The sequence below is a fragment of the Nocardia arseniciresistens genome (assembly GCF_046764875.1).
Classification (GTDB): domain Bacteria; phylum Actinomycetota; class Actinomycetes; order Mycobacteriales; family Mycobacteriaceae; genus Nocardia; species Nocardia arseniciresistens.
The window spans coordinates 57,672-114,036 of sequence record NZ_JBKORD010000008.1 but is presented as its reverse complement, the minus strand read 5'-3'; the positions used below and the strand labels follow the sequence as shown (position 1 = coordinate 114,036).

The window sequence follows — 56,365 nt, the reverse complement described above, 5'->3', positions numbered from 1 at the left end:
ACGTGTAGCTCCGATCTGTTGGAGCGCTCCAACTATGTAACGTGGGTCATAGTGTGTCAAGTACTTCGAGGCTCGCGGCTAAATCGCTACCACCTGGGAGTATATCGTTCACCAGCACGAACCAGCGGAGCCTTGGAGCTCGAAAATGTCCAATTAGAGCGCTCTATTGATTAGCGCACGTCAACCTTGTAACGTGCGACACTGCACGGATCACCACACGCGGAACGGAGGGGACATGACGCGACCGACCATGGAGGATGTCGCGGCCCGCGCCGGCGTTTCCCGGGCGCTGGTCTCCCTCGTCATGCGCGAGTCCCCCAAGGTGAGCGAGCACCGCCGCCGCGCCGTACTCGAGGCCGCCAAAGACCTCGGCTACCAGCCGCACATCATGGCGCGATCCCTGGCAAGCCGAACGTCGAACATCGTCGGCGTCATGGTCTCCGACCTGCGCAACCCCTTCTTCGCCGATGTCGTCGAAGGTATGGACGCCGCCGCTCAGGATGCCGCGCTCGAACTGATCCTCAACACCGGCCACCGCAGTGCCGCCCGCGAACGCACCGCACTGGAGAGCCTGCTGTCCTTCCGCCCCGGAGGCATTATCCTGCTGTCACCGGTGCTGCCCGCCGCCGCGATTCGTGATGCGGCACAACAAGGGCCGGTGGTGCTGATATCGCGCAGTTCCACCATCCCCGACGTCGACACCGTGAACGACGATGGCGAGATCGGCGCGGCGCTGGCCGTCGATCACCTGGTTTCCCTCGGCCATCGCCGCATAGTGCACCTCGACGGCGGCGGCGCCTTCACCTCCGCCGCGCGCCGCCGCGGCTACCGCGACACCATGGCCGGGCACGGCCTGGAACCCATGATCGTCCCGAGCGAGCACACCGACTCGGCAGGGCTTGCCGCCGTCCAGAAACTCCTGAATCTCTTCTCCCACAACAACTTCCCCACCGCTCTCGTGTGCAGCAACGACTTCAACGCCGTCGGTGCCATGTCCGCGTTGGAAGAGGCGGGACTTCGCGTGCCGCACGACGTCTCCATCGTCGGCTACGACAACACATCCCTGGCAGCGCTACGCCACGTCTCCCTGACCACCATCGACCAGCCCCGCACTCAAATGGGCCGCCTGGCAATCGAAGCACTCACCGAACGCCTCCGCGACGGCCGCACCGAGCCGGTCCGCCGCCGCCTGCAGCCCTCGCTCGTCATCCGCGCGACGACAGCGTCACCCCGCAGCTGAAACCCACTCGAATTCCCCACCACAAGACGAGTTCTCACCAGGAGGAGCGACGATGACATCCGCAGCACCCGTCACCTTGGGCCTGGCAGGCACCGGAAGAATCGGCACCTCACACGCCGAGACCTTGACACATCTTCCCGGCGTCGGGGGCGTCATCGTCGCCGACGCCGACGCCGAACGAGCCCGCGCCACGGCCGGAAAGCTCGGCGTCCAAGCGGTCCCCGACCTCGATGCCCTCTTCGCCGCCGACCTCAACGGCCTGATCATCGCCACCGCCACCGACTCGCACCCCGCGCTCATCACCCGGGCCGTAGACCGAGGCATCCCCGTTTTCTGCGAAAAACCGGTAGCCGCCGACATCCAAGGCACCCTCGCCGTCATCGACCACATCAAAAACTCCACCGTCCCAGTACAAATCGGCTTCCAACGCCGCTTCGATGCCGGCTACCGCGCCGCCCGCGCCGCCATCACCTCCGGCGACCTCGGCTGGCTGCACACCCTCCGCGCTACCACCCTCGACCCCGCACCCCCACCCGCCGAATACATCCCCCGCTCCGGCGGCCTCTTCCGCGACTGCGGCGTCCACGATTTCGACATCATCCGCTGGGTAACCGGCCGCGAGGTAACAGAGGTCTACGCCACCGGCGCGAACCGAGGCGAACAATTCTTCGCCGACGCGGGCGACGTCGACACCGCCGCGATCGTCCTTCGCCTGGACGACGGCACCCTGGCAACGGTTTCACTCGCCCGCTACAACGGCGCAGGTTACGACGTGCGCCTGGAAGCCCTCGGCTCCGAAGGCAACGCCGTCGTCGGCCTGGACGACCGCGCTCCCCTCACCTCCGTCGAACCCGACTGCACCCCTTCCCCTTTCCCCGCTTACCCCGGTTTCATGGAACGCTTCCGCCGCGCCTATACCGACGAGCTCGCGGCCTTCGTGTCTGTCGTGAACGGGGAGAGCGATAATCCGTGCACCGTCACTGACGCACTCGAGGCGTTCTATATCGCTGAGGCGTGCGAGCTTTCGCGGCACGATGGGCGCGCCGTCCAGATCACTGAGGTACGCCGCTGAACGGAAGGCAGGGGGCCGATGTCCCCGATGGCGGAGTTTCACTAGCCATCGAGGCATCGGCCAGGCGGAACCTACAACCCGGAGGTAAGGCACCGCTACTCGCTGGTCGAAAACCACGACTACCCGGAATAACCGGTGCTGAGCACTCGTTACCCACCCCTACGAGTCTGCCGTTGGGGCATGGCTCGAGAGAGGTCATATGAAGATCATCGTTATCGGCGCCAGCGGGACTATCGGCTCAGCTGTCGCCGACGCGTTGGAGAAGAACCACGAGGTGGTGCGCGCCGCTCGACGTGGGCCGGTTCGGGTGGACATGGACGACAACGCCTCGATCGACGCACTCTTCGAGACAGTCCGCGATGTGGACGCGGTAGTGGTCACCGCAGCGAGCGGCAAACTGACTCCACTGGACTCCGACGACGACTTCACCCGCGGACTCCAGGGCAAGCTACTCGGCCAACTCCACCTCGTCCGGCGCGCGATCCGAAATCTGCGCGACGGCGGCTCGATCACATTGACCAGCGGCGTATTCGAGCGACCGATGGTGGGCGGCTCCTTCGGCGCGATGGTCAACGCGGGGCTGGAAGCGTTCACCGAACATGCCGCCGTCGAAATGCCCCGCGGCCTACGCCTGAATTCCGTCGGCCCGGGCTGGGTCGCGGAGACGTTGGAGAGCATGGGCCTCGACCCCGCTGATGGAACACCGGTGAGCATCGTTGCCCGCTCGTATGTCGAGGCTGTCGAGGGGAACGCACAGGGGCAGACCTTTCGGCCGCACGAGTGATCGTGGGTCTGCCGAGCGACAGCTGAGGTGCGGGGCCGATCGCTTCGAGCACCCTCCTGAGTGGCTCTGACCTCGGCTAGAGCGGGCGCAGTCGAACTACGGCGGTGCCGGTGGAGAGTGCGCGGCGCAGGTCGTCGAGGTTCACGTTGCCGTCGGGATTCAGGGCGATGCCGGCGAAGCGGCCGTGGACCGGGTTGCGGGTGAGGATGGCTCGGTAGAGGTCGGCGGCGCGGGCTTCGTCGGTGATTACTTCGGGATCGGCTTGGATGTCTTTGCCGCGCAGTCGGATACGGGCCGGGGTTCCGGGGCGGAGGTTGCGGTGCCAGCGGGCAGCGGAGCCGATGAGGATGTGGCCGTCGTGTTCGGCGTAGCCGACTGGGTTGGCGTATTCCCGGCCGGTTTTGCGGCCGGTCACGGTGATGATCAGGAGCTTGCCGCTGACCAGGCGATGCAGTGGGGATCGCAGTAGGAAGCGGACGACGGCATCGCCGGTGCGCTGGGTGCGGCTCTGGGTGGACGACGTCTTGGTCGGGGTGGACATGGGTGCCTCCACAGGGTCAGGCAATATACTGAGTATATACTCAGAAAATACACTCGCTCGAGGCATACTGCAAGGGTTGATTCGGTATGAGTAGGAGGCTGCGGTGACGACATCCGATGGGGTGGGACGAGCTCGCAGCAAGCGCGGGCGGCCGTCTACGGGAGTTCGGGAGTCGGTTGTTGCCGCGGCGCAACAGATTCTGACCGAGGCAGGGGTGGCCCGGCTGTCGACGAAGGAGGTCGCGCAGCGCGCGGGGGTGGCGGAGTCGAGCATCTTCTATCACTTCGGTGATCGAATCGGGTTGTTGCAAGCGGTAATTCAGCAGCATCTGCGACCGCTCAAGGATGTGCTCGGTGCGATCGATGAGCAGCAGGGCCTGCGAGCAACGCTCGTAGCGATCGTCGAGGCACTCGAAGGGTTCTTCCTCGATGCCATTCCGGTCATGGCCGCAGTGCAGTCGGATGCCGAACTTCGGTCGAAGTACCTGGAACGCGGTCGCGAACTCGATCTCGGCCCCCACCGAGCGGTCGACACTGTCGTCGCCCACCTGTCGGTCCCGCACGGCGGCGAGCGCCTACCGGACACCGCAGACCCGCGAGCCATCGCATTACTGCTGGTCGGCGCCGCACATCAGCGAGCGTTGCAGCGCCATCTCAGCCCGCCCGCAGCGGTCGCGTCGCTACCGACACCCGAAGCCGTAGTCGACACCGTCCTGCCGCTGTTCCGCCACCTGACCTGACGCCAGACAACCCGGGAGCACCGCCTCGGTACACCCACGGACTAGCGCCCCAAGCAATGAGCCCTCGCGAGTGGCACATCACGGAGGGGGCTTCTCGGTGTTTGTCGCACCCATGTGCCATTCGTGACGTAGTCCAGTGAAGTCGGCTACAAGAGAGCGATGGGACGGGTGTTGGGGTAGTCAGGCGGGGAGGAGACGTGTGATTACCTCGGTGAGCTGTTCGACATTTCGGCATTCATGCATGGTGATGTGCTCGGCGTACACGTGAGCGGCCGAGTCGCCGGTGGACCACGAGCGGGAGGGCTCGGGGTTGAGCCAGTAGGCGTGTTTGGCTCGGTCGGACATTGCTTGTAGCGCACTGAGATTCGGGTCGGTGCGGTTGGTGCGGGCGTCGCCGAGGATTAGTAGGGACGTGCGGGGGCCGAGGGCTTCCAGGTAGTTGTCTACGAAACCTTGGAGAGCTTCGCCGTAGTTGCTGCTGCCGAAGCGGGCTACGTTGGAGGTGCGGACTATTCGGGCGGCGGTGCCGGGGGTGGGGGGTTCGCCGGGGGTGAAGTGGGCGGTGATTTCGTCGCAGGTGTCTATGAAGCCGAAGCTGCGGACCTTGCTGAATTGGTCTTGGAGGGCTTGGACCAGTTGGAGGGTGAATTCGGCGAAGCCGGTCACCGAACCCGAAAGGTCGGCTAGGACGACGAGGTCGGGGCGGCCGTGTTTGCGGGCGCGTAGGACGGGGTCGATTGGTACTCCGCCGGTCGCCATGGAACGGCGCATGGTGCGGCGCATGTCGATTTGGCCGCGGGCGGATCTGCGGCGGCGGGCTGCTAGGCGGGTGGCTAGTTTGCGGGCCAAAGGGGTTACCAGGCGGCGCATTTCGGCTAGGTCTTGCTCGCGGGCGCCCAGGAAGTCGATGTGGTCGGTGCTGGATTCGACGCCCCGGCGAGCGATGTATTCGGTGCCGCGGAGTTGGGCGGAGCGTAGGCGGGCCTCGGTGCGGACGGCGGTGCGGAATTGGGCGAGGCGACGATTGGCTTCGATGGTGCGGACGGTGGTGTCGAATTGGCCGGCGGGTGCGCCCATGCCTGCGACGATGCGGTCGATGAGGTCTTCTGGGCGTAGGGCTTTCATGGCCAGGTAGGAAGACCACCCTGCGCCGGAGGCCGTGGTGACGGGCCCCGAGCTCTGGCCGGTTCCCGCTCCCCCGTAACCGCCGAGTTCGGTCAGCGCTTGTTGCGCGAGTTCGGTTGCCGCCGCTCGATCATCTTGTGCCAGTGCGGATACCAGTCGATCGCGCATCGCGTCTATGGAGTCCGGGTCGGCCGGGCGTTCCGACTCCAGTGGGTTCGCGGTGAGGAAATAGAGGTCGAAGAGTTGATCGAAGACCGCGCGTTGACCGTTGCGGCGCAACAGAGTTGCGGCCAGTCCTGAACGCAACCGGTTCCGATCGGCGAGGCCGAGGGCGAGGATCGCTTCGGCTGCGTCGATGGTTTCGCTGGGGCCGGCGTGTATCCCATGGTCACGGAGCAGGCCTACGAATTCGACGAGGCGGTCGGTCATCGAATCGGCGGGCCGGTCGGTTCGCCCAGGCCGTGCTGACTGCACTCCAGCAACGTGATTCGCCATCACTTCGCCGCATCCTTGCCATCCGCACCCGACAGACCCAATCGTTCGATCGCGATGCGGTGGTCGGATTGATATTTCAGTAGGACGCCGAGAGTCGATCGGACGATGGCGCCGGTTACGTTGCGTGCGCCGAGAGTGGCGAGAGTTCTTGCCCAGTCGATGGTTTCGGCGATCGATGGGGACTTGCGCAGGGGTAGTTCGCGGAGGGCGCCGACGACGGTGACCAAGGATTCGGCCATTGCCTCGTCCAGTTCGGGGACCTTCATCCGGACGATGGCGCGCTCCAATTCGGCTGTCGGATAGTCGATGTGGAGATAGAGGCAGCGGCGCTTAAGAGCTTCGGAAAGGTCGCGGTTGGCGTTGGAGGTGACCAGGACGAAGGGTTTGCGGACGGCGGTGATGGTGCCGAGCTCGGGGATACTCACCTGGTAGTCGCCGAGAACCTCCAGCAGCATGCCTTCGAGTTCGACGTCCGCCTTGTCCAATTCATCGATGAGCAGCACCGTGGGGTTCGGGTTGCGGATCGCGGCGAGCAGGGGGCGGGCGAGGAGGAACTCCTCGGTGAAGACGTGGTCGCGAGTGCTGTCCCAGTTCTCGTTGTCGGTCGCGGTGATACGCAGGAGTTGTTTGGCGTGGTTCCACTCGTAGAGGGCTCGGGCCTCGTCGATGCCTTCGTAGCATTGCAGGCGAACGAGATCGGACTTTGTCGCGGTGGCGACGGCCTTGGCCAGTTCGGTTTTGCCGACGCCCGCCGGGCCCTCGATCAACAAGGGCTTTCCGAGATGGCCCGCGAGGAAGACCGCGGTGGCGATATCGAGGGACGGCAGGTATCCCGCGTCGGCGAGCCGCCGCGTCACCTCGTCTACCGAGCCAAAGAACTTACTCATCGGTAACAGTCTATAAGGTCCGTGCCCAGCGCCTTCGCCGTCCCGACCGCGACGGAGGCCGCGCAGGAGCGGACCCTGAGACCTGATACCTACGAGGTAGGGGTCACCTCATACCAAAGGATGAACCTTCCCTGTAATGGTGCCAGCCCCATTGCCTTTCGGTCGAACTCCGGCAGAGTGTAGATCGTGCGGTCGACGCGTACCGGTCTCATCAGCACCCATGATGGCCTCGATCGCACCCTCGATACAGACCCTGCCCGACGGGCCTCGAGCCCCGCGAGAGCAGACCCTCGTAGAGGGATGGTGAACGCGCGGTTCACCGAATGAGAGAAAGGATCCATGGTGTTCTCGACAGCAAAGTCGACTACTCCACGCCGGAGGTTGGCGCATTTCGCTATCGCCAGCGCGTTTGTCGCAATTCCATTGACCGCCTTCGCGGTTCCGGCCTCGGCTGATTCCGCAGTTGGCGCTCCGGCGATTACCGAAGTCCGCCACCCGCGTCACAACAACAACGACTGGGATTGCGATCGCCGCGGCCCACAGGACGACTGGAATCACAGCCCGAGTCGCCGCGACGACTGTGACCGTGGTCGCTGGAACGATCGTGATCGCCGGGACGACCGACGCTGGGACGACCAGTGGCGCATCCCCCGCAACATTTTCCCTGGCGGATTGTTCGGTAGCAGCTAGTTCCTGGAGCGGGCGGGACTAGTGGCGCGATATCGAATCGATGTTCGCTGCCGTCGGGGGTTCCGCCCGGATGGATGAATCAGGACGGATTCGCGGTGTTCCGACAACCGGTCCGCGTCGAATGCTGTGCAGGGCTGCGGTTGTCGCTGGCCCCTTGATCATCCGCGCCACATCAGGAGTCGACAACGGCCCGGCACCATTGAGGTGCCGGGCCGTTTGCGTTAGTCGCCGCAGACTCAGGCAGTCTCGGTGATCGGCCGGTCGACCCAGCTCATCAGGCCGCGCAGCTTGGCGCCGGTGACCTCGATCGGGTGCTCGGCGTTGGCTTTACGCAGACCCTCGAGCTCCTTGTTGCCGCCCTCGACGTTCGCGACGAGACGCTTGACGAAGCTGCCGTCCTGGATGTCCTTGAGGATGTCCTGCATGCGCTTCTTGGTGTCGGCGTCGATGACGCGCGGGCCCGACAGGTAGCCACCGAATTCGGCGGTGTCGGAGACCGAGTAGTTCATGCGGGCGATGCCGCCCTCGTACATGAGGTCGACGATCAGCTTGAGCTCATGCAGAACCTCGAAGTAGGCCATCTCGGGGGCGTAGCCCGCCTCGACCATTACCTCGAAACCAATCTTGACCAGTTCCTCGGTGCCACCGCAGAGCACGGCCTGCTCACCGAAGAGGTCGGTCTCGGTCTCTTCCTTGAAGGTGGTCTTGATGACGCCGGCGCGGGTGCCGCCGATGCCCTTGGCGTAGGACAGCGCCAGCGCCTGGCCCTCGCCCTTCGGGTCCTGATCGACGGCGATCAGGGCGGGAACGCCCTTGCCGTCGACGAACTGACGACGCACCAGGTGGCCGGGGCCCTTCGGCGCGACCATCGCGACGGTGATGCCGGCCGGAGCCTTGATCAGACCGAAGTGGATGTTGAGGCCGTGGCCGAAGAACAGCGCGTCGCCGTCCTTCAGGTTGGGCTCGATGTCATTGGTGAAGATCGACGCCTGGGCGGTGTCGGGGGCCAGCACCATGATCACGTCGGCCCACTCCGAAACCTCGGCGGGGGTGCCGACGGTCAGACCGGCCTCTTCCGCCTTGGGCCGCGACTTCGAACCTTCGGTAAGACCGACGCGAACGTCGACGCCGGAATCGCGCAGGCTCAGCGAGTGCGCGTGGCCCTGGCTGCCGTAGCCGATGACAGCGACCTTGCGGCCCTGGATGATCGACAGGTCGGCGTCGTCGTCGTAGAACATCTCGACTGCCACTAGTGGTTCCCTTCTGGATTCTTCTGTTTAGGACTGATTAGCGAGTGGCGGTGATCGACTTGGGACCACGTCCCACGGCCACCACACCGGACTGCACGATCTCGCGGATTCCGAACGGTTCGAGCATGCGCAGCAGCGCGTCGAGTTTGGACCGGGTTCCGGTCGCCTCGACGGTGAGCGCGTCCGGGGACACGTCGATGACCTTCGCCCGAAAGAGCGTAACGGCCTCGATCACCTGAGTGCGCACACTGGCGTCGGCGCGCACCTTGACCAGGATCAGTTCACGGGCCACCGAGGCGTCGGAGTCCTGCTCGACGATCTTGATGACGTTGATCAGCTTGTTGAGCTGCTTGGTGACCTGCTCGAGCGGCAGATCCTCGACCGTGACGACGATGGTCATGCGGGAAATCTCGGGGAGCTCGGTGCCGCCGACCGCGAGCGACTCGATATTGAAGCCGCGACGGGAGAACAGTGCCGCGACTCGCGCGAGCACGCCAGGCTTGTCCTCCACCAGCACGCTGAGGGTGTGGGTGGTACTCATCCTTCGCTCACCTGGTTCTTCCCGTGTGACATCGCCTCATGGATGACGGCGGGCTCGGCGCCCGATTCGTCCTCGTCGAACAGCGGGCGGATGCCACGCGCTGCCATGATCTCGTCGTTGCCGGTGCCCGCGGCGACCATCGGCCACACCTGGGCGTCCTTGCCGACGATGAAATCGATCACCACGGGACGGTCGGTGATGGACTGCGCCTCGCGGATCGCGGCCTCGACGTCTTCTTCACGCTCGACCCGGATGCCGTGGCAGCCGAGGGCTTCGGCGAGCTTGACGAAGTCGGGGATGCGCAGCGTGTGCGTGCCGAGATCGGTGTTGGAGTAGCGCTTTTCGTAGAACAGGGTCTGCCACTGGCGGACCATGCCGAGGTTGCCGTTGTTGATCAGCGCGACCTTGATCGGGACGTTCTCCACCGCACAGGTGGCCAACTCCTGGTTGGTCATCTGGAAGCAGCCGTCACCGTCGACCGCCCACACCTCTTTATCGGGTGCGCCCATCTTGGCGCCCATGGCGGCGGGCACGGCGTAGCCCATGGTGCCGAGACCACCGGAGTTCAGCCAGGTACGCGGCTTCTCGTACTTGATGAACTGAGCGGCCCACATCTGATGCTGACCGACACCGGCGCAGTAGATCGCGTCCGGTCCGGCCAGGCGGCCGAGCGCCTCGATGACGTACTCGGGCGAGAGCGAACCGTCACTCGGGGCGTTCCAGCCAAGTGGGTAGCTCTTGCGGACGCCGTCGAGGTACTTCCACCATGCTCCGAGGTCGAGCAGCGGCGCCGAGGTGGTGGCGGGATCGGACTTCAGCGTCTCGATCAGCTCGGTGATCACCTCGCGACAGTCACCGACGATCGGAACATCGGCGTGCCTGTTCTTGCCGATCTCGGCCGGGTCGATGTCGGCGTGGATCACCTTGGCGTTGGTCGCGAAGGAATCCAGCTGACCGGTCACGCGGTCGTCGAAACGCGCGCCGAGGGTGATCAGCAGGTCGGACTTCTGCAGCGCGGCAACCGCTCCCACGGTGCCGTGCATACCGGGCATACCCATGTTCAGCGTGTGACTGTCCGGGAACGCGCCGCGCGCCATCAGAGTGGTGACCACCGGGATGCCGGTCAGTTCGGCCAGCTCCAGCAGCTGGGGCGAGGCATCGGCCTTGATCACGCCGCCGCCGACATACAGCACAGGCTGCTTGGCTTCCAAGATCATCCTGGCGGCCTCACGCACCTGCTTGCCGTGCGGCTTGGTGACGGGACGGTAGCCGGGCAGCCGCATCTCCGGCGGCCAGCTGAAGGTCGTCTGCATCTGCAGCACGTCCTTCGGGATGTCGACCAATACCGCGCCGGGGCGACCGCTCGAGGCCAGGTAGAACGCCTCGGCCATGATGCGCGGGATGTCGACGCCCTCGGTGATGAGGAAGTTGTGCTTGGTGATCGGCATGGTGATGCCGGAGATATCGGCTTCCTGGAACGCGTCCGTGCCGATCAGGCCGCGGCCGACCTGGCCGGTGATCGCGACAATCGGGACCGAGTCCATCTGAGCGTCGGCGATCGGGGTGACCAGGTTCGTCGCGCCGGGCCCCGAGGTGGCCATGCACACGCCGACCTTGCCGGTGGCCTGGGCATAACCGGTCGCGGCGTGACCCGCGCCCTGCTCGTGGCGCACCAGCACGTGACGCACCTTGACGGAGTCGAACAGCGGGTCGTACACCGGAAGAATCGCGCCGCCCGGAATGCCGAATACGGTGTCGACGCCGAGCTCCTCGAGCGAACGGACGACAGACTGCGCGCCGGTGACCCGCTCGGGCGGGACCTGGCGGCGATTGGCCGCGTTCGTCGGAGTGCCGGCAGGCGATGCCGGCTGATTAGCCGCAGGCGCCGGCCTGCGGGCCGAGGGCCCTGGCCGGGCGGTTGGTGCGCTCACCGTCTTGGTTTCCTCACTGCTTGTCGTTCTGACCCCGGACAACACTTGCTGTGCACGCGGTGCATGCGTCGCGCCGTGATCCGGAACTCCGAGTTGATAGGTCCGAACACAAAAAAGCCCCCGACAGCATGGCTGTTCGAGGGTGGCGCGTCGCGCGCGAGCTGACGTATTCGACTCAGATAGTCAGGCTCAACGCTGGACGCGCCGGCCGATTACGAGCAACTCGTTTCGATTCACGCGCATGACGGTATGTGCGCGCGAGCCGATCAGTCAAACAGGTCCCATTATGTGAGACAGAGTGGGTGCTCGAGTCTGTCCACCATGATGCGAGGATGGTGGTGTGTCATCACCGCATCAGTCCGTGCCACCGGCTAAATCATCCCACATCTCCCACGACGGATCGGATACGGGTCGCTCGGCCGACCCGACACCGCCGCAGCCCGCCGCGAAGGTCATCCGCGTTACGCAGCTTGCCTACCTGGGCGTATTGGTGCTGCTGTTCTGCGTGTTCTTCCCGTTCGTCGGCTGGCCGATCGCGCTGTGGTGGCTACTGCTGATCCCGGTCGCGGTGGCGGTATGGATTTACCGCACCAGGACCACCGTCTCCGAAGGCGGGCTGGATCTGCGCACCGTGTTCGGTTCGCGGCACCTGGACTGGTCGCAGGTCGCGGGTGTGACGATCCCCAAGCGCGGGTTCGTGCGCGCCCACCTCACCGACGACACCGATGTGAAGCTTCCCGCGGTCAGCTATGACCGGCTGCGCGAGCTGATCGCCGCGTCGGGCGGACGGATTCCGGACCTGTTCGCCGCGGAGGCCGCGGCGTGGGAAGCCAAGGTGCGGGCCGAGAAGGAAAAGGAAGAGGCCGAGCAGCAGAAGACCGAAGCGGAGCAGGCCGGTTCGAAACCGGCGGACACCGACCCGGAGACGAACCAACAGCCGCCGGTAAGCTAACAGCCGGATGCGCGATCTGGTGACCGCGTCGGGCGGATGATCCCCGCCTCAACTCGCCAGACCTGTGGATACCGACGGTGCCGGAACCGACACAACCGATGACACCGTCAGCGCCGACGCCAACCAAACGCGGCGACACATCCCGAACCACAGACTGACAGCGACCCCGCGACCTCCCGAGGATTCATAGATGCCACCGCTTCGTTCACGAACCACCACCGTCGGCCGCAATGCCGCAGGCGCCCGCGCACTCTGGCGTGCCACCGGTATGACCGACTCCGACTTCGGCAAGCCGATCGTCGCCATCGCGAACTCCTATACCCAGTTCGTCCCTGGACACGTGCACCTCAAGAATGTCGGCGAGATCGTGGCCGAGGCGGTGCGCGCCGCGGGTGGCGTGCCGCGTGAGTTCCACACCATCGCGGTCGATGACGGCATCGCCATGGGTCACGGCGGCATGCTCTACTCGCTGCCTTCGCGCGAGATCATCGCCGATTCGGTCGAGTACATGGCGAACGCGCACACCGCCGACGCGCTGGTGTGCATCTCCAACTGCGACAAGATCACCCCCGGCATGCTCAATGCCGCTATGCGCCTCAACATCCCGGCCGTGTTCGTCTCCGGCGGGCCGATGGAGGCGGGCAAGGCCGTTGTCGTCGGCGGTGTCGCGCAGGCGCCGACCGACCTGATCACGGCGATCGCGGCCAGCGCCAACATGAACGTCAGCGAGGAAGGGCTCGACGAGGTCGAGCGCAGCGCGTGCCCGACCTGTGGCTCCTGCTCCGGCATGTTCACCGCGAACTCGATGAACTGCCTCACCGAAGCGCTCGGACTCGCGTTGCCGGGCAACGGTTCCACCCTGGCCACCCACCAGGCCCGGCACGCGCTGTTCGAGCGTGCGGGCACGGTGATCGTCGACATCGCGAATCGCTGGTACCGCGAGGACGATTCGTCGGTGCTGCCGCGGAATGTGGCCAGCGCCAAGGCATTCCGCAACGCGATGGCTCTGGACGTGGCCATGGGCGGCTCCACCAATACCGTGCTGCACACGCTGGCCGCGGCGCAGGAGGGTGAGATCGACTTCGATCTGCACACCATCGAGGAGACCAGCCGCCGGGTGCCCACCCTGTCGAAGGTCTCACCCAATTCCGACTACCACATGGAAGACGTGCACCGGGCCGGTGGCATCCCCGCCATCCTCGGTGAGCTGCGGCGCGCGGGACTGCTGGAGACCGACGTCTCCACCGTCCACACCAAGAGCTTCGACGAGTGGCTCGACACCTGGGATATCCGCTCAGGCAAGGCGTCCGAGGAAGCGATCGAGCTGTTCCACGCCGCGCCGGGCGGCGTGCGAACAACCGAGCCGTTCTCCACGAACAACCGCTGGTCGTCGCTGGATACCGACGCCGAGGGCGGCTGCATCCACGACTTCGAGCATGCCTACACCAAGGAGGGCGGCCTGGTTGTTCTGCGCGGCAACATCGCACTCGACGGCGCCGTCCTCAAGACCGCGGGCATCGATGAAGACCTGTTCGCCTTCCAAGGTCCCGCGGTGGTCGTGGAATCCCAGGAAGCGGCCGTGTCGGCGATCCTCGGCAAGAAGATCAAGCCGGGCGATGTGATCGTGGTCCGCTACGAGGGCCCCAAGGGTGGGCCGGGCATGCAGGAGATGTTGCACCCCACCGCCTTCCTGAAGGGCGCGGGCCTCGGCAAGGAGTGCGCGCTGATCACCGACGGCCGCTTCTCCGGCGGCACCTCCGGCCTTTCGATCGGCCATATGTCCCCCGAAGCGGCAGGCGGCGGCGCGATCGGCCTGATCGAGAACGGCGACCAGATCCGCATCGACGTCTCCACCCGTACCCTCGAGGTGCTCGTCGACGACGCCGTGCTCGCCGAACGACGCGCGAAAATGGAAGCGTCCGAACGGCCATGGCAGCCGGTCGACCGAGTTCGCACGGTCACCACGGCCCTACGCGCCTACGCCGCCCTCGCCACCTCCGCCGACAAAGGCGCGGTCCGCTACGTCCCGTAATACCGAGTAGCTCGGTCGAAACGAACGGCGTCCCTCATGCGGTCATGAGGGACGCCGTTTGCCGTCGATCTATACGGCCTGAATACGCGGACAGGTGGACTAGCCGACACCGATCAAGGGGTTGCCGCCGTGCAGCCAGAGCCAGGTGCCGACAGCGGCGGCGACGGCCAGGATGAGGACGGCGAAAGAACCGAAGGACGGGCGGATGGCCCAGCCGCGGTTGCGGTCGAAGGAAAGGCGGCCCGGGCCCGTCAGGATGATGACGGCAGCGGTACCGGCCAGGATCGTTTCCAGTTCGACGCCGGTGGTGACCTTGTACTGGAAGCCGGGGAGCATGCCCTGCTTCCATGCCCACGCGTCGAGGATCACCGCCAGCACCGCGCCCGCGGCCAGCGGGGTGGCGAGGCCGAGCACCAGCAGCACGCCGCCGCCGAGTTCGCCGGCGATGACCAGGACGGTCGACATGGTGGCGTGGTCCCAGCCACCGTTGGACATCATGTCGCGGGTGCCGTCGAGGCCGGGTCCGTGGAACCAGCCGGCCAGCTTCTGCAGACCGTGATAGATGAAGGTGCCGCCGACGACCACGCGCAACAGGAACAGGCCGAGATCGAGGGTGCCGCGGCGATTGTCGGCATCGCGGCGGCGCAGCGGCCGACTCGACTCACCCGGCGAGTTACCCGCGGGCGGGATGCTGGCGTACGCGTAGGTGGGCGCTGCGGCGGCCGCGCTCGACTGCTCACCGACCGTTGGGACTTCGGGTCCGGGATCGAGGCCGAGTTCGTCGTCCGTGCGCGGCACGTCCTTGCTCAGCTCGGGCCCCTTGCCCATCGACGGGATCTGCTCGGTCGGCGAATCGTATGGGCTGCTCACGCCGCGGCCGGTGGTCGAAACCGCCTCCTGCGCGCCGGCCGACGGTTCGCCCTTCGGCGCTGAGCCCGCGGACGGGGAGGTCTCATTCGGCTTGTCGCTCACGACCGCTCCTCACCAATGCTCGGCTTCGGCGCGCGCGGGGCGCACTGTGTTGATCGTTCGCTCACAGACTCGCTCACGGCTTAACACCCTATGCCGCCGCGGGCTACGACGGGCAGTCCGGAGGCAACGGCGTGTCCGCCCTCGGGTGTCTGTGGCCGACACCCGACCCGGGAGGGGCGCGGCGGGCACTGTTTCCGTAACGTCTGAACCATGAGTTTGGTTGTCGCGGGCCGCGTCGCCCTGAGCTTGGCGCTCGGCGCCGTCCTGCTGGCAGGCTGCGCGCGGTTCGATGATTCAGCTTCCAGCCCCTTCACGCCCGAGCCGACCGTCAATCCCGCCGACCCCAAACCTCCGAAGCAGGCGCCCACTCCGGGCACCCGGCCGACCGGTCCCTGCATCGATCCCGACCCGGCCGTCGTTGCCACCTGCATGGACACCACCGGTGGGCTGATCACCCTCGGCGAGAACGCCTTGGTCACCGAGCGGCGCACCGGACGCATCTTGAAGGTGGTGCCGGTGGATCCGAGCAGCCCACAGGAAACTCCGACGGAGATCGCCAGCCTCGACGTGGACGGCTCCGGCGACGGCGGGCTCTCCGACATCGCGTTGTCCCCGACCTATCGCGAGGACGGGCTGATGTACGCCTACATCACCACCGCGACCGACAACCGAGTGGTCCGCATCGCCGACGGCGGCCCACCGAAGGCCATCCTCACCGGAATTCCGAAGGGCTCCACCGGCAATCACGGTTCGATCGAGTTCGTCACGCCGACGCAACTGCTGGTGCTGACCGGCGATGCGGGCAATCCCGGCGCCGCGGCGTCACCGTCCTCGCTCGGCGGCAAGCTGCTTCGGGTGAATTCGCCCGCGCCGGGGGCGACGGCGGAAATCGCGGTATCGGGCATCGGCACCGCGGGCGATGTCTGCGGTGACGGCAAGGACAGCGTCTGGATCACCGACCGCACCGCGACCGAGGACCGCTTGCAGCGCCTCGACAAGGACGGTTCGGTCACCACCGCGTGGACCTGGCCCGATCGTCCGGGTGTCGCGGGATGCGCGGCAGCCGCCGACGGCATTGCCATCGCGCTGACCGGCGCGAAGGCGGTCGCCATCGCGGCGGCCGACCCGACCACGCACGCCGTGACCTCCTCACCCAGCCTCGTCGCGCAGGACAAGTACGGACAGCTCGGCGGCGCCGCGACCGGTGGCGACGGCACCATCTGGGTCTCGACGGTCAACAAGACCGACGGTCAGCCGGGCCCGTTCGACGATCGTGTCGTGCGCATTCCGCCGCCGCAGGGTGGCGGCGGGTCGGACTGATCCGGCTCATCAACGACGAATCGGGCCGCGACACTCCGGTGTCGCGGCCCGATTCGGTTGTGACCGTGTAAAACTCAGCCGCAGGCGGCGAGAACCAGTTCACGCACCCGTGCTGCGTCGGCCTGCCCACGCGTCGCCTTCATGACATCGCCGACGATCTTGCCCGCGGCCTGGACCTTGCCGGAACGGATCCGATCCGCGATGTCGGGGTTGGCGGCGAGCGCCTTTTCGATCTCGGTCTGCAACGCGCTGTCGTCGCTGACCATGCCGAGCCCCTTGGCCTCGACGATCTCGGCGGGGCTGCCCGCACCGGCGAGCACGAAGTCGACGACCTGCTTGGCGACCTTGTTATTCACCGTCTTCGACTCGACGAGCTTGATCACCTCGGCGACCTGGGCCGGTGTGATCGGCAGGTCCTCCAGCGAAACCTCGCGCTCCTTGGCCTTTTCGGTGAGGTAGGCGACCCACCAGGACCGGGCTTCGTTGACGGGGGCGCCCGCGTCGACGGTGGCGATGATGAGGTCGAGCGCGCCCGCGTTGACGAGGTCGCGCATCACCTCGTCGGACAGCTCCCAGTCGGCCTGGATCCTGCCGCGACGCAACCACGGATACTCGGGAATGGTGGTGCGCAGCCGCTCGACCCAGTCCGCGTCGGGCGCGACGGGTTCCAGGTCCGGCTCGGGGAAGTAGCGGTAGTCCTCCGCGGTTTCCTTCACCCGGCCCTGCGAGGTGCTGCCGTCGGCCTCATGGAAGTGGCGGGTCTCCTGCACGATGGTCTTGCCCGCGACCAAGCGCGCGGCCTGGCGCCGCATTTCGAAGCGGACGGCGATCTCGACACTCTTGAGGGAGTTCACGTTCTTGGTCTCGGTGCGGGTGCCGAATTCCTTCGCGCCGATATCCATCAGCGAAACGTTGGCATCGCAGCGCAGCGAGCCCTGTTCCATCTTGACGTCGGAGATCTCGAGCGACTGGAGCACCTGGCGCAGGGCGGTGACGTACGCGCGCGCCACCTCCGGCGCCCGCTCCCCCGAGCCGGTGATCGGCTTGGTGACGATCTCGATCAGCGGCACACCGGCCCGGTTGTAGTCCAGCAGTGAGTGACTCGCGCCGTGGATGCGGCCGGTCGCACCACCGACGTGCAACGACTTGCCCGTGTCCTCTTCCATGTGCGCGCGCTCGATCTCGACGCGGAAGACGCTGCCGTCGTCGAGCACCACGTCCAGGTGGCCCTCCGTGGCGATCGGCTCGTCGTACTGGCTGATCTGGTAGTTCTTGGGCTGGTCGGGGTAGAAGTAGTTCTTCCGCGCGAACCGGCCCCACGGGGTGATCGAACAGTTCAGCGCAAGCCCGATCCTGATCGCCGACTCGATGGCCTTCTCGTTCACCACCGGCAGCGAGCCGGGCAGACCGAGGCACACCGGGCACACCTGAGTGTTCGGTTCCGCGCCGAACTCGGTGGGGCAACCGCAGAACATCTTGGTCGCGGTATTCAGCTCGACGTGAACCTCCATGCCCAGCACCGGCTCGAACCGGGCGATGACATCGGCATAGTCCATCAGGTCGTCGGAGGGTGCGCTCATGGCGACAAGTCTATTCACCCACTCGCCGGAGGATTCCGAGGGTTCCTGCGGCCGATCCGACGGCCGCTGCCGACCTCTATCGGCAGCCACTCCGATCACCGCTGGGTGTCCTCGTGGCCGCCGGTAGGCACTACTTCGGCGGGAACCGCTGGGTCAGCCAACCAGTGAAGTAGGTCAGCACCTCGGGCGACATCGTTGTCTCGATTTCGCTGTATTCGCTCGGCTTGCCGGTCTCGGTGGGCTGCATGAGGTGGTTGAGGCCGGGGAAGGTGAGCACCGTCGCGTCGGGGTCGGCGGCGAGGTTCTCGCGCATCGGTTGTTCGTTCTGGGCCGGGGGGACCTGGAGGTCTTTGCCGCCGTAGAAGGCGAGGACCGGCATGCGCAGTGCCTTGAGCGCGGGGGCTGGGTCGTAGGCGACCAGGGCCGCGAAATACGGGGTGATCTGGGCGTCGACGTCGGATTCCTTGACGCGCATGCCCTCTGGGAGTGCGGCGTTCTGTTCGCGGGCCAGTTTCTTGGCGCCCTCGATGTCACCGACGCGCAGCAGGTTGGTCAGCGCGGTGGTGTCGCGGACCTGGGCGGCCACTGTGTCGGGTGGCGTGCCATCGGCCGCGCCGATCAGTTCGGTCTGCTCGTTCACGACGTCGGCACCGACCACCGAGGGGCCTGCCATCGCGATGACGAACGCGACGCCGCTATCGGGGCGCGAAGCGACCAGCGGTGCGAGGTAGCCGCCCTCGCTGTGGCCGAACAGTCCGACGCGGGCCGCGTCGATGCCGGGACGGCCACGCAGGAAGCTCACGCCCGCCGCGACGTCGCCCGACAGGTCGGTGTAGTTCGCCGCGTCGAGGTCGCCACCGGTGCCGCCGATACCTCGATCATCGGTGCGCAGCACCGCGTAGCCGGCGCGGGTGAGCGTGTCGGCGACGAGCAGGAAAGGCTTGTGACCGAGCAGGGTCTCGTCACGATCCTGCGGCCCGCTGCCGGTGATCAGCAGCACCGCGGGGAACGGCCCATCGCCCTGCGGCTGGGTGAGCGTGCCTGCGATGGTGATGTCACCACTGCGGTAGGTGATGTCCTCGGAGCGGTACGGGAATGGCGGCTTCGGCTCCTGTGGACGCGTGGGCTGCGCGACGGTGCCACGCTCCAGCGCGAGCGGGAAGCTCTGCCCACCCTGGACGAAGTCGCCGGTGATCTTGACCGCGTCGGAGTCGTACCTACCGTGGAACTTCGGGTCCCCGGGAATATCGGCGATGGCGAAGTCCACCGCGTCGCGGTCGGTCTTCACGTCCTTCAACGGCGCCGCGTGCACATTCTGCACCGGGATGTCGATGGTCGCGGTGTCGTCATCGGCGAAGGTCACCCCGATATCGATCGGCCGTCCTGGGGTCTCGATCGCGCCCTTCCATTCACCGGTCACCGGGTTGGGCGGGTTCGAATCGGACCCCGACGAACACCCGGCCACCACAGCGGCAACAACGAACAGAACGAACGCGATCACTCGACCACTGCGCATGGTGACCAGAATACCCATGCCGCAACATTCATCGGATGAATCATCGGGCCGTCATGCGCAATCGGCATTACTCAGCCGAAGAATGCCTCCGCTTCGCGGTAGCGGTCTTCCGGGACCCGCTTCAACTGCTTGGTGGCTTCCGAGAGCGGGACCAGATCGATCGCGGTACCGCGCAGGGCGACCATTTGGCCGAAGTGACCCGCGTGCACGGCTTCTGCGGCGTGTAGGCCGAAGCGGGTGGCCAGGACGCGGTCGTAGGGGGTGGGGCTGCCGCCGCGCTGGACGTGGCCGAGGACGGTGGTGCGAACTTCTTTGCCGATGCGGCGTTCGATTTCGACGCCGAGTTGCTGGGCGACGCCGGTGAAGCGCTCGTGGCCGAATTCGTCGATGCCGCCCTCGCGCAAGGCGAATCCGGAGTCCGGCGCGGGGTGCGCGCCCTCGGCGACGACGCAGATGAAGTGCTTGTCGCCACGCTGGAAGCGGCGCTTGATCATGGTGCACACCTCGTCGACGTCGAACGGCACCTCGGGAACCAGGGTCAGGTGCGCGCCCGCGGCCATACCCGCGTGAATGGCGATCCAGCCCGCGTGGCGTCCCATTACCTCGACGAGCATCACGCGCTGATGCGATTCCGCGGTGGTATGCAGCCGATCGATGGCTTCGGTGGCTATGGACAACGCGGTGTCGTGGCCGAATGTGACGTCGGTGCAGTCGATGTCGTTGTCGATGGTCTTCGGAACCCCGACCACGGGGACCCCCTCGTCGGAGAGCCAGCTCGCGGCGGTCAGCGTGCCTTCACCGCCGATCGGAATGAGCGCTTCGATGCCGTTGTCGTCGAGGGTCCGCTTGATCTGGCCGAGTCCGGCACGCAACGTGTCCGGGTTCGTGCGAGCGGTGCCGAGCATGGTGCCGCCCTTGGTGAGCAGCCGGTCGGTGCGGTCGTCGTTGAGGATCGGGATCTTGCGGTCTTCCAATAGACCGCGCCAGCCGTCCTGGAAGCCGATGATCGCGTCCCCGTAGCGGCCGTTCGCGGTACGAACGACGGCGCGGATGACCGCGTTCAGTCCGGGGCAGTCTCCGCCTCCGGTCAAGACTCCGATGCGCATGGCGAATATCTTGCCCCGCATCGCGGGACCGTGGGGCCTCGCCCCCGTGAACCGTGCGTAACGGGCATGCGGTCGAGTCAGGAACAAGCGCCGCCGGAGAGTTCATCGAGGTGCTGGGAAACGAGGGTCGCCAGCTTGTCCAGTGCCGTCATACCGTCGGAGAACGCACCCGAATCGGGTTGCACCGCAAATGCGATGGCGATCTGCCCGCCCGCTGTCGGCACCAACCCGAATTGCCGCACCAGGTATTGGCCGGAGGCGTCGGGTCCCCAGCCGCCCTTGAATTCGGCGCCGGTGAACGCGCCGAGGCCCCAGCGTTGATTGGGCGTGATCTGCTCCATCAGTGAGATCACATTCCCCGTCTGCGACAGGCACGGCAGCCGCGAGGCGAACCGAACCTGTTCGGTCAGCGCCCAATCCGCCTGACCGAACGCCGAAACATCGGCCCTTGGCTTCGCGGACGGCACGGTGGTTTTGGTGTCGCCACCCTCACGCAGTACCGCCTCGACCGCTTTGGCCGCCTCCTGGCTGGAGCCGAGGGACTGCCACAGTGTGTCGGCGGCGGCGTTGTCCGATTGGGTGATCGCCGCCGTGGCGGCATAGGTGGTGTTGACGGTGCCGCGGCGCAATGCGGCGACCGTCAGCGGAATCTTCATGGTCGACCAGGCCGGACCGGTGGTCCAGTCGCCGAAGGTGACCATCTTGTCGCCGCCGACCGGCATGACCGCCATCCCGGCACGACCGCGCATACCGGCCTGCCATTCGGCGAAGCCCGCGGCCAGCGTGCCGGGGATGGTCAACGATAGATGCTGCTGGTCGGTATGCGCCGCGGCCTGAGTGATGCTCGACGGTGGCGGCGACGCCGAGTCCGCGTCGGAGCCCGCGCATGCGGTCAGCGGCAGCAGCGCAGCCAGCGCCGCGGCGCCGAAACCCTTTCGGAATCGCCGGGATCTATCAGTAGACATACACCACCGCGTTCTCACCGCCGCTGCACGTGACCAGTTGGCCGTCAGCGGCGCAATTCATCGTGTAAACCCGGCCGGTGACCGGGCTGGTCGCCACCACTGAGCGTGGTGCGCGCGAGACATTGGTGGCGGCGGATTCGGCGTATGCCTCACGGACCGCTTCGGCGAACTCGCAACTGGTCACCTGGCTGCCTGCGGCCGCGTGCGTGAACGTGCCCTGACCAGGTCCGCCTGCCGAGCACGGCCGTGCGCTCTCCGGCAGTGCGACGGGCGTGGACGATGCGGACGCGGATGTTGTCACAGGGGCTGTCGTGGTGGTCGGCGTCGCGTTGGGGCGGGCCGACGCTGTCACAAGTGCCCCTGACTCGACGCCGGTGGCAGAGGTCTCGGAACTACTGGAACCGAGCAGCTTCCAGCCGACCACGCCCGCGACGGAGAGCAGGGCGACGACCAGCACACCGATCACGATCGGCATCACGACCGATTGCCGACGCGGCGGCGGATAGTAAGGGTCCGTGGCCGAATCCGGCCCGTAGTAGTCCTCATTGTCATCGTCATAGCCGCTTGGCGACGAATAGTCCTCGCGCGCTTGATAATCGGTCGCGGCCGAATATTCGGATGCCCGGAAATCACGGCCTGCGGCGTGCTGAGGTTGGGGTGACGGCTGGAACGGTGAGTTCGACGGCGCGCCGGAGAACTGCTGTGGATCCGAAAAAGGCTGCGGCTCAGGATAGAACGGCGGTTCTGGACGCGGCGGCGCTTCGTAGCGTTGCGTTTCGGGCGCCTGGTCCGCGTACTGCTGCGGTCCCCGGTACAGCCGTGGTTCCGAGTATCCCCGCGGCTCCGAGTACTGCTGCGGCTCTGAAAAACCCTCCGGTTCCGAAAACCCGCGCGGTTCCGAGTATCTCTGCGGTTCCGAAAACTGCTCCCCGCCAGGGTCTTGCGCATCGGGATATTGCTGGCCGCCCGAATGCTGCCGGCCTTCCCGGTACAGGTGCGCGTCCGGAAACGACCGAACCGGCGTCGACTCATACGGCGCGGGCGGCCCGAACGGCGTTGCCGCGGGCCGTTGCGGCGGCAGCGGCGTGAACTGGAGGTCGGTCTGCGTCACCACGGTCGGCCCGGTCGGGTGGATGACCAGCTCACCGGTCGTCTCCGGCGGAATGAATGCCGAATGCCGTTGCATCGCAGAGGGATCGGACTGTCCGAAGGTGGCGGGATCCGGCGCACGGACCACGAAGGTCGGGGTGGCCGGGGTGGGCGGGGTCCCCAAGGTGGCCTTGGCGGATCGCGCCAGATCCATCGCCGTGGGATACCGGTCGTCGGGATCTTTGGCCATACCGCGGGCGATCACCGCGTCCATGGCGGCCGGAATCCCCGGCCGTTGCACGCTCGGTCGCGGCGGCGGCTGGGAAAGATGCGAGCGGATCAGCACGCTCATGCTCGCCGCCGGGAAGGGCGTCGATCCGGTGAGACACTCGTGCAGCACGCAGGCCAGCGAGTAGATATCGGCACGGCCGGTCACATCGCCGACGTCGAACCGCTCGGGTGCCATATAGGTGTAGGAACCGATCGCCATCCCGACCTGGGTCATCGCACTGTCGCCCTCGGTGTGGGCGATGCCGAAGTCGACCAGATAGGCGAAATCCGCTTCGGTGACCAGAATGTTGGCGGGCTTGACGTCGCGGTGTACGAGGCCGTCGGCGTGCGCGGCATCCAGGCCCGCGGCGATCTGCTCGATGATCCCGATCGCGCGTTCGGCGCTCAACGTGCCTTCGTGGCGCAGCAGCGAGCGCAGGTCGAGGCCCGGCACCAGGCGCATGTCGATGAACAGCGTGCCATCGATAACGCCCCAGTCGTGGATGGGGATGATGTGCGGTTCTGCCAGCCGAGCGGCGGCCTGTGATTCGCGCCGAAAACGCACCTGGTAGCCCGGGTCCTGGGCAAGTTCCTCCGACAGCAGCTTCACCGCAACCACGCGGTCCTTCACCGTGTCGTAGGCCTCATAGACCTCGCCCATGCCGCCTTTGCCGAGCAGCGAGCGTAGTTCATACGGCCCGAATCGACTGCCGACCCTACGACCAGGTCCGTCCACCCCGTCATTCCTCCACATCCCGGGCCGAGGTCACGCGCCGCCGATCACGATGGTCCGCGACCGGGGCCTGCCCGTCAGACAGTGGATTCTCCTGGTGACACCACCCCGTGGTCAAACGCAAACACGATCGCGGCGGCCCGGTCGCGCAGCTCGAGCTTGCCGAATATGTGTCCGACATGGCTTTTCACGGTGACTTCCGAGATGCCGAGTTCACGCGCGATTTCGGTATTGACACGGCCGCGGCCGATCAGTTCGAGCACCTCGTACTCGCGCGCGGTCAGCTCGACCAGGGGCGAATCCTTGGTGCGCACAGGTCGCACGGTGCGGTAGGCGGCGAGCACGCGGCCGGTGACCGCGGGATCCAGCCAGGCCCCGCCCCCTGCCACTGTCCGCACCGCGCGGATCAGATCCTCGGCGGGTGAATCCTTGAGGATGAAACCGGCGGCCCCCGCGCGCAGCGCGCCCGACAGCAACTGGTCGTCGTCGAAGGTGGTGAGCACGAGCACCGGCGGCGCGCCGTCCTTGGCGCGCAGCATCCTGGTGGCGTCGATACCGCCGATGCGTTTCATCCGCAGGTCCATGAGAACGACGTCGGGTCTGCCGGTCGTGAGAGCGGCGGGCACCTCGTCCCCGTCCGCGCATTCCGTGACGACGAAACCGTCCCGCCTGCGCAGGATGCGCCGCAGCCCGCCGCGGACGAGTTCCTGATCGTCGACAACCAGAACGGCGACCTCGCCGCTCACGCGCCCTCCCGCGCCGCGGCGGGGCCGATCAGCGAACACCACGGCCCTGTCCGGCCGGCGAGCGGGAACTGTGCGCGCACCGACCAGCCATCGTCGAAGGGACCCGCGGTGATCCGCCCGCCGAGCAATTCGGCGCGCTGACCCATCCCGGACAAACCCATTCCATGTCCTCGATTCTGTGGTAATCCCGTTGGCAGCGTGTTGTTCACGACGAGGGTCACCGTGGCCGGATCCACCATCAGCCGGACGGTCGCGGACCCACCCGGCGCATGCTTGACGACATTGGCGAGCGATTCCTGCCCGATCCGGTACAGCGCGAGCCCGACCGCGGCGGATACGGCGCCGAGATCGGGCGCGGCGGTGTAGCGGACATCGAGGCCCGCGCGCAGGAAATCACCGACCAGATCGCCGATATCCTCGAGGCCCGGTTCCGGAGCCTGTTTCGATGGCCCCGCGTCGAGCAGTCCGATGATGCGCCGGATGTCGGCCATGGCCTGCCTGCCGAGTCGCTCAGCGTCCACGAGCGCGTCCACCGCGTCGTCGACGTCGCGATCGGTCTGGAGCGCGTGCCGTGCCGCGGTGAGATGCAGCAGCGTGATGCTCAGCGAGTGTGCGATCACGTCGTGCACCTCGCGGGCGATGCGGCGGCGCTCCTCGTCGGCCGCCCGCGCTGACCGGATCTCCTGGAACTCGCGCTCCTGGTAAAGGAACCGGCGCTGGTACTGCATCATCACCCCGACCAGCCAGCCGAGCGCGATCCCGAGGATGTACATCGGCAGACCCTCGAGGCGTACATCCGTCGAACTCCAGTGCAGATGCCCTGCCATATCGAAGGCGCACAGTTCCAATATCGCGACAACACCGAAGACCACACTGGCCCGTCTCGGAGCGATGGCCGCGACCTCGCCGATACTCACGATGAGAACGAACGGCGCGAAATCCCCAGACACCGGCTGGATCAGGAACAACGCCGTCCCCACCATCGCGGAGGCCCCGACTATGGCAGGCCACGGCCGCGTGCCGAATATGCAGAACAGCGGCGCGGCCATGAACATCAGGAGCATGGCGAGCACCGGGAGCACTGTCGGGAAGTAGCTGTGCCGCTGTATCGTCGCCGCGGCGCCGACCATGAAAAGCGCCACGTCGGCGCTGAGGATCACGTTGGGCGGGTAGTCGAACGGGAGTTCTTCGAGGTTCTGCCTGACCACCGCGATGGGGTGACGCATGAACGCGAGGGTGCGTGACCGAATGGTCCCGGTCTCACGGAACGGAATCGCCGGTCCGGCGCTCCCCGGCGAGATCATGGCGTGGGTCACATCCATCCTGTAAGGCTAACCGTCCGATCGCCCCTGGTCATCGTCCCGTGAGCGGTCCGCTCCTCCTACCGGAGGCGGAGATCGATTCGGGTCCCTGGCACGAAGACAGCGCATTTCGGCGGCCGTAGCGTAGGCCGCATCCTCTCCGCGCGGCGTCATCCGCGGCCGGAGACGACCACATAACGGAAGGCGAATGCCATGTCCTGGAAAGATCAGCACGCCCGAACCGACATTGTGCACACCGTGCTCACCCGTGCGGCCGTCGATCCGGATAGTCCGGACCTGTTCTCGGGGATCCCGGGGCTGGAACGGCTCTTCGGCGGCCAGGATGGCCTGTTGCTCGCACTGCGTTATCGGTGGAACCTACATTTCGCCGCGAAAATGGAGCAGGCTCTAGTGGAGGGAAACTCCGCCGTCGATGTGTATCTCGAGCTCGCCGCGGAACAACCCGCGCTACGTGCGGTGCTCGATGCGCAGTATCGGCGCAGCCACGCGGCGTCCGAGGCAATGGCTCGATAGTTGGACGAAAGAAGGTGGGGGACAGCCATGTCGGATCACGCCATGCTGGAACTATCGGATATCACCAAACAGTACCGAGTGGGCGAGCAGACCGTGCGCGCACTCGACGGGGTCAGCCTGCGCATCGAGACGGGCGAATTCACCTCGATCATAGGACCTTCCGGCTCGGGCAAGAGCACACTGCTGCATCTACTCGGTGCGCTCGACCGCCCCGATTCCGGATCGATCCGCTTCCAGGGCGAGGAGATCGGCTCCCTGGACGAGGAACGACAGTCCGAATTCCGCCGCCACCGTGTCGGTTTCATCTTCCAGTTCTTCAATCTGCTTCCCACTTTGACGGCCTGGGAGAACGTCGCGATACCGAAGTTGCTGGACGGCACAGGGTTACGTAAGGCCAAACCGCGTGCGCTGGAGTTGCTCGACAGGGTCGGACTCGGCGACCGTGCCGAGCACCGGCCCGCCGAATTGTCGGGCGGGCAGATGCAGCGGGTCGCGGTGGCTCGCGCGCTGATCATGGACCCGCCGTTGATCTTGGCCGACGAGCCCACCGGCAACCTGGATTCGAAGACCGGTGCCGCCATCCTCGAGCTGCTCGGAGATATCGCGGGCAGTGGCAACTCGGTGGTGATGGTGACCCACGATATGGGTGCGATCGAGTACTGCGATCGGGTAGTCACGTTGCGCGACGGTCAGATCGGCTCCAACGACAAGGTCGACCTCGCGCAGCGAGTGCGGGCGTGATCGGCGCGGCGTGGGATCGGCTGCGGCTGTTCAATATCGGTGAACTGCTCGCCCATCGCGGCCGGACCCTCATGTCCCTGGCGGTGATGGGCGTTTCGGCGGCTCTGCTCGTCGCGGTGTTCAGTATCTCGGGCTCGGTCACCGGCTCGGTGGATCGGCTCACCCGCAGTCTCGGCGGCAAGGCCGCGCTGGAGATCAGCGGTGTCACCGACGCGGGCTTCGATCAGCAACTACAGCAACGGATCACCACAACGCCCGGCGTCGAGAAGGCGGTGCCGATGTTGCGCGCCCAGATCGGCAGCGGCTCCGACCGAGCGCTGTTGATCGGGGCGGACGCCGGCATCGCCGCGCTCGGCAGCGAGCTGGCAGGTCCGATGGGTGTGCAGGCGGGCAAGCTGCTGAGCGTGCCCGATGGTGTCCTCGTCGGCGCCGCGATGGGCCGCTCGGAGGGTGAACGGTTCACGCTCGGGTCCGGAACGGTCACCGTCGCAGGCATTCTCGACGACGAGTCGTCCAAGCAGCTCAACAGCGGTCATATCGTCGCCACCTCGCTCGGTGTGGCGCAGAAAGTGACCGGCCGGACCGGGCGCCTGGATTCCATCCAGATCATCGCGGCGCATGACACCGATATCGGGACGCTGCGCGATGCGCTGACGAAGGTCGTCGACGGACGCGCCGTTGTCGCCGAACCGAGTCTGCGCACGGCCCAGGCGGGCGGCGCGATCCAGCTCGTGCGGTATTCGACACTGATGTCCTCGGCCGCGGCGTTGATCGTCTCGGCGTTCCTGATCTACAACGCGATGAGCATGGCGGTCGCGCAACGCAGGCCGGTGCTGTCGCTCCTGCGCGCCATCGGCGGTAAACGCGCGCCCATGGTCCGTGATCTGCTCGCCGAGGCGGCGCTGCTCGGTGTGCTCGGCGGCGCGGTCGGGGCGGTGTTCGGTGTCTTCATGGGCCGCAGCGCAATCGACCGGCTGCCCGCCGCGATCGTGCAATCGGTGGAAGCGCGTACCGAGTACATGGTGCCCGGATACGCGATTCCCGTCGCGATCGCCGCGTGCGTGTTCGCCAGCGTCGCCGCCGCGGCCATCGCGGCGCGCCAGGTATACAAGGTCGAGCCGATCGAGGCACTCGTCCCGGTCGGGGTGGCGCGGACCGACACCGCTGATCCGGTGCTGCGCTGGGTTGCCGTCGTGGTCGGACTCGGGCTTGCCTGCACGGCAATCGGCATCGCCGAGGCCGATCTCGGCCGCTATTGCCTGGCCTCCATTTCTACTGCCTTCATCGCGGGCGTTGCGCTGTGCTTCGCGGCGACGGGTCCGATCGTTCGCGTTGCGGCGGCGGTGGCCCGCCTGTTCGGCGCGCCGGGCGCCTTGGGGGCGACCACGCTGGAACGCGCGCCGCGGCGGGTGTGGGCGACCACCATGACGGTGATGATCGGGGTGGCCGCGACGGTGGCCATGGGTGGAGCGTCGCGCAATATGGTCGATTCGGCTGCCGCGACCTTCGAGGACCTCGGCACCACCGACCTCTACGTAAGTCCGAGCGCCATGGAGCAATTCCCCACCGGGCCGCTGCTGCCGAGCGACCTTCGGGACAAGATCGCCGCGGTTCCCGGCGTCTCCGAGGTAAGTCCGGCGCAGATGGCGTTCGCCACCCTCGGCAGCGGGCGGGTGCTGTTGCAGGGCTATCCCACCGAGGTCGACGGTGCTGTGACCGGTGTGGTGCATCACGACGTCGTCGCGCGCATGGGCGCGGGCGAGGGGGTGGTGATCTCGCGCGATGTCGCCCGATCGCTCGGGGTGGACGAGGGCGCTCGGGTCACGTTGCCCACCCCGTCCGGAGATCACATTGTCACTGTGCTGCAGGTGATTCCGTATTTCTCCGCGATCGCGGGTGTGGTCATGATGGACCTCGGGCAGATGCGCCAGTGGTACCAACGACCTGGCGAGACGATCCTGGCGGTCACCATGCAACCGGGCGCGGACCACAGCGCGGTGCAGGCCACGATCCGGCAGGTGGTGCCTGCCGGTATGCACGTCGACACCGGCACGGCCGCGGTCACCGCGATCTCGTCGAGCGTGCGGCAGGGCGCGGCGATGAGCACCGCCATCCTCTGGATCGTGGTGCTTGTCGCGACGGTGGCGCTGCTGAACACGCTGATGCTCTCGGTGCTCGAACGGCGTCGGGAGCTCGGCGTGCTGCGTGCCATCGGCACCAGCCGCAAGTTCCTGCTGCGCTCGGTGCTCGCCGAAGCCGCGGGCATCGGGTTGATCGGTGCGGCAATAGGTCTCGTCATCGGGGCGGCGGTCCAGTATCTGGCCACCATCGCGATGGGCCATGCGATGACCATCGACATCGTGTACGCCCCGAGCCTGATCCTGCTCGTCTACGGTGCCGCCGCGCTGTTCCTCGCGCTGCTCGGCTCCATTCCTCCCGCGCTGCGCGCGGCGCGGATGCCGATTGTGGAGGCGCTGGCCGTCGACTGATTCACTACAGGCATTGCTACAGCGGTGCCGCGGCCCACCAATTCGCCACCGCGTCCTGCGCCGAGGGCGGCGCGGTCTGCGGGGCACCAGAGGTGCCGTGATTGCTCACGTACAGAAGGTAATTCGAGCGCACAGGGTCGGATTCGAAGCTGACCACCATTCTCGCCGTGTGATAGAACTCCGCCATCGGGCCGGGTGGGTCCGGCACAAACCACTGGTGCACGGTCTGCACCGCGCCGCTCTTGCGCACCGGGGTCGCGATGTTCGCCGGTAGCGCGGCAACGACCGACTGCGCGGCAGCCGAGGATTCGTAACCGAGAATCATGTAGTTCATGTGGTTGCTGTCGGAGATATCGCGGGTGCACTCCCACGCCAACAGCCAGCGACTGGATTGCAGCAGTTCATCTTTGAGCCGCACCCCTTCCGCGGGCTTGCGAGCCATGCACTCGGCATCCTGGAATTCGGCGTCACCGAACGGGCCCGCGCCCTGCGGCACCAGGTTCGGGAAAGCACGGCGACTCTGCGCCAACGGATCCGACGCTGCTGCTGCTGCCGTCGGCGGCGGCGGCGGCACCGTCGTCGCCGGCACCGGCGATGCCGCGGAATCCTCGTCCGGCCCCGAGTCGAATGCCATCACTCCCATGAAGGCGACGACCGCGACAACCACGATCACCACACCGAGCACGATCAAGCCGATGGCGGCGGAAGATCGTTTCGTCGGAACCGGCAATGGCTGCGAGCCACCATAATTCGGTCCATTCGGCGGTGGATAGGTAGGTGTTGCCGTACCGGGATGCTGGGGCGCAGGCTGCATCAGGACAGCGGGCTGCATCGGGGCGGCAGGCTGCGCCATGGGTGCACCGAGTGCGGGGCCCGGTCCTGGATATCCGGCAGGCACCGGGAACGCTGGATTGACCCGCACGGTGGTCGACGGCGGCGCGGTCAGCGCATGGCGGGCCGCCGCGGCGAACTCGGTGCAGGTGGCGAAGCGGTGTTCGGGGCGCTTGGCCATCGCGATGGTGAGTACGCCTTCGAGGGCCGGATTCAGACCCTGCCGTTTCGTGCCGAGTGGTGCCGCGGCGTATTGCAGGTGACCTCGGATGATGTTGTTCGGGTCGGGCGAATCGAAGGGGGCCATGCCGGTCAGCAGCCAGTACAGCGCGCAGGCCAGCGAATATTGGTCGGAGCGATTGTCGAGGTGCGCGCCGGTCATCTGTTCGGGTGAGGCGTAGGCGAGGGTCGCGGTGAACATGCCGACCTGGGTCAGGTGTGTGGAATCCTCACGCAGCCGGGCTATCCCGAAATCGGTGAGGAACACCCGCTCCCCCTGCCCGCCGACCGAACGCGCCAACATGATGTTCGCCGGCTTCACATCCCGGTGCAGCACACCCATGCCGTGCGCGTAATCCAGCGCGTCCGCGACACCTTCGATGATCTGCACCGCACGCTCCGGCGGCAACGTCTGCGGATGCACTGTCGCCGCGTCGATACCGTCGATGTACTGCATGGAGATCCACAGCTGGTCGTCCTCGGAGCCGCGGTCGTATACGGCGACGATATTCGGGTGATCCAGGTGCGCGGCCAGATCGGCCTCGCGCGCGAAGCGCGCACGCAACTCGGCATCGGTGAACAGCTCGCGATTGAGCAGTTTCAACGCGGTCTGTCTGGCAAGGCGAGGATGGCGCGCCAGGTACACCGACCCCATACCGCCCTGCCCGAGCAGACGCTCGATGGTGAACCCGGCAAACACCTCACCGCTGTTCAGCAACACGACCCCCTTCGAGGTGATAGCAGCCTCGTTAGCCTAGTCGGTAGCCCCGTGGCCACCACGTTTCGAATTCTCCGCCGAAATCAGCAAAACTATTCACCAGGACGTCACCATCGCGTCACCGTCTCTCGGCTCGGCGATGGTCTCCGCTGTTCGGTCACCGGCCGAACGGGTACTTCGGTAGTACAGGTAAGTTTTGCACCGCCGATGAGCAATGGGCAGATGTTGTGGTGGTGGGGAGAGCACGGTGGTGAGGGTTTGAGAACGGTTCCTGCATACGGGGCGGCCTTGCGCTGCGCTGCGCTCGTCACGCTACTCACGCTGACCTCCTGCGCACTGTTGTCGGACAAGGACGCGCCCAAGGCCACTCCGACGATCACCGTCGCCACCGCGGGGTCGTGGCATTCTGGATGGTCGGTCTCGATGCCGGATTCGCTCGCCGCCGACTTCACCCAGCTGCAACCCAATCTGCCTGGTCAGGTCGGGATGGCGATCATGCCGGTCGGTGGCGGCCGATTGACCGTCTACGGCGACTGGACCAGTGGCATCGCCTGGTCCACCATCAAGGTTCCGCTCGCGATCGCCGCGATGCGCCGCGACCCCGTGGGCTCGGCAGATGACGCCGAGGCCGCGATCACCTGGTCGGACAACGATGCGGCCGAGGCACTCTGGCAGTCGCTCGGCGACGGCTTGGAGGCGGCCAGGGCCGTTCAGGATGTTATCGACGAGGCGGGCGACGCCGTGACCGGCGTGGCAGGACCCCGAACCCGACTGGACTACACCTCGTTCGGCGGAACCGAATGGACATTGGCCAATCAGGCCAGGTTCGCATCGCGGCTGCCGTGTCTGGCGCAATCCGCCGCCGTGACCGAACTGATGGAACAGATCACCCCGGACCAACGCTGGGGCCTCGGCGCCATTCCGGGGGCCGAATTCAAGGGCGGCTGGGGTCCGGACGACGACACCGGCGTCTACCTGGTCCGTCAGTTCGGCGTGGTGCCGACCAAGTCCGGCAACGTCGCGATCGCCCTTGCCGCACAAGCAGACTCGGGCGTGTTCGAGGATGCCACCGTCCTGCTCGATCGGATGGCCTTGCTGATCTCGCACCACCTCGACGAGTTGCGCGGCGGTAAGTGCCCGCACTGATCCGCGCCGAATAGGTCAGCCGGGGATGACGAGGCCCGATTCGTAGGCGAGCACGACAGCCTGGGCCCTGTCTCGCAGATCGAGCTTCGAGAAGACCTTGGAGACATGGGTTTTCACGGTTTGTTCGGCGACGAACAGAGATTCCGCGATCTCGGTGTTCGACATCCCTTTGGCGATCAACTCGAGCACCTCCCGCTCGCGCGGGGTCAGCGAACCGAGCGCAGGGGTCGGCTTGGCGCGGGTCGCGGTGCGGCGGCGGGTGACGTCGGCGATGAGCCGCCTGGTCACGGTCGGCGCCAAGAGTGCTTGGCCGTCGGCGACAACACGGACCGCGCGCACCAATTCCTCGGCGGGCGCGTCCTTGAGCAGGAATCCGCTCGCGCCGATGCTCAGCGCCTCGTAGACGTAGTCGTCGATGTCGAACGTGGTGAGCATCAGCACCCGCACCGGCGGATCGAATCCGGCGGCCAGGATGGCGCGGGCGGCATCCAAGCCGTTCATTTCCGGCATCCGGACATCCATCAGCACCACGTCCGGCCGCAACCGCTTGGCCTCGGCGACAGCGACTTTCCCGTTCGGCGCGTCACCGACCACGCTGATATCGGATTGAGCAGCGAGCAGCGCGCCGAAGCCTTGACGCACCATCGCCTGATCGTCGGCGATCAATACCGTTATTGCCACCCACCCACCCTAATTGGTGCTGTGGGGCGTAGCCCGTCCGCAATCCGCGCATGGCCGGAGCGAAGCCGGAGGTACGCCTGATTAGTGCTGCGCGCCACAAACCACCCACGGTCCCCGCGACGATCAGCGGTCGGCGACCGTATCACCGAGCACGATGTTCGGATCGAGGGGCAGGACGAGGGGCAGTCGGGCCCGCACTTCGAAACCGCCGTCGGGGCGCGCGCCCGTAGTGACCTCGCCGCCCGCAGCCAGCGCACGTGCCCGCATCCCCGCGATACCGTGACCGCCGTGGTCACCCTGCTTGGCAGACACCGCCCCCGGCCCGTTGCTCAGGCTCAGGTGCACATCGATGCCACAGATGATCGCCACCTGAATCGGGGCGCCAGGGGCATGCCTCGACGCGTTCGACAGCGACTCCTGCACGATCCGGTACAGCGTGAGACCGGTGGTGTCCGGCACGGCATCCAACGGGCCGTCGATCGTCCAGTCGATCCGCACGCCCGCCCTACGCGCGCCCTCGAACAGACCGAGCACATCCGCTGCCTTCGGCTGCGGCGCGTGCTCGGGCAGCTCGCCGTCGCTGCGCAGCACTCCGAGCATGCCGCGGATTTCGTTCAACGCCTCGCGGGCGGTCGCGCCGATGGATTCGAATTCCGCACGGGCCGCCGGTGTCACACCTTCCACCCGGTAGGGCGCGGTCTGCGCCTGCACCACCACGAGCGACATATGGTGGGCGACCACATCGTGCAGGTCACGGGCAATGCGCGCCTTCTCCTCCAAGATGGTGCGCTTGGCGCGCTCCAGCTCGTTCTCCTCCTCCTTGCGCATCAACTGCTGGCGCGACTGCACCAACCAGCGCAGCATCAACGCGAGCAGCACCACCGCGGCAAGTGCGATCGGCCAGCCCCAGACCGAGTTCGCGAGGTCGCCACCTCCCGCCATGGTGGTGGCGAGCAGCAGCGAGGTCGCCGCCCATGCGACGGCGATGATCGGGACCGCCGCCTGCAACGCCACCCCGAAGAGCAACGCGAACAGGACCAGGGTGTGCACGACCTGGATCGGGATGTCATTACCGGGTTGATTCGGGATCGCCAGCGCGATGATCAGCGCGGATCCCGCGGATATCGCCCAGCCGAGTGCCGGGTTGATGCGAATCAGCAGAATCGGGAACGCGGCGAGCGCGGCGATGAACGGCTGCACCGCCATCGGCACCGCGTGTGTGACGTGCAGAGTCGGCCACGCCACCGCGTAGAAGACGATCGCGACCAGCACCGTGAACGCGTCGAACCACATCCGAGCGTTCATCAGCTTGATCCGGGCACGGGTTTTCTGCTTCATAGCTACGACAGTAGGAACCCGAGACGTCGCGGTCCTCATACCCACGGGTGAATTCGCAACCGATACCCGAGGGTGAGGCGCCGAGCCCGCTCCCCCGGCGGCACGGGCCGGTGAGCGCACCCCGGCGTGAGGTGCGCGGGCGCACCCGATTCCTAATGTGATCGTCATGAGCACACCGACCACCGCACGGCAGGCCGGCACCAAGGCCACCGATGTGCGCCCCCGATCCGCACGTCACGCGGGCTATCGGCGGGCCGCGGCATTGACGGCCGCGGCGTTGACCACCATGGCGGCCACCGTTGTCCTCGCACCCGTCACGCATGCCGTAATCGATCGGCCTCCGGTGGAGAACGTCTCGGCGGGTGCGGCGGTGTCGATACTGACCGCGGGCGGATCCGACACCACCCCTGACATTCCCGACGATTTCGCCGCACGCTTCGGCTACCGGCCGAGCCTCGTCGACGGTCTGCTCGCCGATCCGGGCGGCGATTGCTCGTCGCCGGTCACCCTGCCCGATGAGTTCGAAACCGCCTGCAAGGCCCACGATCTCGGCTACGACCTGCTGCGCTACGCCGATTCACACGGTGAACCGCTCGGCCCGTGGGCCAGGCAGGCTCTCGACAACACCCTCGGCCAGCACATGCACGAGGCCTGCGATGTCCGCACCGATTCCTTCTCCCGCGCTCGATGCAAGGCGATGGCCACGATCGCCTACACGTTCGTCGATATCAATTCCCGGCGACAGGGCTTCAGCGCACCGGTCGCCGAATCACTGTGGAGCTCAGCAGATTCGCAATCCCCTCGCACCTTTAGCGGGTGGCTCGCGGTGCTCATCGGCGGCGGTGTTCTCGGCCTCGCCGCCGCGGGGGCCGCACTCGTCGGAGTCACGCCGAACTTCCGCCGTCCGAGCCGAACCATTCGCGGTGCGCGCGGGCCCGTGACACCGGTTCTCGGCGGATCGATGAATCAGGTCGAAGCATGACCAGACACACCTCGGTCTCCGCAACGGATGCCCCTGCGGTCGAGCCGATGCCACACACTCGAGTCACTCTCTGGAAGGCGACCGCCACCGAAAGGCTGCACCACACCCTGCGGCCACGGATCGGCACGACACTCGCCATCGGAACCGGCGCGCTGATGTCGCTGACACCCGGGCTGCTGCCACGCACGCCGGCAGCACAGGCGGCGGTGACCGGGCTGTTCGTCGCTCTCATGCTCGGCCTCGCCGGCCTGGTCCGGTTCTTGTCCGCTCGCTGGAATTTCGACATCAATCGACCATTGGCACGCTTTCGGCTGCCCCTGCTCGGGCTGATGTCGGTCGCGGTCGTCGGTGCGGCCGTGCTGGCGGGTCACTGGCAGAACCGGCTGCGCGCGGCGATGGATACGTTGCCCATCGGAGCGGATTATTGGTTGCGCTGGGCGATCGGGGCCGCACTGATTGTCGGAGTCTGTGCCGTGACCGCGCGGACTGTCGGATGGGTCGCACGCACGCTGGGGTGGTCGCGCAGCATCGCCGTCGCGACGGTCGCGACGGCCGTGCTGTACCTCGTCGGCGTTCCCGCCGTGGTGGACTGGCGGCGCACTGCCTACGCCACCGCCAATGCGACGATCGATCCCGCTCTGGTGCAACCGGTTTCGTTGCTGCGGTCCGGAAGTACCGACTCGGCGGTCAGCTGGCCGTCGTTGGGGGCGGAGGGGCGCAAGTTCGTCAGTGGGTCACCCGCCGGTCCTGTCCGCGTCTATGTCGGCCTCGATTCCGCGCCCGACCGTGAGACCAGGGTGGCCCTCGCGATTCGGGAGCTGGAACGCTCGGGCGGCTTCGATCGGTCCAATATCGTCGTCGCGGTACCGACCGGGTCGGGTTGGATCGACGCGAACGCGGTCTCGGGTTTCTACCAGCGCTTCGGTGGCGACGTCGCCCTGGTCGGCATGCAGTACTCCTACGCGCCGAGCTGGGCGACCTTCCTGTTCGGCCGCGACGAAGCCACGGCCTACGCGCGAACGCTGTTCACCGCCGTCGAGAACCGCGTCCGCACGCTGGATCACAAACCCGAGCTCTACGTCTACGGCCAAAGCCTCGGCGCGATCGGCGGCAGCTCGATCTTCACCGACGACGCCGACCAGGACCGTCGCACCTGCGCCGCGCTCTGGGCGGGTCCACCGGCGGGCCAGGTGCACCGGACCGGAGCGACGGTGCTGGCCAATAGCTCCGACCCGGTGGTCCACTGGTCCCCATCGCTGCTGTGGCGCGCACCCGATCTCACCGGTGTTCGTATGGATGCCCCTGTGCCGCAATGGCTCCCGATAGTGAGCTTCCTACAGACCAGCGCCGACCTGCTCGCCGCATTGAACGCACCGCCCGGTCACGGGCATCGCTACGGCACCGATCAGGGCACCGCCCTCGGCAGCTGCTGACACCCACTCCTTGCCCACAGCTGAAACATGTTCTAGTTTGCTCCCATGGCCTTTGTCATCGACGCCTCCGTCGACATCGACGCTCCCGTCGAGTTGGTATGGGAGGTGATCACCGACCTCGCCCGCTACGGCGAGTGGAATCCCTTCGTACCCGAATGTCGCAGCACCCTGGTTCCCGGCGAACCGATCGACATGCTCGTGCAGGTATCCGGCGCGAAGCCACGACGCCAGCGCGAGTGGATCCGCTCCAACACTCCGGGCCACGAGCTCAGCTACTCCATGAAACCGGTACCGCTCGGCGCCTTGCACAGCCTGCGCTCCCACACCGTCACCGCACTGGAGGACAACCGCACCCGCTACGAATCCCACTTCGAACTCGCGGGCTGGTTGCAGCCGGTGGTGAGCGCGGCACTCGGGAAGAACCTCCAACGCGGCTTCACCGGCATGACCGCGGGCATCCGCAAGCAGGCCGAATCCCTGCGCACCCCCTGACCCCGACTCCTGCACGTTCGGCGGGTCTCGCGAGCCGGGGAATGACTGTCCGGTTCAGGAGGTTGTCCGATCGGTCCGGTACGAATCGGGCAGGTTCGACCGCCAGAGATTGGATTTCGCCGTGCGTGCTGTTCGCGCCCTCGTAGCACTGCTGCTGCTCGTCCTATTTTCCGCCACCACAGTGACAGCAGGCGCGACACCGCCGCAGCCGCCCGGGTGGACCGCGGTCTGGGCTACGTCTCCACACCTACCGAGCAAGGCATTCGCCCCCAACTGGGCCGAGACCGGCTTCGCGAATCAAACACTGCGGCAGATGGTTCGGGTAAGCGACGGCGGTGTCGCCACCCGCATCCGCCTCACCAACCGCTACGGCACGACACCGCTCGCCGTCGCGGGTGCGACGATCGCCCGCTCCGGCGCCGAGGGCAGCATTCGCCAGGACACGGTGCAGAACCTGACAGTCGACCTGGCACCGTCATTCCGCATCGCGCCCGGCGCCGACCTGGCGACCGATCCTGTGCTGCTGCCACTTTCACCGCTGGAGTCGGTGACCATCACCCTGTATCTGGCCGAGCCGACCGGTCCGGCCACCCAGCACGCCCAGTCCTTCGCGACCAGCTATCGGGCCGCTGGTGACCATCGTGCCGACGCGACCGCCGAGGCCTTCACCGAAACAACCCAGTCCTGGTATTACCTCTCCGGCGTCGAGGCGATGAACGCGATTCCGCGCCGAGCAGGCGTCGTAACCTTCGGCGATTCGATCACCGACGGTGTCGGCTCGAATACCAACGCCGACAACCGATACTCCGATGAATTGGCCGAGCGATTCGCCGCCGCGGGCAGTCCGCGCGCGGTCCTGAACGAAGGCATCGGCGGCAACCGGGTCACCGTGGACTCTTCCTGGCTTGGTGACGCCGCACAGCGCCGATTCCGCCGGGACGTACTCGAGCAGCCCGGCATCGGCACCGTGATCATCCTCGAAGGCACCAACGATATCGGGCTCAGCACCGGCGGCGAAGCAATCGGCGAGCGGTCGGTCGAGGTCTCCGCCGAACAGCTCATCGCAGGCAACCGCGACCTGATCCGGCAGGCCCGCACCGCAGGCCTACGAGTAATCGGCGCGACCATGCTGCCGTTCGGGAATTCGCTCTACTACTCGGCCACCGCCGAGGCCAAGCGCGACGCGGTCAACCAGTGGATCCGCACCTCCGGCGAATACGACGCGGTAGTCGACTTCGACGCCCAACTCGCCGACCCCGCCGATCGACACAGTCTGGCTCCGGCCTTCGACAGCGGAGATCACCTGCACCCCAACGAAGCGGGCTACCGCACCATGGCGGCAACGGTGAACCTCGCAGACATCCGCTGATCCCGGCCCACCTCAGCCCCCGGCCGACCGACTCCTCGAGCCCACCGACCGGGGGCTGATTACTGCCCCGTGATCGACCAAGACCACACCGGACGCGCCAACACCTCTACTGGCAACGGTCGAACACTGGCCACCGACGTCGGCCACTGCGGTATCCATCGTCTCGTTGACCCGAACTCGAGAATTAGTCATACTTATGACTATGAACGTGAAGCTCGCCGAGGTGAAGGCGACCCTGTCCGAGGTGGTGTCACGCGTGCGCACCCAGCACGAGCGGGTCACCATCACCGTCCATGGCGAACCCGCCGCGGTGCTGATCGCCATCGAGGACCTGGAGGCCCTCGAGGAGACCATCGCAGTCCTGTCCGACTCCGCGACGATGACCCGATTGGCCGAGTCCGACGCCGAATTGGCGCGCGGTGAAGTGGTCACCGCAGACCAGCTGACCAAGGCGATGGCGAACCGCGCTCGGTGAGCGAATACACGCTGGAGACAACACCGACGGTACGGCGCATGTTGACCAAACGACTCCCCGAAGCGGTGGCCGTTGCGGCGTTCGAGTTCATGACCGGCCCTCTGATCGGCAACCCACACCGAGTCGGCAAACAGCTCATGCCCCCTTTGGATGACCGCTGGTCTGCGCGGCGCGGCACATACCGCATCCTGTACCGGATCGACGACAAACGGATGGTTGTGACGGTGGTCGACGTAGCCCACCGTCGCGACGCATATCGAACCTGATTCGAGCACGCATCCCGGCAACTGCGGTCAACCGAAGCTCGGCTCACCACTCCGGCGAGCCGAGCTTCAGCTTCGCGTCCAGCAGCTCGCGAACAGTTCGGTGACGACGGCGAGGATCGCGACTCGGGCACGCTCACTGGACCAGGCGGCACTGGAGGCGTCGAACGAGGCCGATCTCAGCAACGAGACGAACCGTCTCGTATTGACGGCAGCCTATTCGTCTGGCATTGTCTGGCATATCTTAAACGAGACGGAGCGTCTCGCGACGAAAGGATCGACGCAGTGAGCAGAACTTGGTTCATCACCGGCGCCAACCGCGGACTCGGCCGGGCCTTCACGATCGCCGCCCTCGACCGCGGCGACCGTGTTGTCGCGACCGCCCGCGACCCGAGGTCGATGGCCGACCTCACCGACGACCGATTGACCGTACTGCCCTTGGACGTTCGCAACCGCGATCGCGTAATTACCACCGTGGACCGTGCGTTCGAGGTGGTCGGCACCATCGACGTGATCGTGAACAACGCCGGATACGGCCTCGTCGGCGCGATAGAAGAACTCACCGAAGCCGAGATCCGCGACCAGATGGACACCAACTTCTTTGGTGCCCTCTGGGTTTCACAAGCGGCAGTACCGCACCTGCGCCAGCAGAAGTCCGGCCACATCGTGCAGATCTCAACGGTCGGCGCGGTGGGCAGTCTGCCGCTGTTCGGCATGTACAACGCAAGCAAATGGGCACTGGAAGGTTTCAGCGCCGCGCTCGCGGACGAACTACGACCACTGGGGATTTCGGTCACCCTCGCGCAGATGGGTGGATTCGACACCGACTGGGCGAAGTCGAGCATGAAGTTCGGCACCGCGCTGCCCGCCTACGAAGATCTCCGCACGGCCATCCTAGGTATGCCGAACTACCCGGACCCCTCCGCACCGCCAGCCGCGACCGACGTCGATTCGGAGTGGGCGGAACCGGGACCGGAAGTCGCCGCGGCGGAACTGCTTCTACTCGTAGACATGCCGAACCCGCCGGTACGCAGGATAGTCGGCCCCGGAGCCCACCACATGGTGACGATGGCCCTCGACCAGCGGCGCCAGGACTACCTCACCGACCCCGAATTCACCTGGCCCACATAACCGCGCGGCGCGAACCGATCGACCGGTCTGTTTGAAATGCACCCGTTGCCAATACTTTTGGATCTTGACGCCTCGCTGTTTACGCTGTAGAACTTACAGGTTCGGGATTCGGACTGTAGGACGAGGAAATTCATATGCGTAACGCGATTGCCACCGTGATGGCACTGGTAGGTGTTATCGGCGGTTGCGTGGCGGTAGCGGGGTCGGCGAACGCGGTGAGTGACACGAGCACCTGCGCGGCAACCGTTGACGCGCTCCAGGACTACAGCAACAAAAACCATGCCATCGACCGGTCCGATCCCTCCGCACCAGCGGAATCGAGCAGACTGTGGAACGGCCTCCTCGCGAGCCTCGCCGACATCTCAGCCAAAGCCGACGAAGGCCGGGCGAAGACCGCGCTCGACAACGCATTGCCGCAAATGCACCGGATAGTCACCCCGAACACTGCGGATCTGAAAACCATGATGGCCGATCCAGCGTTCAGCGCTGCCTTGACCGGTCTCGACGCCGCGTGCGGATTCTAATTCGCCAACCCATCAAGTGGGGCGTCGCCAGCGTGGCGCCCGACCGCGCAGCATCACTCGCAAGGTAGCCCACCAAATGGTGACGGTGGCCCTCGACCAGTGCCGCCAGGACTACCTTAACCGAGCTCACCAGGGCTAACGCCTCCGTCGCGGGGCGGCCATACAGCACTCGGCCGCCTCCGGTTCGGCGATCTCGTCCATCGACATTCGCAAGGTGAGCGAATGCTTTTCCGGCGGTAGCGCATCCAATGATCCACGGGCGAGAGCGACACCTTCGTCGCGGTCTCCTGCCCGGACCAATATCAGCCCTCGATGCATTTCGAGGTGTGCCGCGAACCGTGGCAACGACGACGGCAGTTCGACACGGACCGCATCTTGTGCGGTGACGGCCACCTTCTCTGCACCGAGTCGGGCAGCGAGCAAAGAAATGAATACGTTGAACCTCCACCAAGGGACGGCGTAGTCCGATTCCTTTTGCTCGCTGCCCACCTTGTCGAAGATGCGGCGGCCGGTCTCCGTCAGTGCCAAACGCCCGCGTCTTGTCGCCATGCACAGCGGCGGCGTGGGCTGCACCCATCACCGCGTTCAACCGGCCCACGGTCGGCTATTCGGAGAGCTCTACGGCTTGTTCGGCGAAGAGCTCGGCAAAGGGCAGCGCGGTACCTTCGTAGCCCAAAGCGATAGCAGCCCGCCCACGTACCCATATTCGGATTGCGTCGTCGCCGGATCGGTCGGCCGATTCAGCGGCCATCCGGTACCAGCCGACCGCTTTCCTACCTGCCCAGCGCAGTGCTGATCTCAGCGTGACCCACGTCGGCCGCAAGCACGCTGGCGGCGATGGCGATCACCGGTCGACCGGCAAGCGGGCCAAGCCCCGGGCAGCTACCCGGATTCTCTGTCGGGTGGGTGGGGTTGGGGCGCAAGGTATTCGCTCGGATGGTGGTAATGGTTGATCCGAGGTACCTGCTTCGAATCGACGGCCTGTGGTGGAATCCATTGAGTGCGACCAGGTGTCGGGTGACCTACCGGTGCCGGGACGGTCGCCCACTGCATGTCACTGCTACCGACCAGGCGGTGGTGAGGCTCGCAGGCGAAGGTGAGTTGATCAGCGTCGGTGCCACCACCGTGGGCCCATTCCTCACGATGATGGGTTTGACATAAATATCCCGGCTTCGAGCATCCCGGATGAGTGCAACCGATATCGCGGGCATGCAAAATGATGCGTTGACCAGCGGTCGCGATACGTTTGGTTCGACCCAGATAGAGGGGTCGACCGTCGCTGTCGTCGAAAACAGCCAGATAGTGGTAGGCGTGGGCGGCCATCCGAATCAGGTCATGCATCGGTAACAGGCTTCCACCACCGGTGACTACCGGTGGCCCGGACACGAATACTTCACTCGGACCGTGCGCGGGATCGGTGTGTCCGACAGCGTTTTCGAGGTCTTGCAGCGATGTGGTCACTACTACCGACACCGGTAGCCCACGATGCTGGCCCAGGTTCCCGGAGGAGAGTATCGCCCGCGCCACGGTTTTCAACGCGTCGTGTTGGCGTTGCCCGCTGCTGCGGTCATCCCGCTCGACGGCGGCAGGATCGGGTTCACCCTCGAGTTGCGCGGCGCTGCTGCCCTCGGGGTTACCCATCCCCGGCTTGGCGAGTTTCGCGAATACTGCTTCGAGGTAGGAGCGTAGTTCCGGATCAGCGACGAGGAGACATTTACTCATCAGATCCGGGCCTTGGCGGCCGAGGGTGAAGCTACGGCGTCGGGCGCGGTCGGTGTCGTCGAAGGTGCCATCGGGGTTGATGATCGCTTCGAGGCGTTCAGCGACTTTCTTCAACTGGTCCGGTCGCAGCACCCGAGCGTGGGCGGCGAGTTCGGTTTCGGCGGATGCCCGGGTGGTGGTGTCGATGCAGGTGGGGAGTTGGTAGAAGAACTGCCGCAACACTTTCACATGTGCCGCACCGATCGCGCCATCGCGTTGCGCGGCCGCTGTCGCAGGCAATGCCGGGTCGAGGGTTCCCCCATCAATGGTGGTGCGGTGGGCGAGTTCTGAAGCCGCACGCCACCGTCCGCGTGCTTCACTGGGGCTGATGCGTAACCCGTCGGCGAGGGTGTCGGTCACATTCCGGGTGGCGAAATCGTTGTTGCTCCACTGCCGTTCGATTTGCGCAATGAGCTCCAAACCGAGCGCGGGGAGCGCCCGAACGACCGATTCGATGCGTTGCAGAACGCGGAGCCGATCCAGGTTACTGAGGGGGTCGGTGCGGACTTTCATGGCTTGGGTGAGTCCGGTTTCCAGAGTCGATAACGCCGCCTCTACCGACGGGTCGGTGATCGAGGCGAGGTTCGAATTCATGTTCGAATTCTATCGCGAATCCTATTGTTGGTCATCCCTTTTCACATTCCACCACCCGTAAAACGGTAGACAAATATTCACTACTTACCCTTCGTTGTGCGTGGAAGCTCGTCGGCGAGTTTCCACGTGACCGGCCGCGAGCCTTACCCAAATCTCGGATGAGTTCCCCTATGGCCGTACCCATACTTCGATCATTCTCTCCCAAGCCCGCTCATTCATCGCCAACGTCTCGGGAGAAAATATCCGCTTCTTCTGTGCCACTTCGCGTTCACCCCTTATCTTCGGGGCAACCTTAGTCGGTCGACTGTCCGGAATGCGCGAGGCGCCTCTATGTCGAATGCAACGTGAATTCGACGCTGTATTGGACGTTGCCGGGTGCGGTGGTGTGCCCGTTGGCGGCGGTGAATTCGCAGCGTGCCCGGAGCTGATATGTGGTGTCGAGTTGAAGGTTGAAGACTTTGGAATGCCACCAGTAATCGGCGGGGATGCCCTGGCGGTAGTCGGTAACCCGTGTCATCGGGGTGGAAGTGATAGACCGGGCGGCCTGCGCAGTAGCGGTCGGTGCCCAGGCGAGCGCGGTGGTGAAGGTCGCCGCGAGCACGGCGACCACACTTGCTAACCGATGTGCCTGCGCACGGATGTTGCCCTGCACTTGCATTCCCCCTGTGGAACGTTTTCGATTTCGACATCGACGTTGTCCCCTTCTTGCAGGTTGAGCACATCGTCTTTCGCGACGGTGGACAGATGGAACCACGCGGGCTGGCCATCCTGACGAGTCAGCACACCGGTTCCGTTCTGGATGCTCCAGCGATACACCGTGGCCTGTTCCACTGCACTGCTCCGTCCAACGCACTGATGGTTCCGACCCGATCATGGTCACTCATGATCGGTTGGCGTGCACCCCAATTCGTACCGAGCCGGCACGTGGCGGATGCCGCGTCAACCCACCACTTGTCTCGCAGGTGTCAACACAACCGCCTCTGCCGCGCGCCTAGCGCCGGTCGAACTCACCCTCATTCACACCTGCGGTGAAGGCATCCCACTCACCGGGCGTGAAGACCAGCGCCGGACCACTGGGGTTCTTGCTGTCGCGGACGCCGATCATGCCCCCCTCGAGATGCGCCACCTCCACGCATGCGTCCGCGTTCGCAGACCGGCTGCTCTTGAACCATCTCGCTCCGGACAGGTCAGCGATCACTCTCGAGCTCCTCCGCTATCTCCAGAACCAGTGCTCTGGTCTTGCTTTCATCCAACGCTACACGCCGGATACTGCTTCCTGCTTCGCGGTATTTCTCGATCTCGCCACCGTTCTCCAGGTACAGATGTCCCGCATACTCCTCGACGTAGACCACGGGCGGCTCGATCATCCGGGACGACGGAAGGGGCGGAAACTCGAGCAGTACGAACGAGCCGACCTGTAGACCGACGTGGCTACCAACCCGAAGCGGAATGACCCTGATCGAGACGTTGGGATACTTGCTGATCTCGGCAAGACGCCGAAGTTGCCCCGCCATGACACCGGGACCCCCAACCTGATGTCGCAGCACGGCCTCCGACAACACCACGTCCATCTGAAAGTCTTTGGGGTCTTCATTCAGTCGCGCTTGGCGTCTGATCGCAAGTTCGATGCGTCGTTCGACGTCTGCGGGTGGTATCCCAGGGTTTGCCACCCAGATCATGTCTCGCCGATATTCAGGAGTTTGTAAGAGTCCCGGCAAGAGTGTGAGCTGGAACGTTGTCAGTCGGCGTGCGGCTTCCTCCAAGCCCAGATAGTGATCGAACTTCGGCTCGACCGGATAGGTTCGCCACCATCCGCCGCCCGACTTCCGAGCCTCCTCCACCTCAGCGGCCAGCATCAGCAATGTCTGCCGTTCGTCGGCGGTCGCGAGGTACTCATCGCACAGGGCATTGACGTAGAGCCGGGACAGTTTCGTCGGCTGGCCATCTTCCATGCGGCCGATCGTCTGCGGCGATACCTCGATGACCTTCCCGGCTGCCGCCTGGCTCTTTCCGACCTTCAGCCTCAGTCTGCGAAGTTCACGACCTGCGGCTCGCTGCGGAAGCGTTGAACCAGTCGCCATTAGTTAGCCTCGCTATCGGACGTCTCGAATTTTGGAACGCCTCCTGCTGGGGCGCTCTGAGCTGGAGTTACCCGTGGTGGAATTTTGGCATCTCGAGCAAGGAACTGCAATCACGGATATTCCACGAAGGTACGAGCGGGTGTCTACTTGGGCACATACCCGAAACCGGGAAAGCCGTTCTCTACAACGGACATCCGGCAGTGGCTTCGGAACAGCTTGACCGCTGGGTGGCGTGCGTGCCGCGTTTCGCCCCGGTTTCGGGTAACCCATCGACCGTTTAGAGGTGAACTGTGAACACCCTGCCCCGACGAGCCCCGCTGATCGGACCACCGAGCGCCTACGTCGGTGCACCGGCCGACGTGGTCGAGCGTTTCGCCGACGCAGTCCGCGAGTGGGCAGACCGTTCCGCCGAGACGTACCGATGCCGGGGTGTCGAGTCACCCGGCGTCGGGCGTATCAATCGCGAGGGGCAGTGATGCGGCGAGATCGGTTGCGTACCACCGAATCACCCGACGGCAGGAAGGTCGCCACTTGGCAGCTGATACACAGCGGCATCCACATTCTGCGCATCCAGAACCGTGCCGACCCATCCCCCGCATACCGGTGGCCCAGCAAGGAACCGCTGCCCGCGGCCGCGCCGGGCTTGGTGCTGTTCGATGGCACGCCACCGCTGGATCTCGTCTCGGCCCGCGAGGCGTTTCCCGGTCACCTCGATCTGTGGGACACGCTTCGCGACGACTACTGGGCCGCCCTATTGTGCGGAACAGACTCTCCTACACCGGCTTCCGGCGAGTAGGCACGGTGTCCGAGAAAATCCCGTTCCAGCCGAACCGCGACCTCGCGCCATCGGTGCGAATATTGCTCGCGGACTTCAATGCGGACACCGTCCACAAGTTGGCGCTTGCTCCGGTGGACAGTCGGCCGAAGGTCCACCTGGCAGACGGAACGCGCTGCGAAGTGGACGCCGACGGGTGGCCGGACTCGTTCAGAGTGCCGCCAAAGCTGTAGCCGCGACCCAGAGTTCCCGTTCGGTCGGATCGTCCGGCACGCCGCCCTCGGCCGATCGGAACGTCTCCACCATCTCGTCGGGGCGTGCTTCGGACCACTCGGCCATCCAGAGGTTTCCTCGGGCGTCGGCGGTTCGGATCAGCACCGTTTCGGCCACGGTGTGAAATCCGAACCCCCACAATGTTTTACGCGGTGCCTGAGAAAAGATCGACGTCGCCACGTCCTGCATCGACGTGGCGTCCGACGGCGGCATCGGGTGCATCATGACGCCGATCTGATCTGGACCCGCCAGGGTGAAGCCGAAGAACATCGGGACCGAACCCCACTGCTCATGACCGCCGAGCAATCCGTTTGTCAGAGTTCGGATCAGTTCGTCGGATGGATACAAGATGATTCTCGGCATGTGCCTGCGAAACCTTTCGCGAAGCGGTCGACAAGCTCAGATCGCGCCGCGCGCAGCCTCGTACGCGGCACCGACACGGTACAGCCGATCATCGGCGAGAGCAGGGGCCATGATCTGCAACCCGACCGGCATGCCGTCGTCCTCGCTCAACCCGGACGGCACCGACATCGCCGGATGCCCGGCCAAGTTGGTGGGCAGGGTGCACAAGTCCGAGAGGTACATGGCCAAGGGATCGTCGACCTTCTCGCCGAGCTTCCACGGCGTGAACGGGCTGGTCGGGGAGACGAGTACGTCGACCTTCTCGTAGGCGTTGTCGAAGTCGCGCGCGATGAGCGTGCGGACCTTCAATGCCTGGCCGTAGTAGGCGTCGTAGTATCCGGCCGACAATGCGTAGGTGCCGATCATGATGCGGCGCTTGACTTCCGGCCCGAATCCGGCGGCACGAGTGGCGGCCATGACCTGCTCGGCACTGTGCTGGCCGTCGTCACCGACGCGGAGGCCGTAGCGCATGGCATCGAAACGAGCCAGGTTCGAGGACACCTCGCTCGGCATGACCAGGTAGTACGCCGACAGCGCGTATTCGAAGTGCGGGCATGACACTTCGACTACCTCGGCGCCGAGTTCTTTGAGTACCGCTACCGCGGCATCGAACGAGGCGAGCACACCGGGCTGGTAGCTGTCGGAGTGAAGTTCCTTCACCACACCGACTTTCAGTCCGCGCAGATCACCCTTCGCGCCTTCGCGCGCGGCGGCGACCACGGGCGGCACCGCAACTTTGCGCGAGGTGGAGTCGCGTGGGTCGTACCCGGCGATCACCTCGTGCAGCAGCGCGGTGTCGAGGACCGTGCGGCCGCAGGGGCCGCCCTGGTCCAGCGAGGAGGCGCACGCGACGAGACCGTAGCGCGACACCGTGCCGTAGGTCGGCTTGGTGCCGACGGTCGCCGTCACGGCGGCGGGCTGACGGATCGAGCCGCCGGTGTCGGTGCCGATGGCCAGCGGCGCCTGGTTCGAGGCGAGCGCGGCCGCCGAACCACCGCCGGAACCACCGGGAATCCGGTCGGTGTCCCACGGGTTACGGGTCGGGCCGTACGCGGAGTTCTCGGTGGAGGAGCCCATCGCGAACTCGTCCATGTTGGTCTTGCCGAGAATCGGGATGCCCGCCTCGCGCAGCCGGGTGGTCAGCGTCGCGTCGTACGGCGACACCCAGCCCTCGAGGATCTTCGATCCACAGGTGGTCGGCATGTCCGTGGTGGTGAACACATCCTTGAGCGCCAAGGGAACTCCGGCAAGCGGTGACGCGGGCGCGTTGCCGGCGGCCAGCGCGGAATCCACCGCGGCCGCCGCGCTGAGCGCCTGCTCACCCGAGACGTGCAGGAAGGCGTTGATCTCGCCGTCCGCCGCGGCGATCCGATCCAGATGCGCCTGGGTGACCTCGACCGAGGACACCTCGCCACCGTGAATCTTGCCCGCAAGCTCGGCAGCGGACAGTGTGGTCAGGTCCGACCCACTCGTACTCATTCGGCCTCTCCCAGGATCTGCGGCACCAGGAACCGCTGCTCTTCGACCGCGGGGGCGCCCGAGAGCGCCTGCTCCGGAGTCAGGCACGGCACGACCACATCGGGGCGCGTCACGTTCGTCGCCGGATTGGGCGAGGAGGTCGGGGGGACATCGGCGGCGGCGACCTCGGAGATGGTCCGCACGTGGCTCAGGATCGAATCCAACTGACCGGCGAACTGATCCAGTTCGGACTCGGACAGGGCGAGCCTGGACAGCCGGGCGAGGTGTGCGACCTCGTCGCGGGAGATGGCGGGCACCGCGGAACCCCTTTCGGCATTGTTTGGGCGTGCTCAATAGGCACCGCACAGCCTAGCGAGTCGGCACCGTCGCGACTGCTTGCAGGTCGCTCGAAATGGTCGTAGCGACTGCTCGCAGGTCGCTCGAAATGGTCGTAGCGACTGCTCGCAGGCCGCTCGAAATGGTGAACACCCCTGTTCCGCAGGAGCCGGGTGCACGACGACACACCTCACGTACTAGCGTGACACGCCGCATTCGTACGAAATCGCCGAGTGGTATCCGTCACCCGTCGAGCTTCGAGTCGATAACCGGCACTCCGGGGTGTAAGTATTGCCAGACCCGGGTATCCGTTCACAACGCTCGGCTGCCAAGGAAAGGAAAGCACGTGTCATACCTGCTCCGCGTGCAACTTCCAGATCGACCGGGAAGCCTAGGTGCGCTCGCGCTCGCACTCGGCTCCGTCGGTGCTGACATACAGTCGCTGGATGTGGTGGAGCGTGGCGCGGGCTTCGCGATCGACGACCTCGTCGTCGAAGTACCGCAGGGCGCGCTGCCCGACACCTTGATCACCGCCGCCGAATCCATCGGCGACGTGCGTGTGGATTCCATCCGCCCGTACTCGGGTGTGCTGGACACCCATCGCGAACTCGAACTCATCGACCAGGTCGCCGGCGCCCGCGACGACCGGTTGCAGGTGCTCGTCGACGGCGTGCCCCGAGTGCTGCGCGTCGGCTGGAGCACCGTCATCGACATGGGCCCGCAGGGCGCCTACCGAGTCGTCGGCAGCCCCAGCGCACCAGAGACACAAGCGGGTTCGACACCGTGGATGCCGCTGGAGAAGCCCATCGTCTTGGATCCCGAGGCCGACTGGGTCCCCCAGATCTGGTCCGACATGGACACCAAGCTGGCCGCCGCACCACTCGGCAACACCGGCAAGGTGCTGCTGCTCGGGCGACCGGGCGGCCCCGACTTCCGCCCCTCCGAGGTCGCCCGCCTCGGTTACCTGGCGGGCATCGTCGCCACCGTATTGGGTTAGAGACGCGGCGGGGGCAGCACCGCCACCCGGCCCGAATCATCGCGACCACACTCGGTCAGCAACTCGCAGGCGCGGCTACGCACATCATCGGGACCACACCTGATCAGGGAAGTTGCAGGCGCAGCACTGTCAGGTGTTCGCCGGAGGGTGTGCGCCAATCGCGTTCCGGCACAGGGACGAATCCGTAGCGGTCGTAGATTCGGCGGGCGTCGACCATGGCGGGCATGGTGGTGAGTACCACCGCTCCAAAGGATTCCGCGGTGGCCATCTCGATCACCGTGCGTACCAACGACGTTCCCGCGCCGAGACCGCGCGCCGTCTTCGATACCGCGAGCATGCGGAACTCGAGCTCCCCCGGCCTGGCGATTTCCGCGTACGGGGTGCCCGGCCGAGCGACCGTCAACGACCCGACCACCTGATCGTCGTGGGCGGCAACCAGCACCTGTGCCGCAGCCGCCCGGTGGGTGATGTCGGCGAGCTCCGCGGCATACGGACTGCCGGGAATCACGTACCCTTCGCCGACGTACACCTCGACGGTCAGGTCACCGACGGCGTCGTACTCGTCCGATCGCGCGGTCCGAACCACGACCTTCGAGTCATTCGCATCCCTACCGGCAGCACTCATACCGGCATCCTCCCATTCGCCCCGGTGCGCGCTACGTCACAGCCGCTGACCAGTGCCACAGCTCACAGCCACCGAGAACCTCGGTTCCGGACGCGACAGCCATGCGCGCGACGTTCCACCGAACGCGACAACCCACCCGCGCGACGACCACCGGACGAGACTGCATGCCGTGCGACGGTCAACTACCGAGGTCGGGGCGGCCCCCCGGGTCGGTGACCTGGAAGCGATCCGGTTTGCCCGATGGGTAGACGACGGTGAGGTAGTCGCCGATCGATGGCCACGCGTTCGTGTCCCATACGAAGCGGCCGTACACCACCGTGCCGGGGACCGAAGGACCCGTCAGGTTGCCGGTGATGGTCACGAACTGCTCGCCCGTCGCATCGGGCCGTGGGCTCACCCCGGTCAAGTACAGCGAGCCCGTTTCGGCCTGTGCGGGCTCGACCCCCCGGCGTCCACGCAGGTAGATCACGAGCCAGCCGACCAACGCGGTGACCATGATCAGCAACATCCCGAACTCCAGCATGCCAACCATGCTATTGGCCCGGGCGCGACGAACGATCCCGCCATGGCCTCGACAGGCTCACCGATCTCGGGCGACTACAGCGCCGCGAGCTCGCTGGACCCGCTCTCGGTACGACGCACGTGCCAGACGGCGGTGCGGGTTCGTTGCGAACGGCCGTTGCCTCGGTCGATCAGGGTTCGGCTCTTCGTGGTGAAGATCAATTGCGCGCCACGGGAATTGGTTTCCGGGTTCTGGAAGAGCTGGATCAGGCGGTCGGCCTCTTCGGTGGAAAGATCGGCGTCGATGTCGTCGATCGCGAGCACGCGGCCGGAGTCGAGTGCGTCGAGCATGGTCGGGAGCAGGCGCAACATCGAGAGTGTCGCGGTGGATTCGTCGGTGATGTCGAAAGCGTTGTCGATGCCGGCGTGCACCAGGTTCAGGCCGACGCCGCGGCGGGCGACCATGCGGGTGTAGAGGGCATCGCGCGCGGATTTCAGGTTGCTCAGTTCCCGGTCGAGCATGAGCTCGGTAATTCCGTTCTCCCGCAGCAGTTTATCGGCGTGCCCCGGCGAGGACGCGCACAGTTCGAGCTGCTTGGCGGTCTCCGCGATATCGACGTCCATGTCACGGAGATAGTCCGCGTACAGCGGGTCGTTCTCCGCGATCAGCAGATCGGTGATGCCCAGGTCGGCGGTACGCAGCAACATGAGTAGCCGCACCGCATTGTCACCGGACGCCGAGACATGGCTGCCGAGTCGATGCGCGACCGCGGACGCCTGCGCGGGACCCTGCTGCACCTCGAGCATCGCGGAGAACCAGCGATAGGCGGGTACCAGCGCCTCGGCATACATCTGCCCGGCGAGACTGAGCAACAAGGCATTCGGGCGCACCAGCGGAATCAGTGCGGCGATGCCGTAGCGCGCGGCCTCGAACATCGGCCCGATCTTGATCTGTTCCCCATTGCGCTCGAATACGATTCGCTTACGCGAGCGTGGATGCGCGTGCAGCCATTCCGCCGTGACATCCGCGTTGTCCAACTGGAAGCCATAGGTATACGGAACGCCCTCGGCGACAAAACCCGCAACGAATTCCGAAGGGCGATCGGGAAAACCCAGGTGCGGCGATCGCACCGGCCCCGCGTACGGATCCCACCCCGTCACCGAATTCAACACCGCATCCCGCATCTGCTCCAGCGCGTCGATCAGGCTCGTCTTGCCCGCGGCACCCGCACCGTGCACCCCGGTCACCGGCACCGCCACCGGTCCACTCCCCCGGCTCAATCGCAACTCCTGCCGATCCGCCAACGATCTATGGTTCGTCACCTGAAAACTCCGCAGCATCCCGTCATCCTGTCGTCTCCCGCACCGACCCGCGACACCGCCACCTCGGACACCGCCGTCGCCCCTCGAATCGGCCGCTCCAACCCGCGGAAAACGCGCTATCGGCAGCCGCGGCAGCAAACGGCCGCGAGCCCGATGCGCATCGCTACCACACGTCGACAGCGGATTCTGGCTTTCTTCGCAGGTACCCGAGGCATTCGTGGTGCGAACAGTCGGCCCGGCGCGTTAGCATGCTGGCGCCACGGTTCCTCGGTGGCGCTGATTGTTGTAACTATTTTCGATTGGATGAGTAGCGATGGAAATGACCGTTCGTCGTCTTATGGTCCGAAGCTCCATCGTCGCCGCCCTCGGCCTCGGGTCGATTGTCGTGGCCGCCCCCCAGGCCATTGCCGACGCACCGTGCTCGGACGGTACGGCGCGGCTCTTTTTCACCAACGAGACAAATACCTGTCAGGGTGGCGGCACGGTCAGTTTCGACGGATCGCCCGCGATCTCCAAGGTGTGCTCGATGAGTTCGGCCCACGTCGTTGTGGATGCGACCATCAAGATTTCCAAGAAAAAGAACACCACGCAGCATCTCGATCTCAGCAACGGTCAATGCGGGCGGCTCGACGTCGGCAGTCAGCTCGACGCCACTGTGACGATCACCCCGTCCTGACGCCGAAGAGCAGGGCGCTGTCGCCGAACTCGTGCCAGAGGTAAGCGGCGTCGAGAGCCGTCGCGTATGCCTCGTGGATTGCGGGCTCGCCCGCCACCGCGACCAGTAGGTCCAGGTGCGACGCGCCGGGGGCGTGCCAGCCGGTGATGATGCCGTCGACCGTGCGAGCGGGGCGGTCCTGGCCGAGCACCAGGTCGGTCCAGCCACGGCCGGGGTGGACTCGTCCGGTGTGGTCCGCGGTGGTTTCCAGGGCCCTGGTCACCGTGGTGCCCACGGCGATGACGCGGCCTCCTGCCGCCTTGGTGTCGTTGACCCTGCGAGCGGTCGCGGCGCAGACGGCGAAGCGCTCAGGGCTCGGCGGTTCGCCCGTTTCCGGTGAGGACACTCCGGTGTGCAATGTGATCGGCGCGATCGCGACTCCCGAACTCACCAGATCCAGCACCAGACGCTGCGTGAACGGCCTTGCCGCGCTGGGCATTTCCGCGCTGCCGGGGATGCGGCCGAAGACGGTCGTGTAGTACGACGCCGACCAGCGCTGTGGCACATACGAATAGGTAATCGGATAGCCGGACCGCTCGAGCAGTCGTTGCGGATCCGTATCGAGGTCGGCGATCCACAGTCGATGCGCACCCGGTAGCCATGGCTCACGCAGGGTGGCACTCGCGGCGTCCGGCAACCGAATTCGGGTCCCCGTCACGAGACCTCCCACCGGGAAGGGAGTGCGATCGATCGTGCGGACTTCCACCACCCAGCGTCCGGCGCGACCACCGAAAGCGCTTGCGGCACCTATGTCCGACACTGCGGGGCCGGGTTCAGCGGGTCCATCGAGCCACGTGGAAAGGTGCAGCGTGACCGGCTTGCCGTCGATCGTTCCGTCGACGGCCGCGGATAGGGTCGCCGAATTATTCACCACCACAAGGTCACCCGGGTTCAGATGCTGCGGTAGCTCACGAAATCTGGCGTGGGTGAGCTGATCCGAGTACACCAGCATTCTGACCTCGTCGCGCGCCAACCCACGAGCCTCCGGCGGTGCGACAGCGTTACGTTCGGGCGGCAGGACTCGGGCCCAGTCGGCGAGAACAGACGTCATCTGGCCACTCCGGTCGCGAAATCGGCTGCGGTATAGCGCCCGTTCTTCGGCCGTTCCTCGATCAACCGCAGCAATGTGGGGACAACGGTCTCAGGCAAGGGGATGCCGGAAATATCGGTACCGGGAAACGCGGCCTGGTGCATTTCGGTGCGCATATCGCCGGGATCGAACGCATATATCGACACCTGCGGGTTCTCGGCGGCCAGGATGGCAGTGAGCTGATCGAGTGCCGCCTTCGAGGAACCGTATCCACCCCAGTCCGGGTACGGTTCGACGCCCGCGTCAGAGCTGATGTTCACCAGCACGCCACCACCGGCCCGCAGCAACGGCAGGGTGAACTGTGCGATAGCAAGCGGGGCAAAGACATTGGTGCGATATACCGACTCCAGCTCGTCGAGCGCGTAGTCCGCGAGCCGAGGCATCGGACTCGGGCCGAGCCTGCTCGCGTTGTTCACGACGACCTCGAGGTCTCCGACGCGGCGCGCGGTATCAGCCAACTCCGCCCGGTACCCGGGTTCGGTGACGTCGCCGGGCACCGCAAGCAAAGCGTCACCGAGTTCGGCTCGCACGCGTTCGAGCCGGTCGGCTCGGCGAGCGGTACCGATCACCTGCCAGCCGCGCCCGACCAGCGAACGAGCGAGTGCGAGCCCGAATCCTGCTGAAGCACCTGTGATGAGAGCGGTGGGACGGTGAACCATGGTGAACTCCTGATAGTTGCCTACCACTCGATCCTCGTACCTGAATCGCGGTTGAGGTCAAGAAATGTTCACCCTGGGCGAGCACCGGTCCTACTCCGCCGCCTCAGCGTCCTCGGTTGCGGTGTCCTCCGCGCCCGGCGTCACCGCATCCGCTCCTTCTTCGAGCAGTCGCCGGAAGCCGTCCTCGTCGAGAATCGGCACACCGAGTTCCTCCGCCTTGGCGGCCTTGGTACCCGGAGACTCACCGATCACCACGAACGCCGTCTTTTTCGAGACCGAGCCGGACGCCTTTCCACCGCGCACCAGGATCGCCTCCTTCGCCCCATCCCGTGAGAACCCTTCCAGCGAACCCGTCACCACGATCGACAAACCCTCCAGCGTGCGCTGGACGGACTCGTCGCGTTCGTCTTCCATTCGCACGCCCGCGGCCCGCCACTTGTCGACGATCTCGCGATGCCAGTCGACGGTGAACCATTCCGCGGCGGCGGCGGCGATCGTCGGGCCGACGCCATCTGCAGCGCCGAGTTCCTCCGCCGATGCGTCCTGAATGCGGTCGAGGCTGCCGAATTCCCTGGCGAGTATGCGTGCGGCGGTCGGGCCGACGTGCCGGATGGACAGCGCGACCAGCACCCGCCACAGCGGGCGATTCTTGGCGGCTCGCAGGTTGTCGAGTAGTCGTTTGCCGTTCGCGGACAGGCCGCCGTCCTTGTTCGCGAACAGCGCGGTGGTCAGCAGCCGCTCCTCGGTGAGGTCGAACAGATCCCCTTCGTCGGTGATCGCATTCGACTTCAGCAGTTCGTTGGCGGCCTCGTACCCGAGCGACTCGATATCGAAGGCACCGCGGCCCGCGACATGGAACACCCGCTCGCGCAGCTGGTCGGGACAGAACTGCTGGTTCGGGCAGCGGATGTCGGCGTCGCCCTCCTTCTGCGGTGCGAGCTCGGTGCCACAGGCCGGGCAGTGCACCGGCATCACGAACTCACGTTCCGCGCCGGTCCGTGCGTCGACCACCGGACCGAGCACCTCGGGGATCACATCGCCCGCCTTGCGGATGGTGACCGTATCGCCGATCAGCACACCCTTGCGCTTGACCTCTGACGCATTGTGCAGCGTCGCCATCGCCACCGTGGAACCCGCGATGGAAACCGGCTCCATCACCGCGAACGGGGTGACGCGACCGGTGCGGCCGACATTGACCTCGATGTTCAGCAGTTTGGTCGTCGCCTCTTCCGGCGGGTACTTGTAGGCGATCGCCCAGCGCGGTGCCCGCGAGGTCGAGCCGAGGCGGCGTTGCAACGACATCTCGTCGACCTTGATCACCTGGCCGTCGATCTCGTGCTCGATATCGTGGCGGTGCTCTCCCCAATAGGTGACACGGTCGATCACCGCGTCGATGCCCTGTACCTGCCTGGTGTGCTCGGATACCGGCAAGCCCCACGCCGCGAGCGCGCGATACGCCTCGTGCTGCGAGGCCGGGGCGTATCCCTCGATACGCCCGAAACCGTGGCAGATCATCCGCAGCCTGCGCCGCG

General features: G+C 65.9%; 57 protein-coding genes (1 of these 57 running past the window's edge). 24 read left to right on the top strand and 33 right to left on the bottom strand.

Going from position 1 to position 56,365, the window contains the following annotated elements; translation table 11 throughout:
* Positions 1-235 precede the first annotated feature (235 nt).
* From ACLMAJ_RS16375 to ACLMAJ_RS16365, 3 genes are all read left to right on the top strand, one after another.
* Positions 236-1,240, top strand: a complete 1,005-nt coding sequence (locus ACLMAJ_RS16375; RefSeq protein ID WP_412014557.1) for a LacI family DNA-binding transcriptional regulator — start codon at positions 236-238, stop codon at positions 1,238-1,240.
* A gap of 52 nt (positions 1,241-1,292) precedes the next feature.
* Positions 1,293-2,312 carry a Gfo/Idh/MocA family protein gene (locus tag ACLMAJ_RS16370; protein WP_412014556.1) on the top strand — a complete coding sequence of 340 codons (1,020 nt, stop codon included), beginning with the start codon at positions 1,293-1,295 and terminating at the stop codon, positions 2,310-2,312.
* A 199-nt stretch (positions 2,313-2,511) separates the two neighbouring features.
* Positions 2,512-3,096 carry a short chain dehydrogenase gene (locus ACLMAJ_RS16365; RefSeq protein WP_412014555.1) on the top strand — a complete coding sequence of 195 codons (585 nt, stop codon included), beginning with the start codon at positions 2,512-2,514 and terminating at the stop codon, positions 3,094-3,096.
* A 76-nt stretch (positions 3,097-3,172) separates the two neighbouring features.
* On the opposite strand, the gene ACLMAJ_RS16360 is transcribed toward ACLMAJ_RS16365, so the two are convergent.
* A complete protein-coding gene (locus tag ACLMAJ_RS16360; protein ID WP_412014554.1) occupies positions 3,173-3,637 on the bottom strand; it encodes a nitroreductase family deazaflavin-dependent oxidoreductase in 465 nt (154 codons plus the stop codon).
* A 103-nt stretch (positions 3,638-3,740) separates the two neighbouring features.
* Between ACLMAJ_RS16360 and ACLMAJ_RS16355 the strand changes: the two genes are divergently transcribed.
* A complete protein-coding gene (locus tag ACLMAJ_RS16355; RefSeq protein WP_412014553.1) occupies positions 3,741-4,376 on the top strand; it encodes a TetR/AcrR family transcriptional regulator in 636 nt (211 codons plus the stop codon).
* Positions 4,377-4,556: 180 nt separating this feature from the next.
* Here the strand turns inward: ACLMAJ_RS16355 and ACLMAJ_RS16350 are convergent, their stop codons facing one another.
* From ACLMAJ_RS16350 to ACLMAJ_RS16330, 5 genes are all read right to left on the bottom strand, one after another.
* Positions 4,557-5,996 (bottom strand): vWA domain-containing protein, encoded by a 1,440-nt coding sequence (locus ACLMAJ_RS16350; protein ID WP_412014552.1) that lies wholly within the window; start codon positions 5,994-5,996, stop codon positions 4,557-4,559.
* Positions 5,996-6,883 carry an AAA family ATPase gene (locus tag ACLMAJ_RS16345; RefSeq protein ID WP_412014551.1) on the bottom strand — a complete coding sequence of 296 codons (888 nt, stop codon included), beginning with the start codon at positions 6,881-6,883 and terminating at the stop codon, positions 5,996-5,998. Before ACLMAJ_RS16345 ends, ACLMAJ_RS16350 begins: the two co-directional genes overlap by 1 nt.
* A gap of 926 nt (positions 6,884-7,809) precedes the next feature.
* A complete protein-coding gene (gene ilvC / locus ACLMAJ_RS16340) occupies positions 7,810-8,811 on the bottom strand; it encodes a ketol-acid reductoisomerase (RefSeq protein WP_412014793.1) in 1,002 nt (333 codons plus the stop codon).
* Between the two features lie 49 nt (positions 8,812-8,860).
* Positions 8,861-9,364 (bottom strand): acetolactate synthase small subunit, encoded by a 504-nt coding sequence (ilvN, locus tag ACLMAJ_RS16335; RefSeq protein WP_412014550.1) that lies wholly within the window; start codon positions 9,362-9,364, stop codon positions 8,861-8,863.
* The gene (locus ACLMAJ_RS16330) at positions 9,361-11,295 is read right to left on the bottom strand and encodes an acetolactate synthase large subunit (RefSeq protein ID WP_412014549.1); all 1,935 of its coding nucleotides are present in this window, start codon (positions 11,293-11,295) and stop codon (positions 9,361-9,363) included. The genes ilvN and ACLMAJ_RS16330 overlap by 4 nt, the downstream gene beginning before the upstream one ends.
* A gap of 340 nt (positions 11,296-11,635) precedes the next feature.
* Here ACLMAJ_RS16330 and ACLMAJ_RS16325 point away from each other — a divergent pair, with 340 nt between their 5' ends.
* Together ACLMAJ_RS16325 and ilvD are read left to right on the top strand one after the other, a co-directional pair.
* On the top strand, positions 11,636-12,247 hold the full coding sequence (locus ACLMAJ_RS16325; RefSeq protein ID WP_412014548.1) for a PH domain-containing protein: 612 nt from the start codon (positions 11,636-11,638) through the stop codon (positions 12,245-12,247).
* 190 nt (positions 12,248-12,437) lie between these two features.
* On the top strand, positions 12,438-14,279 hold the full coding sequence (gene ilvD, locus ACLMAJ_RS16320) for a dihydroxy-acid dehydratase (protein ID WP_412014547.1): 1,842 nt from the start codon (positions 12,438-12,440) through the stop codon (positions 14,277-14,279).
* A 99-nt stretch (positions 14,280-14,378) separates the two neighbouring features.
* Here ilvD and ACLMAJ_RS16315 read toward each other — a convergent pair whose 3' ends face one another.
* Positions 14,379-15,251: a DoxX family protein gene (locus tag ACLMAJ_RS16315; protein ID WP_412014546.1), complete on the bottom strand. Its 873-nt coding sequence runs from the start codon at positions 15,249-15,251 to the stop codon at positions 14,379-14,381.
* A gap of 210 nt (positions 15,252-15,461) precedes the next feature.
* On the opposite strand from ACLMAJ_RS16315, the gene ACLMAJ_RS16310 reads away from it, so the two are divergent.
* The gene (locus ACLMAJ_RS16310; RefSeq protein WP_412014545.1) at positions 15,462-16,571 is read left to right on the top strand and encodes a PQQ-dependent sugar dehydrogenase; all 1,110 of its coding nucleotides are present in this window, start codon (positions 15,462-15,464) and stop codon (positions 16,569-16,571) included.
* A gap of 74 nt (positions 16,572-16,645) precedes the next feature.
* Here the strand turns inward: ACLMAJ_RS16310 and gatB are convergent, their stop codons facing one another.
* The 7 genes from gatB to ACLMAJ_RS16275 all read right to left on the bottom strand — a co-directional run bounded on the left by gatB (position 16,646) and on the right by ACLMAJ_RS16275 (position 25,898).
* A complete protein-coding gene (gene gatB / locus ACLMAJ_RS16305; protein WP_412014544.1) occupies positions 16,646-18,151 on the bottom strand; it encodes an Asp-tRNA(Asn)/Glu-tRNA(Gln) amidotransferase subunit GatB in 1,506 nt (501 codons plus the stop codon).
* 130 nt (positions 18,152-18,281) lie between these two features.
* Positions 18,282-19,685 carry an alpha/beta hydrolase family protein gene (locus tag ACLMAJ_RS16300; RefSeq protein WP_412014543.1) on the bottom strand — a complete coding sequence of 468 codons (1,404 nt, stop codon included), beginning with the start codon at positions 19,683-19,685 and terminating at the stop codon, positions 18,282-18,284.
* A gap of 53 nt (positions 19,686-19,738) precedes the next feature.
* Positions 19,739-20,773, bottom strand: coding sequence for an ATP-dependent 6-phosphofructokinase (locus ACLMAJ_RS16295; RefSeq protein ID WP_412014792.1), 1,035 nt, complete (start codon positions 20,771-20,773; stop codon positions 19,739-19,741).
* Positions 20,774-20,850: 77 nt separating this feature from the next.
* Positions 20,851-21,738 carry a serine hydrolase gene (locus ACLMAJ_RS16290; protein ID WP_412014542.1) on the bottom strand — a complete coding sequence of 296 codons (888 nt, stop codon included), beginning with the start codon at positions 21,736-21,738 and terminating at the stop codon, positions 20,851-20,853.
* Positions 21,728-23,833, bottom strand: a complete 2,106-nt coding sequence (locus tag ACLMAJ_RS16285) for a serine/threonine-protein kinase (RefSeq protein ID WP_412014541.1) — start codon at positions 23,831-23,833, stop codon at positions 21,728-21,730. Before ACLMAJ_RS16285 ends, ACLMAJ_RS16290 begins: the two co-directional genes overlap by 11 nt.
* A 74-nt stretch (positions 23,834-23,907) precedes the next feature.
* Complete coding sequence (locus ACLMAJ_RS16280; protein WP_412014540.1) at positions 23,908-24,576, bottom strand: response regulator; 669 nt, start codon at positions 24,574-24,576, stop codon at positions 23,908-23,910.
* Positions 24,573-25,898, bottom strand: coding sequence for a sensor histidine kinase (locus ACLMAJ_RS16275; RefSeq protein ID WP_412014539.1), 1,326 nt, complete (start codon positions 25,896-25,898; stop codon positions 24,573-24,575). Before ACLMAJ_RS16275 ends, ACLMAJ_RS16280 begins: the two co-directional genes overlap by 4 nt.
* A 192-nt stretch (positions 25,899-26,090) precedes the next feature.
* On the opposite strand from ACLMAJ_RS16275, the gene ACLMAJ_RS16270 reads away from it, so the two are divergent.
* Genes ACLMAJ_RS16270 through ACLMAJ_RS16260 form a run of 3 tightly spaced genes read left to right on the top strand, consistent with a single transcriptional unit; the run spans position 26,091 to position 29,641 of the window.
* A complete protein-coding gene (locus ACLMAJ_RS16270; protein ID WP_412014538.1) occupies positions 26,091-26,411 on the top strand; it encodes a hypothetical protein in 321 nt (106 codons plus the stop codon).
* A 27-nt stretch (positions 26,412-26,438) separates the two neighbouring features.
* Positions 26,439-27,152 carry an ABC transporter ATP-binding protein gene (locus tag ACLMAJ_RS16265; protein WP_412014537.1) on the top strand — a complete coding sequence of 238 codons (714 nt, stop codon included), beginning with the start codon at positions 26,439-26,441 and terminating at the stop codon, positions 27,150-27,152.
* The gene (locus ACLMAJ_RS16260; protein ID WP_412014536.1) at positions 27,149-29,641 is read left to right on the top strand and encodes an ABC transporter permease; all 2,493 of its coding nucleotides are present in this window, start codon (positions 27,149-27,151) and stop codon (positions 29,639-29,641) included. The genes ACLMAJ_RS16265 and ACLMAJ_RS16260 overlap by 4 nt, the downstream gene beginning before the upstream one ends.
* 16 nt (positions 29,642-29,657) lie before the next feature.
* Here the strand turns inward: ACLMAJ_RS16260 and ACLMAJ_RS16255 are convergent, their stop codons facing one another.
* Entirely contained in the window at positions 29,658-31,412 is a 1,755-nt protein-coding gene (locus ACLMAJ_RS16255) for a serine/threonine-protein kinase (protein ID WP_412014535.1), read from the bottom strand.
* 255 nt (positions 31,413-31,667) lie between these two features.
* Between ACLMAJ_RS16255 and ACLMAJ_RS16250 the strand changes: the two genes are divergently transcribed.
* On the top strand, positions 31,668-32,555 hold the full coding sequence (locus tag ACLMAJ_RS16250) for a serine hydrolase (protein WP_412014534.1): 888 nt from the start codon (positions 31,668-31,670) through the stop codon (positions 32,553-32,555).
* 15 nt (positions 32,556-32,570) lie between these two features.
* Here the strand turns inward: ACLMAJ_RS16250 and ACLMAJ_RS16245 are convergent, their stop codons facing one another.
* Positions 32,571-33,236, bottom strand: a complete 666-nt coding sequence (locus ACLMAJ_RS16245) for a response regulator (protein ID WP_412014533.1) — start codon at positions 33,234-33,236, stop codon at positions 32,571-32,573.
* 123 nt (positions 33,237-33,359) lie between these two features.
* Positions 33,360-34,574: a sensor histidine kinase gene (locus ACLMAJ_RS16240; protein ID WP_412014532.1), complete on the bottom strand. Its 1,215-nt coding sequence runs from the start codon at positions 34,572-34,574 to the stop codon at positions 33,360-33,362.
* Positions 34,575-34,740: 166 nt separating this feature from the next.
* On the opposite strand from ACLMAJ_RS16240, the gene ACLMAJ_RS16235 reads away from it, so the two are divergent.
* The 8 genes from ACLMAJ_RS16235 to ACLMAJ_RS16200 all read left to right on the top strand — a co-directional run bounded on the left by ACLMAJ_RS16235 (position 34,741) and on the right by ACLMAJ_RS16200 (position 41,243).
* Positions 34,741-35,556 (top strand): hypothetical protein, encoded by an 816-nt coding sequence (locus ACLMAJ_RS16235; protein ID WP_412014531.1) that lies wholly within the window; start codon positions 34,741-34,743, stop codon positions 35,554-35,556.
* Positions 35,553-36,989, top strand: coding sequence for an alpha/beta-hydrolase family protein (locus ACLMAJ_RS16230; RefSeq protein ID WP_412014530.1), 1,437 nt, complete (start codon positions 35,553-35,555; stop codon positions 36,987-36,989). Before ACLMAJ_RS16235 ends, ACLMAJ_RS16230 begins: the two co-directional genes overlap by 4 nt.
* A 45-nt stretch (positions 36,990-37,034) precedes the next feature.
* Entirely contained in the window at positions 37,035-37,481 is a 447-nt protein-coding gene (locus tag ACLMAJ_RS16225; RefSeq protein WP_412014529.1) for an SRPBCC family protein, read from the top strand.
* 121 nt (positions 37,482-37,602) lie between these two features.
* A complete protein-coding gene (locus ACLMAJ_RS16220) occupies positions 37,603-38,850 on the top strand; it encodes an SGNH/GDSL hydrolase family protein (protein WP_412014528.1) in 1,248 nt (415 codons plus the stop codon).
* A gap of 202 nt (positions 38,851-39,052) precedes the next feature.
* Positions 39,053-39,325, top strand: a complete 273-nt coding sequence (locus tag ACLMAJ_RS16215) for a type II toxin-antitoxin system Phd/YefM family antitoxin (protein ID WP_412014527.1) — start codon at positions 39,053-39,055, stop codon at positions 39,323-39,325.
* A 38-nt stretch (positions 39,326-39,363) separates the two neighbouring features.
* A complete protein-coding gene (locus ACLMAJ_RS16210) occupies positions 39,364-39,591 on the top strand; it encodes a type II toxin-antitoxin system RelE family toxin (RefSeq protein ID WP_412014526.1) in 228 nt (75 codons plus the stop codon).
* Between the two features lie 282 nt (positions 39,592-39,873).
* Positions 39,874-40,719, top strand: coding sequence for an SDR family NAD(P)-dependent oxidoreductase (locus ACLMAJ_RS16205; RefSeq protein WP_412014525.1), 846 nt, complete (start codon positions 39,874-39,876; stop codon positions 40,717-40,719).
* Positions 40,720-40,853: 134 nt separating this feature from the next.
* On the top strand, positions 40,854-41,243 hold the full coding sequence (locus tag ACLMAJ_RS16200; RefSeq protein WP_412014524.1) for a hypothetical protein: 390 nt from the start codon (positions 40,854-40,856) through the stop codon (positions 41,241-41,243).
* A gap of 135 nt (positions 41,244-41,378) precedes the next feature.
* Here the strand turns inward: ACLMAJ_RS16200 and ACLMAJ_RS16195 are convergent, their stop codons facing one another.
* From ACLMAJ_RS16195 to ACLMAJ_RS16165, 7 genes are all read right to left on the bottom strand, one after another.
* Positions 41,379-41,771, bottom strand: coding sequence for a hypothetical protein (locus tag ACLMAJ_RS16195; RefSeq protein ID WP_412014523.1), 393 nt, complete (start codon positions 41,769-41,771; stop codon positions 41,379-41,381).
* A gap of 76 nt (positions 41,772-41,847) precedes the next feature.
* Positions 41,848-41,994 (bottom strand): hypothetical protein, encoded by a 147-nt coding sequence (locus tag ACLMAJ_RS16190; protein ID WP_412014522.1) that lies wholly within the window; start codon positions 41,992-41,994, stop codon positions 41,848-41,850.
* A gap of 131 nt (positions 41,995-42,125) precedes the next feature.
* Complete coding sequence (locus ACLMAJ_RS16185; protein WP_412014521.1) at positions 42,126-43,598, bottom strand: HNH endonuclease signature motif containing protein; 1,473 nt, start codon at positions 43,596-43,598, stop codon at positions 42,126-42,128.
* 328 nt (positions 43,599-43,926) lie between these two features.
* A complete protein-coding gene (locus ACLMAJ_RS16180; RefSeq protein ID WP_412014520.1) occupies positions 43,927-44,208 on the bottom strand; it encodes a hypothetical protein in 282 nt (93 codons plus the stop codon).
* A gap of 5 nt (positions 44,209-44,213) precedes the next feature.
* Positions 44,214-44,429, bottom strand: a complete 216-nt coding sequence (locus ACLMAJ_RS16175; RefSeq protein WP_412014519.1) for a cold shock domain-containing protein — start codon at positions 44,427-44,429, stop codon at positions 44,214-44,216.
* Positions 44,430-44,589: 160 nt separating this feature from the next.
* Entirely contained in the window at positions 44,590-44,796 is a 207-nt protein-coding gene (locus ACLMAJ_RS16170) for a DUF397 domain-containing protein (protein WP_412014517.1), read from the bottom strand.
* Positions 44,786-45,679 (bottom strand): helix-turn-helix domain-containing protein, encoded by an 894-nt coding sequence (locus tag ACLMAJ_RS16165; protein ID WP_412014515.1) that lies wholly within the window; start codon positions 45,677-45,679, stop codon positions 44,786-44,788. The genes ACLMAJ_RS16170 and ACLMAJ_RS16165 overlap by 11 nt, the downstream gene beginning before the upstream one ends.
* A gap of 290 nt (positions 45,680-45,969) precedes the next feature.
* On the opposite strand from ACLMAJ_RS16165, the gene ACLMAJ_RS16160 reads away from it, so the two are divergent.
* From ACLMAJ_RS16160 to ACLMAJ_RS16150, 3 genes are read left to right on the top strand one after another with little or no spacing between them, the layout of a single operon-like run.
* Complete coding sequence (locus ACLMAJ_RS16160) at positions 45,970-46,155, top strand: hypothetical protein (RefSeq protein WP_412014514.1); 186 nt, start codon at positions 45,970-45,972, stop codon at positions 46,153-46,155.
* Complete coding sequence (locus ACLMAJ_RS16155) at positions 46,155-46,475, top strand: hypothetical protein (RefSeq protein WP_412014513.1); 321 nt, start codon at positions 46,155-46,157, stop codon at positions 46,473-46,475. The genes ACLMAJ_RS16160 and ACLMAJ_RS16155 overlap by 1 nt, the downstream gene beginning before the upstream one ends.
* A 5-nt stretch (positions 46,476-46,480) precedes the next feature.
* On the top strand, positions 46,481-46,687 hold the full coding sequence (locus ACLMAJ_RS16150) for a hypothetical protein (protein ID WP_412014512.1): 207 nt from the start codon (positions 46,481-46,483) through the stop codon (positions 46,685-46,687).
* On the opposite strand, the gene ACLMAJ_RS16145 is transcribed toward ACLMAJ_RS16150, so the two are convergent.
* The 3 genes from ACLMAJ_RS16145 to gatC are packed head-to-tail and all read right to left on the bottom strand — an operon-like array spanning position 46,665 to position 48,904.
* Entirely contained in the window at positions 46,665-47,090 is a 426-nt protein-coding gene (locus ACLMAJ_RS16145; RefSeq protein WP_412014511.1) for a hypothetical protein, read from the bottom strand. The two genes, ACLMAJ_RS16150 and ACLMAJ_RS16145, sit on opposite strands and share 23 nt — an antisense overlap.
* Before the next feature lie 36 nt (positions 47,091-47,126).
* Positions 47,127-48,608, bottom strand: coding sequence for an Asp-tRNA(Asn)/Glu-tRNA(Gln) amidotransferase subunit GatA (gatA, locus tag ACLMAJ_RS16140; protein WP_412014510.1), 1,482 nt, complete (start codon positions 48,606-48,608; stop codon positions 47,127-47,129).
* Positions 48,605-48,904: an Asp-tRNA(Asn)/Glu-tRNA(Gln) amidotransferase subunit GatC gene (gatC, locus tag ACLMAJ_RS16135; protein ID WP_412014509.1), complete on the bottom strand. Its 300-nt coding sequence runs from the start codon at positions 48,902-48,904 to the stop codon at positions 48,605-48,607. Before gatC ends, gatA begins: the two co-directional genes overlap by 4 nt.
* Positions 48,905-49,269: 365 nt before the next feature.
* Between gatC and ACLMAJ_RS16130 the strand changes: the two genes are divergently transcribed.
* On the top strand, positions 49,270-49,920 hold the full coding sequence (locus tag ACLMAJ_RS16130; protein ID WP_412014508.1) for an ACT domain-containing protein: 651 nt from the start codon (positions 49,270-49,272) through the stop codon (positions 49,918-49,920).
* Positions 49,921-50,023: 103 nt separating this feature from the next.
* On the opposite strand, the gene ACLMAJ_RS16125 is transcribed toward ACLMAJ_RS16130, so the two are convergent.
* The 3 genes from ACLMAJ_RS16125 to ACLMAJ_RS16115 form a co-directional block, all read right to left on the bottom strand.
* Positions 50,024-50,545 (bottom strand): GNAT family N-acetyltransferase, encoded by a 522-nt coding sequence (locus ACLMAJ_RS16125; RefSeq protein WP_412014507.1) that lies wholly within the window; start codon positions 50,543-50,545, stop codon positions 50,024-50,026.
* Between the two features lie 178 nt (positions 50,546-50,723).
* Complete coding sequence (locus ACLMAJ_RS16120; RefSeq protein ID WP_412014506.1) at positions 50,724-51,068, bottom strand: hypothetical protein; 345 nt, start codon at positions 51,066-51,068, stop codon at positions 50,724-50,726.
* A gap of 74 nt (positions 51,069-51,142) precedes the next feature.
* Complete coding sequence (locus tag ACLMAJ_RS16115; protein WP_412014505.1) at positions 51,143-52,387, bottom strand: AAA family ATPase; 1,245 nt, start codon at positions 52,385-52,387, stop codon at positions 51,143-51,145.
* A gap of 295 nt (positions 52,388-52,682) precedes the next feature.
* Here ACLMAJ_RS16115 and ACLMAJ_RS16110 point away from each other — a divergent pair, with 295 nt between their 5' ends.
* The gene (locus ACLMAJ_RS16110; protein WP_412014504.1) at positions 52,683-53,045 is read left to right on the top strand and encodes a hypothetical protein; all 363 of its coding nucleotides are present in this window, start codon (positions 52,683-52,685) and stop codon (positions 53,043-53,045) included.
* Here the strand turns inward: ACLMAJ_RS16110 and ACLMAJ_RS16105 are convergent.
* From ACLMAJ_RS16105 to ligA, 3 genes are all read right to left on the bottom strand, one after another.
* Positions 53,032-54,135 carry an S-adenosylmethionine:tRNA ribosyltransferase-isomerase gene (locus tag ACLMAJ_RS16105; protein WP_412014503.1) on the bottom strand — a complete coding sequence of 368 codons (1,104 nt, stop codon included), beginning with the start codon at positions 54,133-54,135 and terminating at the stop codon, positions 53,032-53,034. The two genes, ACLMAJ_RS16110 and ACLMAJ_RS16105, sit on opposite strands and share 14 nt — an antisense overlap.
* A complete protein-coding gene (locus tag ACLMAJ_RS16100; RefSeq protein ID WP_412014502.1) occupies positions 54,132-54,833 on the bottom strand; it encodes an SDR family NAD(P)-dependent oxidoreductase in 702 nt (233 codons plus the stop codon). The genes ACLMAJ_RS16105 and ACLMAJ_RS16100 overlap by 4 nt, the downstream gene beginning before the upstream one ends.
* Positions 54,834-54,923: 90 nt before the next feature.
* Positions 54,924-56,365: the 3' portion of an NAD-dependent DNA ligase LigA gene (gene ligA, locus ACLMAJ_RS16095; protein WP_412014501.1), read on the bottom strand. The gene runs 682 nt beyond the window's last position; the window shows 1,442 of its 2,124 coding nt (coding positions 683-2,124); its start codon lies off the right edge, out of view; its stop codon occupies positions 54,924-54,926.

Coding starts and splice junctions, on each gene's coding strand:
- ACLMAJ_RS16375 (WP_412014557.1), top strand. CDS start 236: ATGACGCGACCGACCATGGAGGATGTCGCGGCCCGCGCCGGCGTTTCC.
- ACLMAJ_RS16370 (WP_412014556.1), top strand. CDS start 1,293: ATGACATCCGCAGCACCCGTCACCTTGGGCCTGGCAGGCACCGGAAGA.
- ACLMAJ_RS16365 (WP_412014555.1), top strand. CDS start 2,512: ATGAAGATCATCGTTATCGGCGCCAGCGGGACTATCGGCTCAGCTGTC.
- ACLMAJ_RS16360 (WP_412014554.1), bottom strand. CDS start 3,637: ATGTCCACCCCGACCAAGACGTCGTCCACCCAGAGCCGCACCCAGCGC.
- ACLMAJ_RS16350 (WP_412014552.1), bottom strand. CDS start 5,996: ATGGCGAATCACGTTGCTGGAGTGCAGTCAGCACGGCCTGGGCGAACC.
- ACLMAJ_RS16345 (WP_412014551.1), bottom strand. CDS start 6,883: ATGAGTAAGTTCTTTGGCTCGGTAGACGAGGTGACGCGGCGGCTCGCC.
- ilvC (WP_412014793.1), bottom strand. CDS start 8,811: ATGTTCTACGACGACGACGCCGACCTGTCGATCATCCAGGGCCGCAAG.
- ilvN (WP_412014550.1), bottom strand. CDS start 9,364: ATGAGTACCACCCACACCCTCAGCGTGCTGGTGGAGGACAAGCCTGGC.
- ilvD (WP_412014547.1), top strand. CDS start 12,438: ATGCCACCGCTTCGTTCACGAACCACCACCGTCGGCCGCAATGCCGCA.
- ACLMAJ_RS16310 (WP_412014545.1), top strand. CDS start 15,462: ATGAGTTTGGTTGTCGCGGGCCGCGTCGCCCTGAGCTTGGCGCTCGGC.
- gatB (WP_412014544.1), bottom strand. CDS start 18,151: ATGAGCGCACCCTCCGACGACCTGATGGACTATGCCGATGTCATCGCC.
- ACLMAJ_RS16300 (WP_412014543.1), bottom strand. CDS start 19,685: ATGGGTATTCTGGTCACCATGCGCAGTGGTCGAGTGATCGCGTTCGTT.
- ACLMAJ_RS16295 (WP_412014792.1), bottom strand. CDS start 20,773: ATGCGCATCGGAGTCTTGACCGGAGGCGGAGACTGCCCCGGACTGAAC.
- ACLMAJ_RS16290 (WP_412014542.1), bottom strand. CDS start 21,738: ATGTCTACTGATAGATCCCGGCGATTCCGAAAGGGTTTCGGCGCCGCG.
- ACLMAJ_RS16275 (WP_412014539.1), bottom strand. CDS start 25,898: ATGGATGTGACCCACGCCATGATCTCGCCGGGGAGCGCCGGACCGGCG.
- ACLMAJ_RS16270 (WP_412014538.1), top strand. CDS start 26,091: ATGTCCTGGAAAGATCAGCACGCCCGAACCGACATTGTGCACACCGTG.
- ACLMAJ_RS16265 (WP_412014537.1), top strand. CDS start 26,439: ATGTCGGATCACGCCATGCTGGAACTATCGGATATCACCAAACAGTAC.
- ACLMAJ_RS16240 (WP_412014532.1), bottom strand. CDS start 34,574: ATGAAGCAGAAAACCCGTGCCCGGATCAAGCTGATGAACGCTCGGATG.
- ACLMAJ_RS16235 (WP_412014531.1), top strand. CDS start 34,741: ATGAGCACACCGACCACCGCACGGCAGGCCGGCACCAAGGCCACCGAT.
- ACLMAJ_RS16230 (WP_412014530.1), top strand. CDS start 35,553: ATGACCAGACACACCTCGGTCTCCGCAACGGATGCCCCTGCGGTCGAG.
- ACLMAJ_RS16225 (WP_412014529.1), top strand. CDS start 37,035: ATGGCCTTTGTCATCGACGCCTCCGTCGACATCGACGCTCCCGTCGAG.
- ACLMAJ_RS16215 (WP_412014527.1), top strand. CDS start 39,053: ATGAACGTGAAGCTCGCCGAGGTGAAGGCGACCCTGTCCGAGGTGGTG.
- ACLMAJ_RS16210 (WP_412014526.1), top strand. CDS start 39,364: ATGTTGACCAAACGACTCCCCGAAGCGGTGGCCGTTGCGGCGTTCGAG.
- ACLMAJ_RS16200 (WP_412014524.1), top strand. CDS start 40,854: ATGCGTAACGCGATTGCCACCGTGATGGCACTGGTAGGTGTTATCGGC.
- ACLMAJ_RS16190 (WP_412014522.1), bottom strand. CDS start 41,994: ATGGCCGCTGAATCGGCCGACCGATCCGGCGACGACGCAATCCGAATA.
- ACLMAJ_RS16185 (WP_412014521.1), bottom strand. CDS start 43,598: ATGAATTCGAACCTCGCCTCGATCACCGACCCGTCGGTAGAGGCGGCG.
- ACLMAJ_RS16165 (WP_412014515.1), bottom strand. CDS start 45,679: ATGGCGACTGGTTCAACGCTTCCGCAGCGAGCCGCAGGTCGTGAACTT.
- ACLMAJ_RS16155 (WP_412014513.1), top strand. CDS start 46,155: ATGCGGCGAGATCGGTTGCGTACCACCGAATCACCCGACGGCAGGAAG.
- ACLMAJ_RS16145 (WP_412014511.1), bottom strand. CDS start 47,090: ATGCCGAGAATCATCTTGTATCCATCCGACGAACTGATCCGAACTCTG.
- gatA (WP_412014510.1), bottom strand. CDS start 48,608: ATGAGTACGAGTGGGTCGGACCTGACCACACTGTCCGCTGCCGAGCTT.
- ACLMAJ_RS16125 (WP_412014507.1), bottom strand. CDS start 50,545: ATGAGTGCTGCCGGTAGGGATGCGAATGACTCGAAGGTCGTGGTTCGG.
- ACLMAJ_RS16120 (WP_412014506.1), bottom strand. CDS start 51,068: ATGCTGGAGTTCGGGATGTTGCTGATCATGGTCACCGCGTTGGTCGGC.
- ACLMAJ_RS16115 (WP_412014505.1), bottom strand. CDS start 52,387: ATGCTGCGGAGTTTTCAGGTGACGAACCATAGATCGTTGGCGGATCGG.
- ACLMAJ_RS16110 (WP_412014504.1), top strand. CDS start 52,683: ATGGAAATGACCGTTCGTCGTCTTATGGTCCGAAGCTCCATCGTCGCC.
- ACLMAJ_RS16105 (WP_412014503.1), bottom strand. CDS start 54,135: ATGACGTCTGTTCTCGCCGACTGGGCCCGAGTCCTGCCGCCCGAACGT.
- ACLMAJ_RS16100 (WP_412014502.1), bottom strand. CDS start 54,833: ATGGTTCACCGTCCCACCGCTCTCATCACAGGTGCTTCAGCAGGATTC.